This window comes from Bradyrhizobium sp. KZN70725 (genome assembly GCF_055264925.1).
The window spans coordinates 1-54,836 of record NZ_JBUYWT010000013.1 but is presented as its reverse complement, the minus strand read 5'-3'; the positions used below and the strand labels follow the sequence as shown (position 1 = coordinate 54,836).

Here is a 54,836-nt window from a genome sequence, read left to right as displayed (position 1 = left end):
CGAGCCGCGCGACGGCCGCGGTTCCTGCCAGCAGATCGGCTTCTGCTTCCAGGGCTGCAAGTCGGGCGCCAAATGGTCGACGCTCTACACCGAGATCCCGAAGGGCGAAGCCACCGGCAATCTCGAAGTGCGCCCCGGCAGCATGGTGATCAAGATCGAGCACGACCAGTCCGGCAAGGTCACCGGCGTGGTCTACGCCGATGCGACGGGCGCGATGCAGCGCCAGAAGGCCCGCGTCGTCGCGGTCGCCGGCAACTCGATCGAGAGCCCGCGGCTCTTGCTCAACAGCGCGTCCAGCATGTTCCCGGACGGGCTCGCCAATTCATCCGGCCAGGTCGGCCGCAACTACATGCGGCACATGACCGGCAGCGTGTATGCGGGCTTCGAGAAATCGGTGCACATGTATCGCGGCACCACGATGGCCGGCATCATCCGCGACGAGGCCAAGAACGATCCGAAGCGCGGCTTCGTCGGCGGCTACGAGATGGAGACGCTGTCGCTCGGCCTGCCCTTCATGGCTGCGTTCCTCAATCCCGGCGCCTGGGGACGCAGCTTCACCAGCGCGATCGAGGGCTATCCGCGGATGGCCGGCATGTGGCTGGTCGGCGAGGACATGCCGCAGGAGACCAACCGCATCACGCTGGATCCGAAGATCAAGGACAAGTTCGGCATGCCGGTCGCCAGCGTGCATTTCGACGATCATCCGAACGACGTCGCGATGCGCGACCATGCCTACAAGCAGGGCTCCGCGGTCTATGAGGCGGTCGGTGCCACCGTCACCTATCCGACGCCGCCCTATCCCTCGACCCACAACATGGGCACCAACCGGATGAGCGAGAAGCCGCGCGACGGCGTGGTCAACAACTTCGGCCAGACCCACGACATCAAGAACCTGTTCGTTTCCGACGGCAGCCAGTTCACGTCAGGCGCAGCGTGCAACCCGACGCTGACGATCGTGTCGCTGGCGATCCGCCAGGCCGACCACATCGCCGGCGCGATGCAGCGCAAGGAGATCTAGACTAGACGACCATTCGAACCGAGTCGCGGATTCCGCCTCACCTCGCCCCGCGTGCGGACGCGTGCGGGGAGAGGTCGGAGCGCATCGTTAGATGCGTTCCGGGTGAGGGGGAGTCCCCGCAAACGCAGCTGTCACCGGATACGCGGAGACGGCCCCTCACCCCAACCCTCTCCCCGTAAGAACCGGGCGAGGGAGCGCAGCGCCGTCGTGGTCGCCACTGCGCTTTAGCAAGAAAATACAATTCCCCTTTCACTGAAGCGGCCTTGCCCAACTGGACAGGGCCGCTTTCTTCTTTGCGTGATGGACCGGTGCGAAATCTATTCCGCGGCATCCATGATCGCCGTCGTCTCGCGATAATCCGGCACGACCGCCGGCGCATTCGCCTTGGCGCGGTAGATCAGGCAGGAGCAGCGCAGCAGCGACGCGAAATTGTTCACCTCGCCGTGATGATCGAGCACCTCGTTGTGCAGGGTGGTGAGGAACTTGGCCAGCGTCATGCCTTCCTTGGCCGCGATCTCCTCCAGCGTGTCCCAGAACGACATTTCCAGCCGGATCGAGGTGCAATGGCCGTCGATCCGCAACGATCGGGTCTGCGATTCATAGTCGCGTTGCGGCTGATGCGCGAAAAGATGGCACATGGCGTTCCTCCGGCGAGAACTTATAATTTTTCTAAACGATATACCTGTGCGCGCGGCCCCACAATCGGGACGTAGGGCGTAACGCGCCGGTCGCCGAAGCCAAGCGTCTTCAAGGCGATAGGCCGGACTGATCCCCAACCTGCTTGCGGCCGCCAGATCGGTCCCATGCATTTGCCGGCGCGGCGACTTATAGTAACGGCCAGCCTCGAATCGCTCCTCCGACCGTCCAATCCATGCCCGTCCGCCAGCTTCCCGAACAGCTCGTCAACCGCATCGCCGCCGGCGAAGTGGTCGAACGCCCCGCGAGCGTGGTCAAGGAACTGGTCGAGAACGCGATCGACGCCGGCGCCAGCCGGATCGACGTTTTCACCGATGGCGGCGGGCGGCGCCGGATCGGCATCACCGACGATGGCGGCGGCATGACCCGCGCCGACCTCGCGCTTGCGGTCGACCGTCACGCCACGTCCAAGCTCGACGACGAAGACCTGTTGTGCATCCGCACGCTCGGCTTCCGCGGCGAGGCGCTGCCCTCGATCGGGGCGGTCGCAAAGCTCGGCATCACGACGCGTCATGCCAGCGAGCCGCATGCCTGGTCGCTGTCGGTCGAAGGCGGCGAGAAGTCGGAGGTCATGCCGGCCGCGCTCGGCCAGGGCACCCGCGTCGAGGTCAACGAACTCTTCTACGCAACGCCGGCGCGGCTGAAATTCCTCAAGACCGACCGCACCGAGGCGGAGGCGATCCGCGAGGTGGTGCGCCGCCTCGGCATGGCACGCCCGGACATCGCCTTCACGCTGGCCGGCGAAGAGCGCGCGCCGGTCACCTGGGCCGCAGCGCTGCCCGGCGCGGCCGGCCGGCTGACCCGGCTCGGCGACATCCTGGGTGCGGATTTTCGTGCCAGTGCGATCGAGGTGCGCGCCGGGCGCGAGGGCGTCGTGGTCGAAGGCTTTGCCGCCGCGCCGTCGCTGACCCGTGCCAATGCGCTCGGGCAATATCTGTTCGTCAACGGCCGCCCGGTGCGCGACAAGCTGATCCTCGGCGCCGTGCGCGCGGCCTATTCCGACTACCTGCCGCGCGACCGCCATCCCGTCGTGGCGCTGTTCGTGACCTGCGACCCGCAAGAGGTCGACGCCAATGTGCATCCGGCCAAGACCGAGGTGCGCTTCCGCAACGCCGGCCTGGTCCGCGCGCTCATCGTGCACGCCCTGAAGGAAGGCCTCGCGCGCGAAGGCAGGCGCACCGCGGCCAATACCGCCGACGGCGCCGCGCTCTCGGCCTTCCGCCCCGCCTTCACGCCGCCGCGCCCGAGCAATTGGGACTGGCGCGGCTCGCCGTCCTATCCGGCTGGTCCGCTGCGCGCGTTCGACGGTGCGGCGGCGCCCGCCTTCGCCGAGCCCGGACAGGCCGCCTTCGACGTCGGCGCGCCGACCGCCGATGTGCGCTTCGAAGCCGCGCCCGCGCCAGACCTGCTCGACCGGCCGCTCGGCGCCGCGCGCACCCAGATCCACGAGACCTACATCGTCTCGCAGACCCGCGACGGCCTCATCGTGGTCGACCAGCACGCGGCGCATGAGCGCATAGTCTATGAGAAGCTGAAGGCCTCGCTGGCGAAGAACGGCGTGCAGCGGCAGATCCTCTTGATCCCCGAGATCGTCGAGCTCGATGAGGCGACCGTCGAGAAGCTGCTCGACCGCGCCGAGGAGCTGGCGTCGTTCGGGCTCGCGATCGAATCCTTCGGCCCCGGCGCGGTCGCGGTGCGCGAAACGCCCTCGCTGCTCGGCAAGGCCAATGCGGCCGGTCTCTTGCGCGACCTTGCCGAGCACATGGCCGAGTGGGACGAGGCGCTGCCGCTGGAGCGCCGGCTGATGCACGTCGCCGCCACGATGGCCTGCCACGGCTCGGTCCGCGCCGGCCGCCGCCTCAAGCCGGAAGAGATGAACGCACTGCTCCGCGAGATGGAAGACACGCCGAACTCCGGCCAGTGCAACCACGGCCGCCCGACCTATGTCGAATTGAAGCTGAGCGATATCGAGAAGCTGTTCGGGCGAAGATAAGACCGCATACTCCGGTGTCATCGCCCGGCTTGACCGGGCGATCCAGTACGCCGCGGCGATCGTGATCAATCGAGAAGCCGCGGCGCACTGGATCACCCGCATGCGCGGGTGATGACAGCACAACAAGCGGCAACATTACGCCTTGCGAAGAAACACGAACTCCGTGTCGTCATACGCGCGCCGCTCGAGCTCCTCGAAGCCCTCGGGTGCCGCGAACGCCGCGGCCTTTGCCTCTTCCACCACGAGCAGCGCGCCCGGCGTCAGCCAGCCGCCGTCGCGCAGCGAGGCGAGCGCCTTGTCGGCGAGCCCCTTGTCATAGGGCGGATCGAGAAACACCAGCGAGAACGGCTCGACCGGATGTGCGGGTCCAAGATCGGTGGCATCGCGGCGATAGACCTTGGTCGTGCCGCCGAGGCCGAGCGACTCGACATTGTTGCGCAGCAGCGCGCGCGCCTCGGCGCCATTGTCGACGAACAGCGTGAACCTGGCGCCGCGCGAGGCGGCCTCGATGCCGAGCGCGCCGGTGCCGGCAAACAGATCGAGCACGCGCGCGTCCTCAATCGGATTGTCGTAGGCGTGGATCAGAATGTTGAACACGGACTCGCGCAGGCGGTCCGCGGTCGGACGAATCTCGCGGCCCGCAGGCGAAGCGAGATTGCGGCCCTTCAGCCTGCCCCCGACGACGCGCATTGACCGTTACTCGTCCCGCGGCTTGAGATCGCGCTTGCCGTGATAGCCGCGCTTGGGACGACGCGGCGGGCCGTAGCCGTTGGCCTCGTCTTCATTGCGGGCACGCGCTTCCTCGCTGCCGGTGCGCTGCACCAGCACGCGGCGGCCCTTGCGATCGTTGATGGTTTCGCGCTTGCTGGGCTTCGGCTTCCTGGCCGGCGCAGCGTCGCCGTCGGCTGCGTCACGCTGCTCCGGCCGCGTGAAGTCGGCGCCCGCGATCTTGGCGATCTTCTCGCCGAGCTGCTCGCGCAGCACCCGCGTCTTGACCTCCTCGACCTTGCCCTCCTCGAGTTCGCCGAGCTGGAACGGGCCGTAGGAGATCCGGATCAGACGGTTCACCTCGAGCCCGAGATGCGCCATCACGTTGCGCACCTCGCGGTTCTTGCCTTCGCGGATCGCGAACACCACCCACACATTGGCGCTCTGGTCGCGCTCCAGCGTCGCGTCGATCGGTCCGTATTTGACGCCGTCGACCTCGACGCCACCCTTGAGCTGGTCGAGCTGGCCCTGCGTCACCTCGCCATGCGCACGCACGCGGTAGCGGCGCAGCCATCCGGTGTCGGGATGCTCCAGCGTCCGCGCCAGGCCGCCGTCATTGGTCAGCAGCAACAGGCCCTCGGTGTTGAAATCGAGCCGGCCGATCGAGATCAACCGCGGCAGCCCCTCGGGCAGATTGTCGAACACGGTCGGCCGCCCCTCGGGATCGGCATGCGTCGTCATCAGCCCGCGCGGCTTGTGATACATGAACAGCCGCGTCCGCTCGCGCGGCGGCAACGGCTTGCCGTCGACCGCCACGACATCGTTGTCGGTGATATCGAGCGCCGGCGAGTTGATCACGCGTCCGTTGACGGTAACGCGCCCTTGCGTGACGATCTCCTCGGCATCGCGGCGCGAGGCAAGACCGGCGCGCGCCAATACCTTGGCGATGCGTTCACCTGTCTTCTTCGGCTTCGGCTCGGGACGCTCGCGCCGGTCGTCATAGGCGCGCTCGCGATAGGCACCGCGGCCGCCGAAGGCCGGGCGCTTCGCAAAGATCCTGCTGTCGTCCTCATTGTCGCGGCGCGGCCGGTCGGAGAAGTGGCCCTCGCTGCGCGGGTGCTCCTGCCAGTCGGTGCGGCCTTCGGGCCGCTCACGCCGGCGATTGTCGCGGCCACCATCTTCATCATGACGATCCCAGCGCGGCCGGCCGAACTTCGGACGATCACCCTGCTCGCGGTCGTCGCGTGACTTCGAGAACCGCGGACGTTCGCCGCCACCGCGATCGTCGCGCGACCGCGAAAAGCGCGGGCGCTCGTCGCCGCCGCGGTCATCGCGCGGTTTGCGATCCCGCTTTTGCCAGGGCTTCTCGTCGCCGCGGTCGCGGCCTTCGAAGTCGCGGTCGCGCTTGAAGCGCGGCCGATCGCCGAAATCGCGGCGCGGTGCGTCGCCGTCCTCGCGGCGGCGGAACGGGCGGCCCTCGCCCTTGTCGCGGAATGAACCCTTGTCGCGGTCGCCGCGCGAAAACTTCCTGTCGTCGAATTTGCGCTCGGCGCGCTCGCCGCGCGGCGCAAAGCTCCGCTTCTCGCCGTCGCGGTCGCCACGCGGCGCGTAGGGGCGCTTCTCGCGATCGCCATAGGACCGCTTTTCGCCGAACTTGCGGTCGGACGACCGGCCCTCCGAGCGCGCGCCACCGCGCTGCGGACGATCGCCCGCATCAAAGTCGCGGCGCTCGCCGCGCGGCTTGAACGGGCGCTTTCCGCCCCCCTCGCCGCCTCGGTCGTCGCGCTTGAAGCGCGGCCGGTCGCCGTAATCGCGGCGCGGCGCATCGCCGTCCTCACGGCGGCGGAACGAGCGGCCCTCGCCCTTGTCGCCGAACGAGCGCTTGTCGCGATCACCACCTTTGCCGCCGAAGCTGCGCTTGCCGAACGGCTTGTCCGATCCGCGGGAACCACTGGGCCGCCCCTTCCCGGGCGCCCCCCGGTCCCGCCGGCCGCGCGGGGAATCGTTGTTTTTGTCGCTGTCGCGGGGCATGAATGTTCTCGCCTGGAGGTTCAATTGGGGCGCAGGGCAACCGGCGATACGCGCGCCATCTGGGCGCGACTGGCGCAAAACCGGCATCCACTTCTGCTGAAGGCGACGCTACTAGCAGGTTTCTTCCGATGATACGAGGCATGTCTGCCCCTTCTTTCATGGATTTGGCGCTAAAAACCGCCGAAAGTGCCGGAAAAGCTGGCGAGGTTCCGATCGGATGCGTGATCGTGCGGGGCTACGAGGTGATCGCCACCGCCGGCAACCGCACCCTGACCGACCACGATCCGACGGCCCATGCGGAAATCCTTGCGATCCGGCAGGCCGCCGAGGCCATCGGCACCGAGCGGCTGGTCGATTGCGACCTCTACGTGACGCTGGAGCCCTGCACGATGTGCGCCGGCGCAATCTCCTTTGCCCGCATCCGCCGGCTCTATTACGGCGCCGCCGACCCCAAGGGCGGTGCGGTCGAGTCAGGCGTCCGGTTCTTCGCGCAGCCGACCTGCCACCATGTGCCGGAGGTCTATGGCGCGGTCGGCGAGACCGAGTCCGCGCGCCTGCTGCGCGAGTTCTTCAGGGAGCGACGGTAAGTGCACGAAAGACAGACCCGTCATCCCGAGGTGCGAGCGCAGCGAGCCAAGAGGCGAGCACCCCGGGAGGACGGGACTGAAGGCGGGACAACATGTCCGTCGTCGTCCCTGCTTTCGTGTTTGGTCCCTGCTGATTGGTTGGATGGAATCGGTGTAGAACGAGGCGTGGCTTTTATCATGGAGCGCTTCGCGTCATGGAACTGAGCCTGCATGCGAACGCCACGACGACACCGAATGTTTGGTGCCGCTCCTCCGCCATACATTCAGATTCTCTGAGGTGCGCGCATCGCGCGCGTCTCAGGATGACGGTGCCGCGGTTGCATTACCCCGCCAGGAAAAACTCCCGCAGCAGCTTCGCCGTCGCCTCCGGATTCTCCTCGGGCAGGAAGTGCCCCGACGCCACCGGCGCACCGCTGACATTGGTGGCCCAGGTCTTCCAGGTGTCGAGCGGTGTCGTTGCCGCGCTGGCAACGCCGGCATCGCCCCACAGCGCCAGCATCGGGATCGTGATCTTCTTGCCGGCATCGACATCGGCCTTGTCGATCTCGTAATCAGCATAGGCGCCGGCGCGATAGTCCTCGCACATCGCATGGATGCGCGCGGGATCGCGGAATGGCGCGAGGTAGTGCTCGAGCGCGCGCGGATCGATCGCCTCCAGCGTCTTGCTCCTGGTCTGGCTCGCCATCTTCTCCTTGAGGAAGAATTCGCCATTGTTGGAGATCAGCGTCTCCGGCAGCGGATAGGACTGCGCCAGGAACGCCCAGTGGTAGATCTTCAGCGCCGAGAGGCGATTGAGCTTCTGCCAGTAATCATAGGTCGGCGCGATATCGAGCACCGCAAGCTTCGACAGCCGGCCGGGATGATCGAGCGCGAGCCGGTACGACACCCGGCCGCCGCGGTCGTGGCCGGCGAGCGCGAAATGCACGTGCCCGAGTTGCTCCATCACCTCGACCATGGTCTTCGCCCAGGCCCGCTTGGTGTAGGGCGTATGGTCCTTGTCGCTGTCGGGCATGTCGGACCAGCCGTAGCCCGGCAGGTCGGCGATGATCAGCGTGAACCTGTCGTCGAGTTTCGGCGCCACCGTGTGCCACATCACATGCGTCGAGGAGAAGCCGTGCAGCAGCAGCAATGGCGGGCCCTTGCCGCCGACGCGGGCGAAGATGCGGCCCTGCGAGGTGTTGATCCATTCGGACGCATAGCCGGGAAAAAGATCAGCGAGATCAGGCATCGGTAGCTCCTTCCCTGGGGCGGCCGCGCTGCTTCAAACTTTGTTCGGCGTTGCCGCTGACTTTGACGAGGTTTATGCCATCCTCAAGTCCTGCCAACAACAACATGAAACGAGGAAGTGCCATGTCGATCGACTTCGAAATTCCCGCCGAAGCCAAGGCGATCCGCGAGAAGGTTCGCAAATTCGTCCACGACGAATGCATTCCGGCGGAAAAGGAACTCGACACCAAGCCGCTTGCCGAGGTGCTGGGACCGCTGCGGAAGAAGGCCCGCGCGCAGGGCCTGTGGTGCCCGTTCGTGCCGAAGGAATATGGCGGTATGGGCCTCGGCCCGCTCGCCAACGCCCTGGTGCAGATGGAGCTCGGCGAAAGCATGCTCGGCGCGCTCTCGATGAACACGCAGGGACCGGACGACGCCTCGATGATGACGATCCTGGCGCACGGCACCGAGTACCAGAAGGAAAAATTCCTCAAGCCCCTGTTGAACGGCGAAAAGCGCATCTGCTTCTCGATGACGGAAAAGGCCGCCGGCGCCGATGCCACCGGCATGCAGACCACGGCGGTGAAGGACGGCAACGAGAACTACATCCTCAACGGCGAGAAATGGTTCTCCTCGTCGGCGAGCGTCGCCGACCTCGCGCTGGTCATGGCGAAGACCGATCCCAACGCGCCGCGCCACAAGCAATATTCGACCTTCATCGTCGAGCTGCCCAACCCCGGCTACCGCATCAAGCGCAACGTCGCCAACATGGCAATCGAGGGTCCGCATGACGACGTGATCCACGGCGGCCACTCCGAGATCGAGATCAAGGATCTGAAGGTGCCCGCCGACAATCTGCTCGGCGGCGAAGGCAACGGCTTCAACATGGGCCAGCACCGCCTCGCCTACGGCCGGCTGCGCCACGGCATGCACAACGTCGCCAAGGCGCAGCGCGCGCTCGACATGGCGGCCGCCCATGTCACCAAACGCTCGACCTTCGGCCAGTTGCTGGCCGACCGCCAGGCGGTGCAGTTCATGCTCGCCGACTGCGCGAGCGAGCTCTATATCGGCCGGCTGATGCTGCTGCACATCGCCTACAAGGCCGAGAAGGGCCTCGACATCCGCCAGGAGAACTCGATCGCCAAGATCTTCCACGCCCACATGGTGCACAAGGTGATCGACACCGCGATCCAGCTGCACGGCGCGCTCGGCTTCAGCCAGGATACCCCGCTGGCGAAATGGTACACCCAGGTGCGCTCGCAGCGGCTGGTCGACGGCCCCGACGAGGTGCACAAGTGGAAGATCGGCAAGAACGTCATCAAGGCGTTCCGCGAGCACGGCACCACGGCGTCAGCGGCGGGCGGGGATCTGCTTTAGCCCACTTCGTCATTCCGGGGCGGCGCAACGCGCCGAACCCGGAATCTCGAGATGAGGTGAGAAGGTGTCCACAACATCGAGATTCCGGATCGACGCGCGATGCGCGTCGTCCGGAATGACGGCGTGGGGCCGAACCTAGCCGCTCGCCGCAAACAGCTCCCATGTCCCGGGCAGTCCCTTCAACTCGAACGCGCCGCGCTCGGCGAATTTCAACCCGGCGCCCGCGACCAGATCGGTCACCACACGTGACACCAGCACCTCGTTCGAGCCGCACTGCGACATCACGCGCGCCGCGGCGTGGACCGCTATGCCGCCGATATCCGCCCCCCTCACCTCGATCTCGCCGGTGTGCAGGCCCGCTCGCACCGGCAGGCCGATCTGCCGCGCGGCCGAGCCGAACGCCAGCGCACAGCGTACGGCGCGGCCCGGACCGTCGAAGGTCGCCAGAATGCCGTCGCCGGTGCTCTTCACCAGATGGCCGCGATGGCGGCCGACCACCTGCTGCGCGAGTTGATCGTGATCGTCGAGCAGACGTCGCCAACGATGATCACCCATCGCGGCGGCGCTGCGGGTCGAATCGACGATATCGGTGAACAGCACGGTCGCAAGCACACGGTCGAGCTCGGCATCACCACCATCGCGATGGCCGGTGACGAATTCCTCAATATCGCCGAGCATCGCCTCGGTCTCGCCGACCCAATAGTAGTGATCGCAGCCGGGATATTCGACGTATTTCGCGGCGGGGATCGAGCGCGCGACGGCACGGCCGAGTGCCACGGGAACGCGGGCATCGCCGGTCCGATGCAGGACAAGCGTCGGAGTCTGGAGCATCGGCAGGATCGTCGTGACGTCGATCGCGCGATTGAGGATGAGCAGCGTCCGCAACGCTCCCGGACTGCTCGACAGCCGCTCGAATTTCGCGATCTGCGCGATCACTTCTGCATTCGTTGCCTGGCTCGGCGCGACAGTTTTGACCGTGTCGCCAGAACCCCAGCTCTGCACGATCTCGTCGCAGCGCAGCTGCCACACATCGTCCGCCAGGCGATCCTTCGAGCGGGCAAAGCTGCCGAGCAGAACGAGATGCGAAACGCGGTCCGGATAGGTCGCTGCAAACAGCACACTCATCGGGCATCCCTCGGAGAAGCCGAACAACACCGCCTTCGCGGAGCCGATAGCATCCATGATGGCCCGGACGTCGTCCATGCGCTGCTCGAGGGAGGGCGCGCCGGTCATCCGATCCGACAATCCCTGTCCGCGTTTGTCGAAGGTCACGACCCGGGCGAAGCGCGACAGGCGGCGCAGCACGGCGGTGTAGCCGGGCATCTCGTGCATGAACTCGATGTGCGAGAACAGGCCGGGGACAAGGATGATGTCGACAGGACCATCGCCCATCACCTGATAGGCGATGCTCGCGTCGGCGCTTTGCGCGTAGTGCGTCTCGGGCGGTCTGAAATCGGTCATTCGAAGGCCCCGGGGCGCGCCATTGTCGCCGCTGAGGCCGGATCGATCAACCCTTCTCCGCCTCGACCGCCTGCCAGGCGATGTCGCGGCGGCAGAAGCCGTCCGGCCATTTGATGCGATCGATCGCCTGATAGGCGCGGTCGCGCGCCTCGGTGACCGTCTTGCCCATCGCGCAGACGTTCAGCACCCGGCCGCCATTGGCAATGATTGCGCCATCCTTCGCCACCGTGCCGGCGTGGAAGATCTCGACACCCTCGACCTTGGCGGCGGCGTCGAGGCCATCGATCCGCGTGCCCTTGATGTAGTCGCCGGGATAGCCCTTCGCCGCCATCACCACCGTCAGCGCCGGGTCCGGATACCAGCGCAGATCGAAGTTCTTCAATTGCCCGTCGATCGAGGCGAGCAGCGCCGGCACGATGTCCGACATCATCCGCGGCATCAGCACCTGGCATTCGGGATCGCCGAAGCGGACATTGTATTCGAACAGCTTGGGGCCCTGCGCGGTCAGCATCACGCCGGCGTAGAGCACGCCCTTGAACGGCGTGCCGCGGCTCTTCATCCCCGCCACCGTCGGCAGGATGATCCGCGCCATGATCTGGTCGTGCACTTCAGGCGTCACGAACGGCGTCGGCGAATAGGCGCCCATGCCGCCGGTGTTCGGCCCCTTGTCGTGATCGAACACCCGCTTGTGGTCCTGCGCCGAGGCCAGCGGGATTGCGGTCTCGCCGTCGCACAGCGCGAAGAAGCTGATCTCGCGGCCCGACAAGAACTCCTCGATCACGACCTCGGCGCCGGCCGAGCCGAACGCGCCCTCGAACATCATCGCAATCGCGGCCTCGGCCTCGGGCAGCGTCTGCGCCACCACGACGCCCTTGCCGGCCGCAAGCCCGTCGGCCTTGACCACGATCGGCGCGCCCTGGGCACGGACATAGGCCACCGCGTCCTTCGCATTGTCGAAGCGGCGATAGGCACCGGTCGGAATGTCGAACTCGCTGCACAGGTCCTTGGTGAAGCCCTTGGAGCCCTCGAGCTGGGCGGCCTGCCGGCTCGGTCCGAACGCCTTAATGCCTTCAGCGGCGAGGTCGTCGACGATCCCGGCGGCGAGCGGCGTCTCCGGCCCGACCACCACCAGATCGACCGCATTGCCCCGGCAGAACTCGATCACCGCGGCATGGTCGGTGACATCGAGCGCAACGCATTCGGCTTCGCGCGCGATCCCGGCATTGCCCGGCGCGCACCAGAGTTTCGTGACCAGCGGGGATGCGGCGATCTTCCACGCCAGCGCATGTTCGCGGCCACCGGAACCGAGCAGGAGGATGTTCATCTGTGTCGCCGATCAGAGGGGTTGTAACGCCATTTCGTCCGGTTTAGCACGCTCCCGAACCGCGGCAACACGCGGTTCGATCAGATGTGGATATGTGATTCGACGCCTGAAACGCGGCGTCCGGACCTTGCACACGGGGTCGAAAACCCCGATTCTATAGATCAGATGACCGCTGCTCCGAATCTCGTCAACGCGCCTGAATTCACCGTCTCGGAACTCTCTTCCGCCCTGAAGCGGACAGTGGAGGACCGCTTCGGCCATGTCCGTGTCCGCGGCGAGATTTCGGGCTTTCGCGGCCCGCATTCCTCCGGCCACTGCTATTTCGCGCTGAAGGACGAGAGCGCCAAGATCGAGGCCGTGATCTGGAAGTTCGCCCATGCCCGGATGCGCTTCAAGCCGCAGGAGGGCCTCGAGGTCATCGCCACCGGCAAGCTGACCACCTATCCGAACTCCTCGAAGTACCAGATCGTCATCGATTCGCTGGAGCCCGCCGGCGTCGGCGCGCTGATGGCGCTGATGGAGGAGCGCAAGAAGAAGCTCGCGGCCGAGGGCCTGTTCGACGAGGCCCGCAAGCAGCTTTTGCCCTGGCTGCCCGAGGTGATCGGCGTCGTCACCTCGCCGACCGGCGCCGTGATCCGCGACATCCTGCACCGGCTGGAGGACCGCTTCCCCCGCCGCGTGCTGGTCTGGCCGGTCAAGGTGCAGGGCGACGGCTCGGCGGAACAGGTGGCGGCCGCGATCCGCGGCTTCAACGCGCTGCCGGAGGGCGGCAGGATTCCACGGCCTGATCTGTTGATCGTCGCGCGCGGCGGCGGCTCGCTGGAGGACCTGTGGTCGTTCAACGAGGAGATCGTGGTCCGCGCCGCGGCCGAGAGCCATATCCCGCTGATCTCCGCGGTCGGCCATGAGACCGACATCACGCTGATCGACTTCGTCGCCGACAAGCGCGCGCCGACGCCGACCGCCGCCGCCGAAATGGCGGTGCCGGTGCGCAGCGAGCTGTTCATCGAGGTCGCGGCGCTCGCCCGCCGCACCATGGTGTGCTGGCAGCGTGCCCAGGAGGCGCGCCGCAACGAGCTGCGCGCCGCGGCGCGGGCGCTGCCGGCGGCGCACGAACTGCTGGCGATCCCGCGGCAACGGCTCGATCATCTCGCAGCAGGTTTGCCGCGCGGGCTGAAGGCCAATACGCACGCGCATTTCCGCCGCTTTGCCGCCAGCAGTTCGCGCCTCACCATCGGCGTGCTGCGCGGCCAGATCGCGCATGCGCGGCAGCGGCTCACCGCATCCGGCGAGCGCATCACGCTATCGGCGCGCGCGCTGCTGCATCGCCGCCGCGAGCGCTTCAGCGGACTCGAGATCCGGCTCAAGGCCTCGAAGCTCGCCAACGCCAAGGCCCAGCGCAACGCCATCGCCCGCGACCTCGAGCGCACCCACCGCCTGGCCGAGCGCGCCCGCCGCGCATTGGTGACGACGATGCAGCGGCTCGAGGCGCGCGTCGCCCATAGCGGCCAGCTGTTGTCGGCGCTGTCCTATCGCGGCGTGCTGGCGCGCGGCTTCGCGCTGGTGCGCGACGCGCACGGCCACGCCCTGCACTCCGCCGCGGCGGTCGGCCCGAACGCCGGCCTGTCGATCGAATTCGCCGATGGCCGCGTCGCCGCCACCGCGAACGCCGATCAGCCCCCGGCAACGGTGGCGCCCGAGAGCCAGCCGAAGCCTCAGCCGCGCGAGGCGAAACCGGCAGCGCCGAAGCGCGTCACCAAGCCGGTCGATCAGGGCAGCTTGTTCTAGCCCGGCAACAGCTGTCTTAGCGCGACAGCCACTCGGCGACTTGCTTTTGCGCATCCTTGCGCGCGCCGGTATCGGTGCCGACGTGACCGCGCTCGGCGATCTCGGCATCGGAGGCCGCGACCGCGTGCAGCGGCAGGTTGGGCCGGTCGAAGTCGTGATAGGCCTCGGGATAGACCACGATCCGCGCCAGCGCGCTGCGGCCGCGGGCGCCGTCGACCATCTGGTGGCAGGCCGATGACGATGTCACGTCGTCGCGCGCGCCGATCAGGACCAGCGTCGGCACCCGCGCGCTCCAGCCGAGGCCGAACGAGGCGCGGCAATCCGGATAGAATGCGACCGCCGAGCGAAAGTCCGGCTCGACGTTGCGTGACCACATCTGCGGCCGCACCGCCCACAGCAAAGCGGCGGCGCCGTTGCCCCAGCCGATCAGGCTGATGCGGCCCTTCGCCACCCATTTCTGCTGCACCAGCCACTGCCGCGCCGCGTTGATGTCGGCGACCCGCGCACGGCGGGTCTGGACCTGATGCTCTTTGATGCGGCACTGCGGACCGAGCGCGCGCGAGCCGTAGCTGTCCGGCAACAGCACCGCATGGCCGGTCGTCAGCAATTGCTCGGCCCAGTCGCGATAGCGCGGCAGCACCGGCTCGGAACGGCCGGCGAGACCGCCGCAGCCATGCAGCGCGATGACGACCGGGAACGGGCCGTCGCCATCGGGCCGGTAGAGCTGCGCGTGCAGCGTGACGTTGCCTTCGGGGATCTCGACCTGATGCGGGTCCGGGAGCGGCGCCGCGGCCGCGGCCGGCACGGCAAGCATGGCGAGGCACATGAAAACTGACGTGAGGCGCATCCGATCCGGTCGGCTCGTTATGGCGCTGCAAACACAGCGGACCACACCTACAAGGCTACCATGCGCCTCCGCCGCCAAATCATCACAAGTCGGTGGTTTAACGGGCGGACATGACACCCTATCTGTGATAGACGGTTTCATCGACATCCAGATGGCCTCATTGGAGGCAAGGCGGAGAGCTCAATCGTGCTGAACAAGTTCGGTCCCTCGGGCCATGGCGAAGCGCAGGTGCAATATCTCGACGGCGATTTCCGCGTGATCTCGCCCGGCACCTTTGTGCGTTGTGCCATCACCGACGTCCGGATTCCGCTCGACGAGCTGAAGTACTGGAGCGTCGATCTGCAAGAAGCCTACGCCACCCCGACCGCCGTGCTGCAGCGCCACCATCCTGGCGTCCTCAAGCCGCAGGCCTAGGCTCAAGGCCGGGTTCATTTGGAGCGTCTCCTGTCCCGCGCCGTGAACAGCTGATCGGCCACCAGGCGCCGCAGCGCGTCGCCATCATCGAATTGCAGCATCACCGCGAACGGCACGATCGCCTGTGCCCAGGCCGGCATCCCGTCCGGACCACGCAACCGAGCGAGATCCTTTTCCGTCGTCACCAGCGTCAGTCCCTCGCGACGCGCGTCGGCAACGAGCGCTTCGATCTCCTCCTTCGTGAAGGCGTGATGATCGGCGAAAGCCTTGCTGCGCACGACGTCGACGCCGCTTAAGAGCAATGTGTTGAAGAAGCGCGCGGGATCGCCGATGCCGGCAAAGGCGAGCGCACGTGTTCCGTTCAGCGCCGCCAGCGAAGCCTGGTCCGGCTTCAGATGCGCCGACAGCACCGGCTTGCCGCGGGACGCGAGATCGGCCGCAATCCTTTGCGCCGCGCTCCCCTCGCCGACCACGATCAGCGCGTCGGTCCGTTCCAGCTGCGGCACCAGCGGCGCGCGCAGCGGTCCCGCAGGAATCACACGGCCGTTGCCGACGCCGCGCGTGCCGTCGATCACGATCAGGCAGACATCCTTGAGCACGCTCGGATTCTGGAAGCCGTCATCCATCAGGATCACGCTGGCATCCTGCGCGCGCGCCAGCGCCAGGCCCGCGGCACGGTCGCGCGACACCACGACCGGCAAGCTCGTCGCCATCATCAGCGGCTCGTCGCCGACATCGGCCGCCGTGTGGCTGTGGCGATCGACCTTGACCGGGCCGCCGAGCCTGCCGCCATAGCCGCGGCTGAGCACCACCGGCCGCTCGTCGAGCTCACGCAGCAATCTTGCCAGCGCCAGCACCGTCGGCGTCTTGCCGGCGCCGCCGACATGGTAATTGCCGACGCAGACCACGGGAATGCCGGCATCGACGCCGGATTGCCGCATCCGCCGTGCGGCGACCGCGCCGTAAGGCGCGGCGAGCGGTTGGAGCAGTTGCGATAGGCAAGACGACGGCCGGTGCCAGAAGGCCGGCTCACGCATTGGCGGCTCCCATCTCGAGCCGCAACTGCAACAGATAGGGCTCGAGAGCGGTCACCGTGCGCTCCAGCGCGCCACCGAGCTGTTCGACGACGCGCTCGGAGGCCGCCAGCGAATTGTCGCGGGCTGTGGAATCCGCAAGGAACTGGCCGAGCTGCTTGACCAGCGCTTCCCGATCATCGGCGCGGCGCGCGCCGCCGGCGCGATCGAGCGCCTCATAGACATCGGTGAAGTTGAACACGTGCGGGCCGTGCACGATCGCCGCGCCAAGCTTGATCGCCTCGATCGGATTCTGGCCGCCATGCGCAACCAGCGAGCCGCCCATGAACACGATCGGCGCGAGGCGATAGAACAGGCCGAGCTCGCCCATCGTATCGGCGACGTAGATATCTGTTGTCGCGACCGGCAGATCCTCATGCGAGCGCAGGCCGGGGCGCAGGCCGGCCTCCGTCACCAGCCGCGCCACCGCCTCGCCGCGCGCGGCATGCCGCGGCACGATGACTGTGAGCAGGCCGGGGAAGAATCCCGCGAGCGACTTGTGCGCCTCGATCAGGATCTCTTCCTCGCCGGGATGGGTCGACGCCGCAACCACGATGGCACGGCCGCGGGTCACCGACATCAACCGCTCCAGCTTGGCCGGATCGGCCGGCGGCGCCGCGACGTCGAGCTTGAGGTTGCCGGTGACGACGACGTTGTGGCTGCCGAGCGCGGCAAAGCGTTCGGCGTCGGTGTTCGACTGCGCGAGGCAGATGTCGAACCGGCCGAGCAACGCGCCGATGGTGTTGGAGACCCGGCGCCAGCGCGGGAAAGAGCGCTGCGACATTCGCCCATTGATCAGCACCATCGGCAGCCGCCGCGCGGCGCTCGACAGGATCAGATTCGGCCACAAATCGGATTCGATGAACAGCGCCAGCGACGGATGCCAGTGATCGAGGAAGCGCGTCACATAACGCGGCGAGTCGTACGGCACGTATTGATGGATGACGTCGGGCGGGAAGCGCTTGGCGACGATCGCGGCCGAGGTCACCGTGCCCGAGGTGAGCAGGATGCGCAAATTGAGCGCGCGCAGCCGCTCGATCAGGCCGGCCGCTGCCAGCACCTCGCCGACGCTGGCGCCGTGAATCCATACCAGCGGGCCCTGCGGCCTGGTATCGGCGCTCACGCCGCGCCGCTCGCCGACACGTTCGGGATCTTCCTTGCCGAGCTTGAGCCGCCGCTTGATCAGGGCAGGCGCGAGCGGCACCATCGCGGACGACAGCTTGCGGTACACACGCAACGTCATCGGTAGCGAGCTAGCCAAGCGCTGCCTCCGGCCGCCCGACCGCTGCATAGGCACGTCGGGTCGCTTCGTTGAGAAGTTCCTCCACGTGCTGCCGAAGCTTTTCCATCGTCGCGGCGTCGGCGTCGGGCGGCACATAGACCGGCTCAATACCTACCACTGCGCCGCGCCCGAATGGCAAATTGATGGTGGTCGAATCCCAGTTTTTCAACCGGATGAATCGGCTGGTGACCATCGCAAAGGGGATGATCGGCCGGCCGGTCTCCCGCGCCAGCATGATGGCCCCGAGGCCCGCCACCCGCGCCCGCTTCGGCACGTCGGCGGTGGTGGCCATGTTGCAGCCGTCTTCCAGCGCCCGAACCATCTCCAGGAAGGCGCCGACGCCGCCCTTGCGATGGAACGCGCCGGAATGATCGCCGGAACCTCTGATGGTGCCGATGCCGAGCCGCTCCACCGCGAGGGCGTTGAACTCGCCGTCGCGGTGGCGGGAGATCAGGACCTTGGCGCGGTAGCTCTCCTTGGTCTTGATGAACGGCGTCATGAAGTGCTGGCCGTGCCAGAACACGAAGATCGCCGGCATCAGGGGCTCGACGATCCCGTACACGTCATGCGGCTGGTAGCTGAAGCGGTTGGTGTACCACACCAGCCGCAGATACTCGGCCGCAAGCACACCCAGCGCGCGCTGCACGAAGCCGCTGCGCAGCAGATCGCGAAAAAGTCGTTTCAATGGGAATGCTTTGTGTCCTGCTCAGGATCGAGCAACCGGTGGAGGTGAACGACGAAGTAGCGCATCTGGGCGTTGTCCACGGTCTGCTGCGCCTTCGCCTTCCAGGCCGCATAGGCGGTCGCATAGTTCGGGTAGACGCCGACGATCTCGACTTCGTCCAGATTCTTGAAGGTGTTGTGCTCGAGATCGGTCAACTCGCCGCCGATCACGAGGTGAAGCAGCTGGGGCTGGGCATTGTCTGACATGATGGTGCTTTTCCTAACGAGATGCCCGGCAAACAAATGAAGTCGTGGTCGTCACAGGTCTGGTCGTCACAAGGCTAGTCGTCACAAGGCTGTCGCAACAGGTCTGGTCGTCACAATCGGAAAGCGGCGTGGATCGGCGAGGCCTCACGGCAAAGGACGGCTGCGAAAATGCTCGACAATGCGTGCATGACGTTCGCGTCCTGCTGCCACCAGCACCCCATGCGTCACCTCCCGGCGATTGTACTCAATCGCGTCCCCCGAGAGCGCGGTCATCTTACCACCCGCTTCCTGCACGATCAAATTCGCGGCGGCAAGATCCCAGTCGCGGCTTTGCCCGCCCGCAAAGGCCGCGTCAAGTCGACCTTGTGCTACACGGCACAACCGCAGCGCCAGCGATCCGATGCGCGGATAGAGCGTGATCTCGTCCGGCGTCGGGCTGAGCCGCTGCACCAGCGGCTTCGGTCCCGCCATCCGCGGAAAGTTGAAATCGGTGCCTGCGGTTGCATGCACCGCGCCGTCGTTCAGGGTGGCGCCCTGTCCACGGGCGGCGAAGAAGAATTCCTCGCTGACCGGCGCATACACCGCCGCGAGCACCGGAGATGCATTTTCAACCAGCGCCACACTGACGCACCAGTCCTCGCGGCCGGCGAGATAGGCGCGGGTGCCGTCGATCGGATCGACGATCCAGGTGAAGCGCCTGCCGAGGCGGGTGTCGTTGTCGGCGCTCTCTTCCGACAGCCAGCCATAGCCGGGCGTTGCCGAACGCAGCTGCTGCTCCAACAGGTCGTTGACCGCGATGTCGGCCTCGGAGACCGGCGAGGACGCGCCCTTGATCCAGTTCTTCAATTCGGTGCGGAACAGTGACGATGCGAGCCGGCCCGCTTCCTGCACCGATCTGGTCAGCAAGGCGGCATCGCGCGCCTTGGTCCAGTCGTCCGTATCAGCGTCCGCCAAGCGTCAGGCCCTCGATGCGCAGCGTCGGCGAATTGACGCCGTAGCGGAATTCCAGATCGTTGGCGGCGACCAGCGACTTGAACATCGGCAGCAGATGGCCGGCGATGGTCACTTCGCTGACCGGATAGGTGATCTCGCCGTTCTCGATCCAGAAGCCGGACGCGCCGCGGCTGTAATCGCCGGTCACGCCGTTGACGCCGGAGCCGATCAGGTCGGTGACATAGAAGCCCTGCTTGATGTCGGAGATCAGCTCCTTCGGCGTCACCGCACCCGGCTCGAGATGCAGATTATACGTTCCGGGAGACGGCGAGGACGACACGCCGCGATGCGCATGACCGGTCGTAACAAGCCCGAGCTCTCGCGCGGTCGCCGAATCCAGCACCCAGGTGGTGAGCACGCCCGCATCGATCAGCGCGGTCTTCTTCACCCTGACGCCCTCGGCGTCGAAGGTCTGCGAGCGCAGGCCGCGCACCCGCAACGGATCGTCGATGATGCGGATATCTTTCGAGAACAGTTGCTCGCCGAGCTTGTCCTTCAGGAAGCTGGTCTTGCGCGCGATCGAGGCGCCGTTGATGGCGCCGACGAGATGGCCGACGATCGAGCCGGCGACCCGCGGATCGAACACCACCGGCACCTTGCAGGTCTCGACCTTGCGCGGATTGCCCCGCGCCACCGCGCGCTCGCCGGCCTTGCGGCCAACGGAAGCAGGTGAATCGAGATCGGAGGCATGCGGCGCGCTGGTGAAATCGTAGTCGCGCTCCATGCCGGTGCCCTCACCGGAAATCGCCGTCGTCGAGATGCCGTGGCTGGAGCGCAGATAAGAACCGTGGAAGCCGGTCGACGTCACCAGCACCATGCCGCCGATCCCGGTCGAGACCGACGCGCCGCCGGACTTGGTGACACCCTTGACCGCGAGCGCCGCAGCCTCTGCTTCGATCGCGCGCTGCTCGAGTTCGGCCGTGCTCGGAACCTTGCGATCGAGCAGATCGAGGTCGGGGAAATCGTGGGCGTGGAGCGCCGGATCGGCGAGACCGACATATTTGTCGTCCGGCGCCACGCGCGCCATCGCGACGGCACGCTCGGCAAGCTTGGCGACCCCGTCGCCGCTGACGTCATTGGTCGACACCACCGCCTGGCGGTGGCCGACGAACACCCGCAGGCCGACGTCATCGCCTTCGGAGCGCTCGGTTTCCTCGACGCGGCCGTCGCGCACCTCGACGCCCTGCGAGACGCCGCGCACCGCGATGGCATCGGCCGCATCGGCGCCCGCGCGCTTTGCGGCATCGACCAGGCGCTGTGCAAGGTCGCTCAGGCCCGATTGGTCGAACAGATCGGAGCTATCGCCGTGTCGCGATGCAGATGGTGAAGAGTTCACGAACGAATTCCTGCGGATTGAGGGGGGCCCGGAACGAGGTCGACAGACCCACCAGATGTGCCGGTTTCACAGGGATTTCAAGCACTTTGCGCCGGCAGGCAACAAAGATTTGAGTGATCGGGGCAAGGCTTCGTCAATCATGCGGGCCAACCTCTTGTCAATCATGGCACGAGGTGAGGAGGGGTTAACCAGGCTTTTTAAGGGGGAACGGACATCGCTCGGCTAGGCTCTCACCCAACGACCGGGAACAAAATCCCGGCGGGGAGACAGAGCTTTGAGGCGTCAAACACCAACAAGCGGAATCAATTCCGCCGGGTCGAGCTGCGCGTTGCGGCTCGACCCTCTTTCCCTTCCGCTCAGCTTCCACGCGCAGGACGCGCGCGCGGATGGCGGCATGCGGCAGGTCGAGCTTCATCGCGAACACGTCGTGCTGCGCCGTGCCGTTCTCGGCATGCGGATGGCGGTCAATGTTCGCGTCAGCGACTTTCTCGGCGTCGCGGTGCGCGGCATCGACGACGCGCAGATGCTGGTGCTTGTTCACCGCGATCCCGCGCTCAGCATTCCGCTCGGCTCCAGTTCGGATGCCGAGGAGATCAGCTCCGCCTGGCAGATGTGGAGCGACATCTTCCGTCTCCCGCAACTGACCGAGCCTGCGCCGCGGACGCCCTCCCCGCGCCGCCGTCGCCGCAACGCGATCCGCGCGCGGAGACCGAAATTCCTGGTCCGCCGCCGCGCCGGCGTCAGCCTCAACGGCACCAGCGTACATCGCGGCGAACGCGAGATCATCGCGCGGGATTGATCTGACCGTCTCGCTCCATTTGCCTCACAATCGGTGTCGTCCCGGCGAAGGCCGGGACCCATACGCCGCAGCAGATGTTGTTGACGGGACTCGTCGTTCCAGCGTCGCAAACAAGAAGCATTGGTGGTTATGGGTCCCGGCCTTCGCCGGGACGACGGCGAGTTTGTGGCGCGGCCGCCGAATCATGGGTTTGTACGCTTCGCTCCACCATCCTGCGAAGTCGTCACGCCGCGCGCAGCACCGCGTCGACGACGAGGCTCGCGAACAGGATCAAGCCGGCGTCGCGGTTGGACTTGAAGATGCGCAGGCAGAGCGCGCCATCGCTGATGTCGAGCCGCCGGACCTGCCAGGCGAGATGCAACCCAAACGCCGCCAGCCCGATCCAGGCCGGCCAGCGCGCCCCCGCGAGTGCGAACGCCACGCCGATCAAGAGCACGGCGAGACCATAGAAGATCACGAGCGCACGATGGGTGCGTGCACCGAACAGGCGCGCGGTGGATTTGACGCCGATGAGCGCATCATCCTCGGCGTCCTGATGGGCGTAGATGGTGTCGTAGGCGATCACCCAGGCGATCGATCCGGCGTAAAGCGCAATCGCGGCCAGATCGATGCGCTCGAGCGTCACCGCAAATCCCATCAGCGCGCCATAGGAGAAGGCAAGGCCGAGCACGACCTGCGGCCACCAGGTGATCCGCTTCATGAACGGGTAGATCGCGACGATCAGAAGCGAGGCGATGCCGGTCATCACCGCGAAGCGGTTGAACTGCAGCAGCACGAGAAGCCCGATCAGCGCCTGCAGGACCATGAAGACCACCGCCTGCGTCACCGTGACCTGGCCGGCCGGGATCGGCCGCGACCGCGTGCGTTCGACCTTGGCGTCGAGATCGCGATCGGTGATGTCGTTCCAGGTGCAGCCGGCACCGCGCATCACAAAGGCGCCGATGAAAAACAGCAGGACCACGAGCGGCAGCGAACGCACATCATGCGCGACGCCGGCGGCAAGCGCCGCCGACCACCAGCACGGCATCAACAATAGCCAGGAGCCGATCGGCCGGTCGTAGCGCGCAAGCCGCAGATAGGGCCGCGTCCAGACCGGCGCATGGGTATCCACCCAGTTGCCTGTGGAGTCGGCAACGCGGGTGGAGACATCGCTCATGGGTGATCCCTCAACGGGTGAGGACGTTGCCGTTCAGCGTATCGAAGGTGCTGCCGCCCTTCTTGGTCGGCGTCGCTTCCGGCAGCGAGGCGGACGAACCGAGTACGTCGCTCAAGCTCGGCCCCGCTGGCCCACGCGGCTGCGCCGCCGCCTGCTCCGCGACATTGCAGACCTTCTTCAGCAGCGCTTCGGTATTCTTGTGTCCGGCCTTGAGCTGGTCGGCGATCTGCGGCGGAATTCCGCACTTCTGTGCGTTGGTGTCGACATATTTGATCATCTTGATCTCGGCCTGGCTGTAATTGCCGATCAGCTTGCAGGCCTCCTGGGGGCTGGCGTGGCGATCGCTCGCCGCCTTGATCGCCTTGCCGCGCTTCTCCGCATCCTCGCGCAGCGGCGTGAAATTCTTCATGCAGGCGTCGGCGGCACCACCACCACCCGCACCCGGCGGGGGCGGCGACGACAGCCCGCCGCCGGCGATGGGGGCCGCGCCACTGCTCGGAAATGCCGACGGCGTGGCACCGACCCTGGCCGCCAGCGCGCCGTTGACCGGCGGGAATGCGGAATCCGAGGCGGTTCCGGCCTGGCTTGGACGCATGCCATTGACCGGCGGAAACGCGGGGTCGGACGCGGTGCCGGCCTTACCGGCCTGATTGGGCAACGGGGCCGGAAAGGCGCTCTGCGCAGCGGCTTGCCCCACGGACAGGGCGGTCGCGGCAACGGTCAGCACGATCAGACGGCGGATCATCGAGGGTGTTTCTCCGGCAAAAGGTCCAGGCAACCCCAGCGCAACAAAAACGAAGCAACGAATTTTGGGGGCGTTTTACGATTCCTGTGAGGCCTTAACAACCCGTGGATTTGGGCGACAGCGCGGCGTAGGGCCACACCGGCCATATTAAATTGTTCCCCGATTCTAAGCCTTTAGGCTACGAACGGCGGTAAAATGGACCATCAAATTTGCCTGAACAGGATTTTCGGTAAGGCCCCGGTTTGGATTCATGGGCCGACGCCGCGGGCGACCGAACAGCAAAAGGGACCGCGTGCAAGCGGCCCCTTGGACTAAAGAAATGACTTGGTGACAGAAGCAATATATCGACGCTCAATATTACCTGGCTGGCGAGTTCCTGAGGAGTCCGCGGGATTACGGTGTCGCGCAGTTTGGTAAACTGGCCACACCGCCCTGAAGCCGCCTCGGATATGCCTGAACTCGATTTCCGCAGCCCCCGCCTGTTTGTCGACGCCCCGCTCGGCGCCGGCGCAACCGTTCCGCTCGAACGCGATCAGAGCAACTATCTCGGCAACGTGCTGCGGCTCGGCGCCGGCGACAGCGTGCTGGTGTTCAACGGGCGTGACGGCGAATGGCGCGCCGAGATTTCCGGCCGCAAGCGGGCCGACATGCTGACGGTCGCGGCACAGACCCGCGCGCAGGACCGCCTGCCCGACGTCACCTATGTGTTCGCGCCGCTGAAGCATGCGCGGCTCGACTACATGGTGCAGAAGGCGGTCGAGATGGGCGCCGCGCGGCTGGTGCCGGTGCTGACACGCTTCACCCAGGTGTCGCGGGTCAACGGCGAGCGGATGCGCGCCAATGTGGTCGAGGCGGCCGAGCAATGCGGGATCATCTCGCTCGCCGAAGTCGCCGACCCCCTGCCCCTCGAACGTTTCCTGGCGGGCCGCGACCCGGCGCGGCTGCTGGTGTTCTGCGACGAGGCGGCCGAGGTCGAAAGCCCGGTGCAGGCGCTGGCGGCGGCATCGGCTGCGAACGCCGGGATCGATGTCCTGATCGGCCCGGAAGGCGGCTTTGCCGAGGAGGAGCGCGCGCTGCTGCTGCGCCAGCCCGCCATCCTCCGCCTCGCCCTCGGCCCGCGCATCCTGCGCGCCGACACCGCCGCGGTCGCCGCGCTGGCGCTGGTACAGGCGGCACTGGGGGACTGGCGAGGAAATGGGCCACGCACTCCCTCCCCGTCATCCTGAGGTGCGAGCCTCTTCGGCGAGCCTCGAAGGATGCACAGCCCGGCTGGTGGCCGTCGATCCTTCGAGGCTCGCTGCGCTCGCGCCTCCAGCGACAAAGGCGAAGCCTTTGCGCCGGGATGACGGAACCTGCAGCTCGTTTGCCCGATGAAAGCCGAGGACAAACATCTGCCCCTAGCCAAGTCGTCGCAAAATCGTTAACGAACCCAATCATTAAGCCACTTGGCCGATCCCTGTCGAAAGCATGGGCCGACCGTGCTAAGGGCTCCGCAAACACCACTCATGGAACCCGCTCTGGAACGCGATTTCGGAGCGAATTGGACGTCGAGATGACCGAAGCTGCCGCACCACGATCCGCCGCCGGATCCGCCGTTTGGGCGGATGCGCTGCTGGCCTCGTTCGCGCAGGCCGGCTATCAGAGGTCCGAGCCCGCGATCCTGCAGCCGGCCGAGCCGTTCCTCGATCTCTCCGGCGAGGACATCCGCAAGAGCCTTTACCTGACGACCGACCCGAGCGGCGAGGAGCTCTGCCTGCGCCCGGACCTCACGATCCCGGTGGCACGCGATTACCTCGCCTCCGCCCGCGCGGGCCAGCCGGCCGGCTTCAGCTATCTCGGCCCCGTGTTCCGCTATCGCGGCGGTGCGCCGAGCCAGTTCCTGCAGGCCGGCATCGAATCGTTCGGGCGGCAGGATCGCGCCGCGGCCGACGCCGAGATGCTGGCGCTGGCGCTGGAGGCGACCACGGCGTTCGGGTTGAAGGACGTCGAGATCCGCACCGGCGACGTCGCGCTGTTCAACGCGCTGATCGATGCGCTCGACCTCTATCCGGTGTGGCGGCGCCGGCTGATCAAGGACTTCAACCGCAAGGTCTCGCTGACCGACGACATCGAGCAGCTGACGCTCAAGACCGCGCCGGGCCGCAACGAATATGAGGGCGTGCTCGCCGCGCTGGCCGGCTCCGACCGCAAGGCGGCGCTGGCGCTGGTCACCGATCTGATGTCGATCGCCGGCACCACCAATGTAGGCGGCCGCACGGTGGCCGAGATCGCCGACCGTTTCCTCGAGCAATCGACGCTGAAGGGCGGCGCACTGCCGCGCGATGCGGTCGCGACCATCAAGCGCTTCCTGGCGATTGCGGGCGATCCCGACGACGCGGTCGCGCAATTGCGCGCGCTGGCTGGCGAGGCCAAGCTGAACCTTGCCGCTGCGATCGACCAGCTCGAGAGCCGGATCGGCTTCATGGCCGCGCGCGGCATCGACATCCGAAAGACCCGGTTCTCCACCGCCTTCGGCCGCGGCCTCGACTATTACACCGGCTTCGAGTTCGAGCTGCACGCCAAGGGCAACGGCGCCGAACCGCTGGTCGCCGGCGGGCGCTATGACGGGCTGATGACGCAGCTCGGCTCGGCGGCTCCGATCCCCGCGGTCGGCTTCTCGGTCTGGATCGAGGCGATGACCCGGCATGGCCAGGCCACCTCCTTCGGAGCCGCCCAATGAGCACGCCCTTCGTCGTCGCCGTGCCCTCCAAGGGGCGGCTGCAGGAAAACGCCGAAAGCTTCTTCGCCCGCGCCGGGCTGACCTTGTCGAAGGCCGGCGGCGCCCGCGACTATCGCGGCACCATCGCCGGCGTCGACAATGTCGAGATCGCCTATCTCTCGGCGAGCGAGATCGCGGCCAATCTGGCTCGCGGCTCAGTGCATCTCGGTGTCACCGGCGAGGACCTGGTGCGCGAGAGCATTCCCGATGCCGACAAGCGCGTGCTGATGATCGAAGGCCTCGGCTTCGGCTTTGCCAATGTCGTGGTCGCGGTGCCGCAGGCCTGGATCGACGTCCGCACCATGGCCGATCTCGACGACGTCGCATCGGGCTTCCGCGAGCAGCACAATCACCGCATGCGGGTGGCGACCAAATACATCAATCTGACGCGCGGCTTCTTTGCCAAACACGGCGTCGGCGACTACCGCATCGTCGAGAGCGCCGGCGCCACCGAGGGCGCGCCCGCCGCCGGAACCGCCGAGCTGATCGTCGATATCACGACCACCGGGGCGACGCTTGCCGCCAACGGGCTCAAGGTGCTCGACGACGGCGTCATGCTGCGCAGCCAGGCCAATCTGGTGGCGTCCAAGGATGCCGACTGGTCGAAGGGCGCCCGCGAGACCGCGCGCGTGATCCTCGACCATATCGCTGCGCGCGCCCGCGCCAGCAAGTATCGCGAGGTCCGCACCCGCTTCGCCGGCTGCAACGATGCGCTGCTCTCCGAGGCGCGTAACCGTTTCGGCGTGGTCACCCCGTTCGGCGGCCCGACCTCGTCGGGCATGCTTACGCTGCACTGCCCACCGGGCAAGCTCTACGCGCTCGGCAGCTTCCTGCGCGAGCACGGCGCCGAAACCGTGTCGGTGGTGTCGCTGGACTATGTGTTCGACCGCGAGAACCCGCTGTTCGCCAGGCTCGAGGCGTTCCTGCGACAATGAGGCGGCCACGCCGTTCATGTTGGCGACAGCTACCCTGCGGTACCATATTGTGTTCGAGGGATCTCTCGTTTTGACGCGGTGTCTTCGTGCGAGGCGGAAGGCCATTTCGCTCGAAAACGCTCTAGTTCTGGAACCTGACCGATGATGCTGGGCTCTGACGTTTCCAGCCTGACCACGACCGCCAAGACCGCCGCCGGGCAGGGTCTGTCGATCGTCGTGCCCGTCTACAACGAGGCGGCCGGGCTTGCTGCGTTGCATGAGCGGCTGATCAACCTCGCCAAGACGCTGCGCGCCCGCTATGGCCTCGCCTGCGAGGTGATCTATGTCGATGACGGCAGCGCGGACAACACGCTGATGATCGCGCGCGGCCTGCCCGCCGACGGGCTCGACCTGCAGGTGGTGTCGCTGTCGCGCAATTTCGGCAAGGAGGCGGCGCTGATGGCCGGCCTCGACCACGCCCGCCGCGGCGCGGTGCTGTTCATGGATGGCGACGGCCAGCATCCGCCGACGCTGGTGGAGCAACTGGTCGCGCACTGGATCGATGACGGCTATGACGTGGTCTACACGGCGAAGGCGCATCGCGACAATGAATCGGCCGCGCGGCGGCTGGCCGTGCGCGGCTTCTACGCGCTGATCAACTGGGGCGCCCGGCAGCAGATCCCGGAGGATGCCGGCGACTTCCGTCTGCTGTCGCCGCGCGCGGCCGCGGCGCTGCGGCAATTGCCGGAGCGCAACCGCTTCTTCAAGGGCCTCGCCAGCTGGATCGGCTTCCGGCAGATCCGCGTCGACTACGAGCCGGCGCCGCGCGCGCATGGCGTCACCACCTTCAATGCCGGCCGGCTGATCGGTCTGTCGATCGAGGGCCTGACCTCGTTCTCGGTGGCGCCGCTGCGCTTCGCAAGCCTGCTCGGCGCGCTGCTCGCCGGCGTGGCGTTCCTGTTCGGCCTCTCGATCCTGTGGGAAGTGCTGACCACCGGCAAGCAGGTCCCCGGCTATCCGTCGCTGATGATCGGCATGATGACGATCGGCGGCGTGCAGCTGATCATGATCGGCATCGTCGGCGAATATATCGGCAAGATCCTCTCCGAGCTGAAGGCGCGGCCGATCTACTTCGTCGCCGAGCACACCGAGAAGCACGCCGACGGCGGCGCGGCGCAAAATGCCTCCGAGCGGACCGCCGCGGAATGAACACCGATACGCCGCGCCGGATCTGGCTGTGTGCTGACGATTATGGCTTGAGCGACGGCGTCAACCGCGCGATCCGCGACCTGATCGAGCGCGGCCGCCTCAATGCGACGTCGGTGATGACGGTGACGCCGGCGATCGGCCGCGATGCGGCCAGCGCACTCACGGCGTCGGTGGCGAACAGCCCGCGCTGCGCGATCGGGCTGCATGTGACGCTGACCGCGCCGTTCCGGCCGCTGACGATGCATTTCCGCCCGCTCGACAGCGACATGTTCCTGCCCTTCCCGCGGCTGCTGCGCGCCGGGCTGATGCATCGGCTCGACGCCGAACTGGTCCATGCCGAGGTGCTGGCGCAGCTCGACGCCTTCCATGATCTGTTCGGCCGCGCACCCGACTTCGTCGACGGTCATCAGCACGCGCAGCTGTTCCCGCAGGTGCGCGACGGCTTCCTGCGCGCCGTGAAGGAGCGCGCGCCGGGCGCCTGGGTGCGGCAGTGCGGCCGCGAAGGCCCGCTGGCGCGCCAGCTGGCGGCGCCGAAAGCGCTGGTGCTGAACGTGCTCAGCACGCAGTTCCGGATCAAGGCGCAGCGAGCAGGCCTGCGGTTCAATCCGGCCTTCGCCGGCGCCTATGATTTTACGCGCGGCAATGATTTCGCGGCGCTGATGCAGGGCTTCCTCGACGGCATGCCCGAGGACGGACTCGTGATGTGCCATCCCGGTTTCGTCGACGAAACGCTGAAGAGCCTCGACCCGCTGACGACGCAGCGCGAGACCGAACATGCCTATCTGGCAGGCGTCGATTTCCCCGCGCTGCTGGCCCTGAATAAAGTTACACTGGCCTGACAAGGCTCATAGGAATCCGCCGGTCGTATTGTCGCATACATAAATTTAATTCTGGCCCCCACTCCTTGCGCCACAAACCCCGTCCTACATCTCGGACGCGCCGATTCGATCGACGCGATGGAGAACGCCATGACACCGCAAGAACGCCAACTGATCGACGATCTCTTCGACCGGCTCGCCAAGCTGGAGAATGCCCCGCGCGACGGCGAGGCCATGTCCGCGATCATGCAGGGCCTGCGCAGCGCGCCGAATGCGGTCTACGCGCTGGTGCAGACCGCGCTGGTGCAGGACGAGGCGCTGAAGCGCGCCCATGACCGGATTCAGGAACTCGAGGCCGCGGTCGGCCAGCAGCAGGGAGCCCAGCAGCAGGGCGGCGGTTTCCTCGATTCGATGCGCGATGCGATCTTCGGCGGACAGGGCCAGCAGCATGGTTCGGTGCCGCCGGTGCGGGCGCCCGACATGGGCGGCCGCGATCCTGGCAGCCGCCCGGTCTGGAACTCGGGCCAGGCGATGCAGCAGGCCGGCGGCGGCTATGGCCAGCCTTACGGCCAGCCCGCGCAACCCTACGGCCAAGGCTATGGCGGCCCGCAGCCGCCGGCGCTCGGCGGCGCGCCGGGCGGCGGTGGCGGCTCGTTCCTCGGCACGGCGGCGGCGGCCGCGGCCGGCGTGGTCGGCGGCGGACTGTTGCTCTCCAGCATCCGCGGCGTGATGGGTGGCGGCAGCCACCAGTCGATGGCCGATGCCGGCGGCCTCGGCGGCGGTTCGCGTCCCTGGGGCGGCGACCAGTCGTCGAGCGACCTCGCGCGCGACGCCGGGGTCAACGACATCGGCTCCAACCGCGACAGCGGCTCGCGCGCCGGCGCGTTCAACCAAGCGCAGGCCGACCGGGACAGTGACGATGATCAAGACGCCGACGACTTCGACAATGATGACGACGGCTTCGACGGCGGCGGAGATGGTGACGACAGCAATTACGCGTAAGCGTCTCACCTGAAACACAAACGGCCGCTCCATCGAGCGGCCGTTTTATTTTGATCGATCGGGACTACAACTTCACATCACAACGACCCTGGCGCCGACATTGACGCGGCCGTAGAGGTCGATGACGTCCTCGTTGCGCATCCGGATGCAGCCGGACGAGACGTTGGTGCCGATCGTCCAGGGCTCGTTGGAGCCGTGGATGCGATAGAGCGAGGAGCCAAGATACATCGCGCGGGCGCCGAGCGGATTTTCCGGGCCGCCTTCCATGTGCCGCGGCAGATCGGGACGGCGCGCCAGCATTTCCGGCGGCGGCGTCCAGGCCGGCCACTCCTTCTTGGCCGAGATCGTCTTGACGCCGGCCCAGGTGAAGCCGGGCCGGCCGACGCCGATGCCGTAGCGCAGCGCGCGGCCGTCGCCCTGCACCAGATAGAGAAACTTGTTCGGCGTATCGACGACGATGGTGCCGGCGCTTTCCTTGCCGCTATAGTCGACCAGTTGCTTCTCGTATCTCGGATCGAACGGACGCTGCGCCGGATCGCCCGCGGCCTCTTCCTGCTGCCGGAGCATCTGCTGCTGCGGATCCATCGGCGGCAGCTGACGGTTGCCGTAATAGCCAGGCTGCTGCTGATACGGCTGTGGCGAATAACCCTGCGACGACGGCGCATCGCCGAACAGGAATTCGATGAAGCCGCCGCCCATGTTGGAGCGCTGCGGCTGCACATAGGCGGTGCGCATCGGCGGCTGCGGAGCGCCCTGATTGGCATAGATGACGGCGGGCCCGGCGGGCGCTGCCGCGTCGATCGCCATGGCGTGATGGGGAACGGCAATAAGAGAAGACGCGCCGGCGAGCAGCGCAAGCGTGGTTTTCCTGAACATCGACGTACTCTGTACTGGTTTCGTCGTGACGTGATGCGCGCGGCGCCGACTTTGCGCCGTTGCACGTGGTCAATAAGCAATGAAAACCGCATCGGTTTGGTAAACGGATCGGCCGTTTCGATTCACCACATCGGCAATGGAGCGCGGTTTTCCCTGACAGCGTTTATTTTGCGTGAACGGCGTGGCGACATGGTTAATCGCCGGTATCGCCGCGCTTGCGCGCTATCCGCGCAAACAGTTCCGGCGTGAACCTGACGTTAAATCCGCTCTGTCTAGAACGGACTTCAGTGAAGGGGCGGGAATGAAAATCATGTCAGTGAAGCGCAAGCGTTTTCGTGTCGAGCAGGCGATGGGCGAGGTTGTGATGCCGGAGCCGGATGTTACGGGCGGCGCCGATCTCGGTCCGATGCATCGCGAGATCATGGCCGAGCTTCGCTCGATCCGCGCCCAGATGGCCGCAGCCCCGGCACAGCGCACCGGCGACAGCGTCGATGCGGCGGTCGCCCGCGAAGTCGCCGAGACCCACGCGCTGCTCGAGACCTACCGTGCGCAGGTCGAACAGTGTGAGAAGCTCAAGGTCGAGCTCGACCTGATCCACGACGCGATCAGCCGCACCAAGCGCGAGATCGCCGTGCTGCATGGCAAGAGCTTCAACGGCGAGGAGATGGCCAAGGTCAATGGCGAGCTCGGCGCCGTGGTCGGCGGCACCGAACAGGCCACCCAGCAGATCCTCGAGGCGGTGGAGGCGATCGACCAGGCCGCGTCCGCGCTCGCCAACAACGTCACGCCCGACCAGCAGAAGCGGCTCAGCGAAGATATTCAGGAGCGCGTGGTCTCGATCTTCGAGGCCTGCAACTTCCAGGACCTCACCGGCCAGCGCATCAGCAAGGTGATGCAGACGATGAAGTTCATCGAACAGCACATCAACGAGATGATGAACATCTGGGGCGGCGTCGACGCGATCAAGTCGCACGTCCCGGCGATCGTCGACACCCGCGAGGGCGATGCCCGCCTGCTCAACGGTCCGAAGCTCGACGGCGACGCCGGCCACGCCTCACAGGACGACATCGACGCGATGTTCAACTGAGGTTTCTCAGATCAGCACGAAAAACGCCGGCCCTCGGGCCGGCGTTCTTGTTTGAGCGAGCCCACCCAGTAGAGGTCACCAGACACAGCGCCGTGCTCGTGCTGCCGTTGCGCCGGCTTCACGCACAGACGTACGGCCGCGCGCGGGCGTTGATCTACGTCAATCCGATCCATGCCTTGCTGCTCATTATGTTGGGCCGCGCCTGAAGCGGCGCACCATCTTTTGGCCCGCCCGCGATGAGGAGGATCACCATGCGTCGGACGAACATTTTTCCAACCAAGTCAGTGACGGTTGCGGGAATAGCGGCGAGCCTGATGTTGGGGTTTGCAGGCGCCGCTCTCAGTCCAGCACCGGCCAACGCCGTGATTTACTGCACGTATGTCGGTTATCCGGCAGGCTGCGTGGCGCGGGCAGGCGTTGTGCTCAGGCCTCGTCCGGTGGCGCGCGCTGCGGTCCGCCACAATGCGGGCGGCAATTTGAATGGCGGCGTCAATCGGGTTGGCGTGCGGCGATAAGGCCGTGTTTGCGGGTCTCCTTCCCTTCTCCCCTTGTGGGAGAAGGTGGCGCGGATGCAATCCGCGCCAGATGAGGGGTTGTCGCCGCCTACTCAAATCTCGAAAGGGTCACTCGCGGAGGGAGACCCCTCACCCGGATTGCATCTGACGATGCAATCCGACCTCTCCCACAAGGGGAGAGGTGCACCGACTATGCGGCGCTTTGTCGGAAGATCGCTCGAAGTCCCGCCGTTACGCCCTCGGGGCGCAGCGGACGTAGACCATGTTGCCGTAGCGGACCCCGGCGTCCTTGTCGACGAAGCGGGTGATCATGACGCGGCCATCGAACGAGACGATCTCGCGGTCCTGCTCGCCGGGCGTCGGTCCAGGCGGGCCGATATAGTTCTTGCCACTCGGGGAACCCTTCAGCCGCAGTTCCTGCGGGGTGGCCTGGTCGGCCAGATGCATGATGACGCCGCCGTTCTGGCCGGCGCCGATCACGTAAGGCTGCTTGCACTGGCCGCGCGCGGCGGCCTCGGTGCGGGCGCGATCGGCGGGATTCTGGAACGAGGCGAGACCCCAGCGGCCGACGATCTCATCGGCGCGGATGCTTGCGGGCATTTCGGGGGCGACCCCCGGCTCGGCTGGCGCCGGCTCAGGGTTCGACGACAACGACGGCAGGCTCATGCTGCCGCACGCCCCCAAGAGTGTCGTCAGCGCCGAAACAGCCGCGAACCGTGCGACCAATCGCGCGTTGAATGACCTGATCATATGCATCCCCCGACTATGTCCCGGCCGCACCCGTCCTGCAGCCAAGCGTAAAACTTAAGACGGAGCAATGACGTCTGACAAAATTACGTCATCGCTACGATTTGGTTTCTGGTCCACCATCCTATATTGGCCTCACCAAGGCCTTAACCCGTTTGCTTGACAGAAACTGCGCCAGGCCATATTTCCCGGCCCACAATTAGCACTCTCGCACCACGATTGCTAAGAGCGTCGGGCGTCCTGCCCAGCGCCGACCGGGCCGGCATCCAACGCCGGTCCCGATGAACCGGACCTGAAACCGAGCCTCCAAGAGGGAACGTCATGGCTAAATCCACCTTCCGCCCCCTGCACGACCGCGTCGTGGTCAAGCGTATCGATGCCGAGGAGAAATCCAAGGGCGGCATCATCATTCCGGACTCGGCGAAGGAGAAGCCGTCCCAGGGCGAGATCGTCGCCGTCGGCCCGGGTGGCCGCGACGAGGCCGGCAAGCTGATCCCGATCGACCTCAAGGTCGGCGACCGCGTGCTGTTCGGCAAATGGTCGGGCACCGAGGTCAAGCTCGACAACCAGGAACTCCTGATCATGAAGGAGTCCGACATCATGGGCGTGCTGGCGTAAGCGCCACGACCAATTCGAGAGCGCCCACTCTCTCCGCCGTCATTCCCGGACCTGATCCGGGCATCCATCAATCTTCGCAAGATTCTCGCAAGGACGATGGATTGCCGGGTCATCTGGCACGAAGACGCACTTCGTGCTTTTGCCCGGCAATGACGAGCGCAGATGCCGGGCGACCGCATCCAATCATTCCAGGAGTTCAAATCAATGGCTGCCAAGGACGTAAAATTCGCCGGAGAGGCCCGCGACCGCATGCTGCGCGGTGTCGACGTGCTCGCCAACGCCGTGAAGGTGACGCTCGGCCCCAAGGGCCGCAACGTCGTCATCGAGAAGAGCTTCGGCGCTCCCCGCATCACCAAGGACGGCGTCACCGTCGCCAAGGAGATCGAGCTCGACGACAAGTTCGAGAACATGGGCGCGCAGATGCTGCGCGAGGTCGCTTCCAAGACCAACGATACCGCCGGTGACGGCACCACCACCGCGACCGTGCTGGCGCAGGCCATCGTCCGCGAGGGCGCCAAGTCGGTCGCCGCCGGCATGAACCCGATGGACCTCAAGCGCGGTATCGACACCGCGGTCGCGGCCGTGATCAAGGACATCGAGAAGCGCGCCAAGCCGGTCGCCTCCTCGTCCGAAGTCGCCCAGGTCGGCACCATCTCGGCCAATGGCGATGCCGCGATCGGCAAGATGATCGCGCAGGCGATGCAGAAGGTCGGCAACGAGGGCGTGATCACCGTCGAGGAGAACAAGTCGCTCGAGACCGAGGTCGATATCGTCGAGGGCATGAAGTTCGACCGCGGCTACCTCAGCCCCTACTTCATCACCAACGCCGAGAAGATGACCGCCGAGCTCGAGGATGCCTACATCCTGCTGCACGAGAAGAAGCTGTCCGGCCTGCAGTCCATGCTGCCGGTGCTGGAAGCCGTGGTGCAGTCGGGCCGTCCGCTCTTGATCCTCGCCGAGGACGTCGAGGGCGAGGCGCTGGCGACCCTGGTCGTCAACCGCCTGCGCGGCGGGCTCAAGGTCGCCGCCGTCAAGGCGCCGGGCTTCGGCGATCGCCGCAAGGCGATGCTGGAGGACATCGCGATCCTGACCGGCGGTCAGCTGATCTCCGACGACCTCGGCATGAAGCTCGAGAGCGTCACGATCAACATGCTCGGCCGCGCCGGCAAGATCGTGATCGACAAGGAGAACACCACGATCGTCAAGGGCGCCGGCAAGAAGAAGGACATCGACGCCCGCGTTGGCCAGATCAAGGCGCAGATCGAGGAGACCACCTCGGACTACGACCGTGAGAAGCTGCAGGAGCGCCTCGCCAAGCTCGCCGGCGGCGTTGCGGTGATCAAGGTCGGCGGTGCGACCGAGGTCGAGGTCAAGGAGAAGAAGGACCGTGTCGAGGACGCGCTGAACGCGACCCGCGCCGCGGTGCAGGAAGGCATCGTGCCGGGCGGCGGCGTCGCGCTGCTGCGCGCCAAGAAGGCGGTCGGCCGGCTCACCAACCCGAATGCTGACGTCCAGGCCGGCATCAACATCGTGCTCAAGGCGCTCGAAGCTCCGGTCCGCCAGATCTCGGAGAACGCCGGTGTCGAGGGCTCGATCGTGGTCGGCAAGATCCTCGAGAACAAGTCGGAGACCTTCGGCTTCGACGCGCAGACCGAGGACTATGTCGACATGGTCGACAAGGGCATCATCGACCCCGCCAAGGTGGTGCGCACCGCCTTGCAGGACGCCTCCTCCGTGGCCGGCCTGCTCGTGACCACCGAAGCCATGGTCGCCGAACTGCCGAAGGACGCGGCGCCGGCAATGCCGGGCGGCGGTGGCGGCATGGGTGGAATGGGCGGCATGGGCGGCTTCTAAGCCTCCCCCATCCCTATCGAGATCGAAGGCCGCCTCCGGGCGGCCTTCTTTTTTGCAGTTTGATTACGATCGGGATGCAAGGATCATCTGATGTCCCGCGACGCCAAATCACTGACGTCAACGCTCGTGCTGTTCTACGCGATCGGCGCACTGCTTGCGCTCGGCGCCTATGCCCTGGACAGCCTCGATGATCTTGCGGTCGTCTTGACGTTCTGGCTCAGGCAAACGCTGACGTTTGTCGTCCTCGGCGCGGGTTATGGCGTCTATTACGTCATTTCGGGTTCTGCCGGTCATCGTCCAAAAGCGCCGTTGCGATTTCTGGACATCTCGTTTCTGGCCGCTGCTTCCACGCTTGGGGTTGGCATCCTCGTGCACAGCTGAGCGATCCTTGATGCGACGGCCTGACAGTCCGTTACGCCACGCAGATGTCCGGCACCGCCACCTTCTGGAACAGGTGCGGCGAGGCTACCGCCGAGGCCGGATAGGCCGAGAGCTTGGCCCTGAACTCGGGGTTCATGAAAGCGGCGCGGAAGGCGGCGGTCGATTCCCAGACCGCGTAGTTCAGATAGGCCGGGCTCTCGCCGAGCGCGCGGTGCAGCTGGGTCGAGATGAAGCCCGGCTGCCGCTTCATGATGGCGGCGTCGTCCTGCCAGGCCTTGAGAAACGTGTCCTCGTCGGCCGCATCGAGCGTGAAGAGGTTGATGAGCACGACGTTGCTGGCATCGACCGCGAGCTGGCGGTCGATCGGGAAAGCGGGGTCCAGGGGGCGCATCTGCGGCATGGTTGGCTCCGTTCGATATGGCGTTACCATGTCATTCCGTACTGATGGATACATGCAGAAATTGACATTATGATGTCAATACGTTTATATGGTGACAAATGCCGAATGCAAAACGAACGCCGGCGGGCGAAGCCCTGAGCACCCTGATTCCCGACCTGTTCAGGCTCAACAGCCTGCTGTTCACATCAGGCGACCGGCTGGTGGCCGGGCTCGGGCTGACCAGCGCGCGCTGGCAGATCCTCGGCGCCATCGTCGCCACAGAGCGCCCGCAACCGGTCGCATGGCTGGCGCGCGACCTCGGCGCTGCCCGACAGAACGTGCAGCGGATCGTCAACGACCTCGAACGGGACGGGCTCGTCGCCTTCGAAACCAACCCGCATCACCGCCGCGCCCAGCACGTCGTGCTGACCGCCAAGGGGCGGCAAAGCTTCGACGCGGCCATGCGCCTGCAGCTGCCTTGGGTGAACGGCCTCGCCGACGGGCTGTCGATGAAGGACCTCGAAACCGTGAGCCGGGTCGTGACGGTGCTGCGCGGCCGACTGGAGGGCGGCGAGGAACCTGACGAACGCACATGACCGCGATAGCGGCGCGAGGCCGCCGTTAGGCGGCCTTCTTTTTTGGCCAATGACATGGAGGTTTGCTAGTTACGACGGAACCGATTCTGCCCTTCGAGGACTTATCGTATGCGCGCGCTCCCGCTCCTGCTGCTCGGTCTTGCCGTCACCTCGGCGCCTGCCCTCGCCCAGATGAAGCTGCAATCGAAGGCGGCTCCCGCCAATGGCCCCGAGACGCGCTATTTCACCTCGATCGACGGCCTGATGGACGGCAATGCCGACGTCGTGCTGAAGGAAACCCGCCAGGGCAAGACCGTGACCGCGGCCGTGCTCGACGTCTGCTATCCCGCCGACAAGAGCTCCGACCGCAAGGACCGCTTCGTCGCCAACCTGACCGTCAGCGGCCAGACGCTTTCCGGCACCGCCCAGAGCGTCGCCGACAAGCAGCCGGTCACCGTCAAACTGAACCGCAAGCAAACCGGCGACGGTTTTGAGTTCCGCGGCCAGATCACGATCGGCCAGACCGTGACCGAGGTCGCCTCGACGGACAATTCCGATCTCAGCGAGAAGGAATTCCAGGACAACCAGGCCACCGAGGACGGCATCACGCCGCAGCCGAAGGATTTCACTGACGTTTCGCCGGAATCGATCGGTGTGCGGGTGAAGCTCGATGCGGCGGCGGATTTCCTCAAGAGCCTGAAAGGCGAGGCCGTCGAGATCGGCACCTCCAGCCTTGCGGTGACCTGCGATGCGATGCGCTCCGGCGAGCAGACCATCAACCTCACCGTCGATCCCGAGCACGCCGGCGCGCTGCTCGCCAAGGCGAAATCCGCGCCCGGCGTGACCGCGGCCGGCTGGACCAGCGGGGTGGTCGAGATGGACCGCACCATCCGCTTTGCTGCCGCCGATTGGCGCGAGGGCGACAAACTCAACCATGACAAGCTGGCAACCGCGATCGCGGGCGTGCTGGCGAAGACGCTTGCCGCAAAGCCCGCCTCGGCGACGTGGAACGCGAACACCGGCAAGCTCAAGCTGGTGCTGAAGCGGCCCAGCGCGATTTACCCGGCACTCGGCCTCACCCAGAATTACGAGATCACTGCCCTGGTCTCGCCCGACAAGCCCGGCAGCTCTGACCGGCTGATGCTGTGGGTCTCGAGCCCCACCGTTTCGACATCGGACGACAGCGCCGGCGCCAAGCTCAATCTGTCCGACGATTCCAGCAGCGACGAGGAAGGCAGCGAGACCAGGGACGACAACGGCGCGATCGACGCGCTGCTCAAGGAGTTCAAGGGCCAGCGCTGGGACGCCGACAAGTCGGTGTGGCGGTAAGGCCGCCGCTGTCCTGAGTTAAGCCGCCTTCGTCTTCAGCGGCACGACGTTGTCGCGCACGGCCTTCGGGGTGGCGTCCGGACCGGACTGAAGCATCCCGTCGCTTCTGACGAACAATTCGGAACGAGGCTCGATCGCAGCGCGATCGAGCAGCGCCCGCAGCTCGTTACGAAGTCCGTCGCCGCGCAGCGCGGCGATCGCATCGAAGTTGCGCATGATGTTCTCCTGCGTGATCGCAATCAGATTCTCGCATTCGTCTTTCGCGAGCCACCCGCTTCCCGATTCCGCGACGACGCTCGAGAAGCCGTGCTAAGCGCCATATCGACACAGCGGAATCTCGTCTGAAACTCGATCGCTCGCCCGATCTGAAATCGGGTGGTGCGAGACACGCCTCCAAATGTTCACTGCGCGCATCGAGAGAGCGCCGGTCGCGATACTGGCAACGCGCAAATGGAGACGAAGAGATGTCAGAGGAAAACAAGAACGTCGTAGGCCGGTGGTTCAAGGAGTTCTGGGGCAACCCCTGGAATCCGCGCATCATCAACGAGCTCGCCACAGCAGACATTGTCGTGCACTACCCGATGCACGAACCGAAGAAGGGCCGCGCCGCGGTCACGCAGTTCATAACCGAATTTCGCGAAGCCTTTCCGGATCTCAATTTCTGGGGCGTCGGCGATCTCGTCGCGGAAGGTGATCTCGTCGTCGGCCGCTGGGAAGGCGGCGGTACGCACACGGGACCTGCGTTCAGCGACTTCCGCCTCGGCTCGTTGCCCGCGGCCTCCGGCCGCAAGATGACGTTCGCCGGCACCACCTGCTGCGCGTGCAGGACGGACGGATCGCCGAAGAGTTCGGACAGGAAGATGCGATCACCGCCATGCTGCAGCTCGGCCTCATTCGTTTGCCCGAAAGCGACGGAGCCGCGTCGCGGCCGGGCGGCGAGCTGCCCGCCGGCTGGAACAACATGCCGGGATATCCGGAAGGGCCGCGCTGAGCACGGCCAGAGTGCATGGCTCCATCGACGATCGCATCATGACTACCCGAACGCGCTTGATGCGCGTTCGGGTAACGCAATCGATCGGCACGGTGAACTTGAAGGTCTCTAAGCCGCAGGCTTGCTGGAGGCATTCCAATATTGCTGCGCCGGCATCGTATCTCCCGATGCAGCGCCGGCGCGGTCTCGCGGCCGCAATTTGCGTCAAGACGGGAAGATCAGGCACGTCGTCGTGCCGTGGGCGAGCAGCCGGCCCTGCTCGTCGGTGACCTTGCCTTCGGCGGTGCCGATGCGACGGCCGCAATTGAGCACATTGCCTTCCGCCCTGATCGGACCGGTGTCGGGCGTGATCGGACGCACCAGCGAGATCTTGAACTCGAGCGCGGTCTGGCTGGTGCCGGCATCGAGCGTCGACTGCACCGCAAGCCCCATGCAGCTGTCGAGCAGCGTCGCGGTGAGGCCGCCATGCACGGTGCCCGCCGGATTGAGATGCGCGTCGGTCGGTACCAGCGTGACGACGACGCGGCCGCGCTCGGCTTCGGCGACGTCATAACCGAGTGTCCGCGCGATGGTGTTGAGCGGCAATGCGCCGCTGGCGAGACCCTGCACGAATGCGAGGCCGCTCATCTTAAGCTTCTGTTCCGCACTGACGGTGCCGTAGCTCTTGGCCATTGCCGATCTCCATCGGGGTTGATTGCATCGCGACGGTTGGCCGCTTGCCCCGCAGCGACGCGGCGGAGCGGCCGTAGAGTTTTGCGATTGCGGCATTCATGCGCCGCGCGCTGGAGAAGCCGGCGTGCTGCGCCACCAACGCAAGCGGCAGCTCGCTGCCGTCGATCAGGCGCTTGGCGCGCTGCACGCGCAGCGACAGCGCGACCTGGAGCGGCGAGGCATCGAGATGCTCGGCGAACAGACGCGACAGATGCCGCGCGCCGACGCCGAGCCGCCCCGCCAACGCTTCGACATTGCCGCGGTCGAGCGCGCCTTCCTCGATCAGCGCCAGGGCGCGCTCGACGGTGGTCCTGGTACCTTTCCAGGCCGGGCAGAACGGCGCCGCCTCGGGACGGCAGCGCAGGCAGGGCCGGAAGCCAGCACGCTCGGCCGACGCCGCGCTGCCATAGAACCGCACGTTGCGCGCGAGCGGCGTGCGCGCCCGGCAGACAGGGCGGCAATACACGCCGGTGGTCTTGACCGCGACGAACACGACGCCGTCCCAGGCCGGGTCGCGGCGCTGAAAGGCTGCATATTGTGCGGCGAAATCGAGCATGCGACCGCTATAGCCCCGCCCGCGCGCCGCGACGACCCGCTTTGCGGGGACGACGTCCGGAAACGACCGCTGGTGCGGAAGATACCCGGGCATCTACGGGGGCCTGCGACCAAAAGACTTCGTGCCGCCGCAGTTCGGTCACCGAAAATTAAGGCTCGATTTAGTTTCGAGGATCATGCTTTGCGCCATCGAACACAGGTCACGCCATGCAAGACCGCGAGCCGATCAACGCTGCGAGCATCTGGCCGACAGATGTGACGGAGGGTCATTCGCCGGCACAGACGGCGGACCTCTGGGATGTCACCGGCGAGAACCACGACGCCGCCCTGCTGCTGCGGGAGCCGTTTGCCGACCGCATCGGCACCGCGCTCTTGGCAGCGACCGCACTCGCTGCAAGCTTCGTGCTGGGATGGACCGGCGGAGCCAACTGGCACGACCTTGCAGCTCCCGCCCCGGTCCCGGTGGTCCAGAAGGAAGCGCCGGCCCCGCACATTGCGGAGGTGGCGCCGAGCCGAAAGAACGAGGGCCCGCGCCGGGCCGCGTCCAACGCCGACCCCGTCGTCACCGGCAGCATTCCGAGGACCGCGCCGGCCAGCCCGCGTCCGCTCGCCTTGGGCGCCGCGCCGACGACCTTGAATGCACAGGCCGCCGCATTGGGGCCGAAGCAGCCGCCGGCGGCGGCGCCGGAGACGCGGCCGAGCACCATTCCCGGATGGTCGGTGGTCGAAGTCCGCGACGGCACCGCCGTGCTCGAGGGGCCCGAGGGCGTCAAGATGGCCGCGCGCGGCGACGTCGTGCCCGGCCTCGGACGGGTCGATTCCATCGTGCGCTGGGGCAACCGCTGGATCGTCGCCACCGCAAGCGGACTGATCGCAACGCCCTGAGCGTTTTGTCTTGACGCGTTTCCTTGAACGCGAACCGCCGTCCGCTTCGCTTGACGCTTTAGTTGCTGTTGATCACGAAACGCAACGACTTGCTGCCGGTGAAGGTCACCTCGTCACCGTGCCGCCGCCAGCCCGTCATGTCGCCGAGCGCCGCCAGCAGATCCTTGTCCGCCTGCGCCCGCTCCGGCGTGCAGGTGCGGTTCTCCATCGCGCCGGGAACGAAGACGATGGTGTTGCCGGCCACCGAAAACTGGCCCTTGCCGCCGTCGCACCACAGCTCGAGGATCACCTCGCCATTGTCGCCGACCTCGATCGAGGGAATCCGCTTGGAGCCCGGCATGCGCGCGGCGTCGAGCGTCATCACGAAGCCGAACGGGAACTCCTCCTCGGCCCGCGCCGGACCCGCGCCGAGAGCCGCGGCAACCAGCGCCAACGCGGCGATGCCGCCGTTCAAACCTCGCCTCATCGAAACCATGCCAATCCTCGAAATGCGACGCGCAACTGCGGGCCCCTTCTATGGGAGCAGAACGCGATTGGCCAGATTGGCAACGCCGCAAAATGTGCTGGAAAAGCAAATCCCCGCGAGCTGTCCGCTCGCGGGGATTCCTGGTTCGCCAAATGCGTCGTGGCGCTATTTCAGCACCAGCATCGTGAACGGATAGACATAGGCCTGCAGGGTCACGAACAGACCGACCAGACACGCCAGCACGATCGAGTGCAGGAACACGTAGCGCAGGATCGAGCCCTCGTGGCCGTACCAGTTGGTCGCGGTCGAGGCGACCACGATCGATTGCGCGTCGATCATCTTGCCCATCACGCCGCCCGAGGAGTTCGCCGCCGCCATCAGGATCGGCGACAGGCCGAGCTGCTCGGAGGTGATCTTCTGCAGATTGCCGAACAGCACGTTCGACGCGGTATCCGATCCGGTCAGCGCCACGCCCAGCCAGCCGAGCAAGGTGCCGAAGAAGGGATAGAGCACGCCGGTCGCCGCGAAGGCGAGGCCGAGCGTGGCGTCGACGCCGGACAGCCGGGTCAGCGTGCCGATCGCCAGCATCGCCGAGATCGTGATCAGCGAGATCGCGCAGATGCGGATGGTGCGGCCATACTCGGCGATCAGCTTGAGCGGCGAGAAGCCCATCAACAGACCCGAGATGATCGCGGCGATCAGCATGCCGGTGCCGGTGAACGACAGGTAGGTGAAGCCGAACACGGCGCCTTCCGGCGTCGGCTTGGCGGCCACCGGCGGCACCTTGAAGATCAGCTTGTCGAGCTCGGGGACCGGATAGTTCCAGACGAAGTTGGCGTTCGCCCAGGCCTTGAAGGCACCGTTGCCCCAGATCAGCATCAGGATGCAGACGATGATCCACGGCAGCAGCGCGCTCCACATTTCGCCCTGGGTCAGCGGCGTCTTGTCGAGCGGAGGTGCGGCGGCCATCGTCGCCGCCGATTCATCGCGGCCGCGCAGCGCCGGCGACAGCCAGAGCTGCCGCGGCTGCCAGACCTTCAGGAACAGGATCAGGGCGCCCATCGAAATCAGCGAGGCGCCGATGTCGACGATCCAGGGATTGATGTAGTTCGAGATCACGAATTGCGGGACCGCAAACGACACGCCGGTGACCAGGATCGCTGGCCATACCTCCTTCATGCCGCGCCAGCCAGCAAACGCCCACACCACCCAGAACGGCACGATCAGCGAGAACAGCGGCAGCTGCCGGCCGACCATCGCGCCGAGGATGTAGGGGTCGAGCCCGGTGACCGAGGCGAGGCCCTGGATCGGCGTGCCGAGCGCACCGTAGGCAACGGGTGCCGTGTTGGCGATCAGCGACAGGCCGGACGCAGCGAGCGGCGAGAAGCCGAGCCCGATCAGCACCGCGCCGGTGATCGCGACCGGCGTGCCGAACCCGGAGGCGCCCTCGAAGAAGGCGCCGAACGAGAACGCGATCAACAGCAGCTGCAACCGCCGGTCCTCGGTGACGCCGCCGACCGCGCGCTTGAGCAGCTCGAACTTCCCGCACCTCACCGTGACCTGGTAGAGGAAGATGACGTTGAGCACGATCCAGCCGATCGGGAAGAACCCGGTGATCACGCCGAGCAGGGTGGCGCGGATCGACATGTTGGCCGGCATGGTGAAGACGAAGATCGTGATCAGGTTGGTCACGATCACGGCGATGATGGCCGCAATGTGCGCCTTCACCTTGCCGCTGGCGATCAGGACCAGCAGCGTGACCACGGGAATGGCGGCCGCGACCGTCGACAGCGCCGCATTGCCCAGCGGGTTGTAAATTTGATTCCAGGTGTTCATCTCGGGATCCTCCCCACATTTTTATGCAGCGCGCCGGCCTGCATGCGGGCAGGCGCGACTGGTGCGATTGCGGGAGTCCGTCGGAAAAGCTGCAGCCCCGGCTCGCGAATGAACGATCGGTAAGGATCGCTCACATCCTCGCGAAAAATCGAAGGTCCCCCGCCCCTCGCCGTTGTCCTCATGCTAGGATTGACTCGATTGCCGGGACAAGCCAACGCTTGCATGCCAGAACTACGACTTTAGTCGAGGACTACCCCGATTGTCCCGATTCTTCAGGCCTTTGCGGCCCCTTCCCCGGAGACGATAATCTGTGAACAACATTCGCTCGACGCTCGCGACGGTGTGGCGCATCGCCTCGCCTTATTTCAACTCCGAGGACAAATGGGCCGGCCGGGGGCTGCTTGCGGCGGTCATCGCGATCGAACTGGCGATCGTGGGCATCAACGTTCTGATCACGCAGTGGAACAACCGCTTCTACAACGCGCTGCAGGAACGCAATTGGGATTCCTTCGTCAGCGAGATCATCTATTTCTGCGTCGTCGTCGCGTTCTTCATCCTGCTGGCGGTCTACCAGCTCTACCTCAATCAATGGCTGCAGATCCGCTGGCGGCAATGGATGACCACACACTATCTCGGGGACTGGCTGCATCAGGCCAAACACTACAGGATGCAGCTGCAGGGCGACGCGGCCGACAACCCCGACCAGCGCATGACCGACGACGTCAAGCTGTTCGTCGACCGCACGCTCACGCTCGGCCTCGGCCTGTTGAGCTCGGTCGTCACGCTGGCGTCTTTTCTCACCCTGCTGTGGGGCCTTTCCAATGAGGCGCCGCTGCATTTGTTCGGCACGGAATATTCAATTCCCGGCTACCTTGTCTGGTGCGCGCTGATCTACTCGGTGCTCGGCACCGTGCTGACCCATCTGATCGGCTGGCCGCTGGTCGGCATCGATTTCAAGCAGCAGCAATATGAAGCCGATTTCCGCTTCAACCTGGTGCGCGTGCGGGAAAACTCCGAGCAGATCGCGCTGCTGCAGGGCGAACCGGCCGAGCGCGAGCGCCTGCGCGTTCGCTTCGGACGCGTGGTGGAGAACTGGATCGCCCTGATGAACCGGACCAAGAAGATCACCGCGTTCACGGCGAGCTATAATCAGGCCTCGGTGATCTTCCCCTATGTGCTGGTGGCGCCGGCCTACTTTGCGCAAAAGATCCAGCTCGGCGGCATGATGCAGACCGCATCGGCGTTTTCGAACGTCCAGGGCGCGTTCTCGTACTTCGTCAGCATCTATCGTCAACTGGCCGAATGGCAGGCCGTGGTGAACCGCCTCGATGGATTCGAGGCAGGGATCGCGGCGGCATCAAACCTCGCCAAGCGCGACGACCGAATTCATGTCACGGCGACGCCGGGCGACGGCGCCGTCAGCCTAGAAAACCTAGTGCTGCGGCTGCCGGACGGCACGCCGCTGCTGAACGCGGACCGGTTCGGCTTCCGCAAGGGCGAGCGCACGCTGATGACCGGCCCCTCCGGCGCCGGCAAGTCGACGCTATTCCGCGCGATCGCCGGCATCTGGCCGTTCGGCGACGGCGCGATCGAGATCCCGGCCAATGCCAGCCTGATGATGCTGCCGCAACGTCCCTATCTGCCGATCGGCTCGCTGCATGACGCCGTCGTCTATCCGGGCGAGGCCAGGCAATTCGATGCGGGACGGGTCCGCGAGGTTCTCACCGCCGTCGGACTGCCGCAGCTTGCGTCGCGGCTCGAGGAACAGGCGCACTGGAACCGGATGCTGTCGCTCGGCGAGCAGCAGCGGCTCGGCATCGCGCGGGCGCTGCTGCATGCGCCGCAGTTCCTGTTCCTCGACGAGGCGACGGCCTCGCTCGACGAGCCGGCGGAAGCCGCGCTGTACAGGCTGGTTGCCGAGAAGCTGCCCGGCACCACGGTGGTTTCGATCGGCCACCGCTCGACGCTCGACACCTTCCATCAGCGCAATGTCACGCTGGTCCGCGACGGCGACCGCTTCATCCTGCGCGACGCGGTCAAGGTCGCCGCGTCGTAAACGGCATTAGGGGTCAGCCGCGGCCACGGCTTGCCGCTGACCCCGGCGGGGGCAGCCCACAGGTCTCGCGAGCGCCTTTAGCTATTGTCCGCCTTGTGCCGATCAGACCTGGCCGGCCAAAAACAAAAGGGCGGCAGATTGCTCTGCCGCCCCTCGATCCCCGGAGGAGAGATTACTTCAGGTTGGACATCGCGGTCAGGTCGACCGAGAGCTTGGCGATGCCGGCCGCGCCGCACCAGTTGGAGCTCGTGCCACCCGGATTGATCGGGGTGACGGCAGTGGTTCCGCCCGCGGTGAAGTCGCTGGTGAAGGCGCTGCAATCACCCTTCGACATGTCGGTGTCGGAGTAGCGCAGATCGAGCGTGAACACCTTGTAGGTGAAGCCGATGCCGATGTTCCAGGTGTTGTAGTCGGCATACTTGATGCCGTTCGGAAACGCCGGGACGCCGTAGAAGCTGTCGGAGGTGCCGAGCCACTGCCGGCCGAACTCACCCGACACGTACATGCCGACGCCGCTGCTGCCGAACACGGTGCTCGGCGCAGTGTACTTGCCGATGATCGAGGAGTAGTTGCCCCAGGCGCCGGTGTTGAGGAAGTTCGGCGAGTAGTATTCGTTGATGGTGAACGCCCAGTTGTCGTTGATGGTCCAGGTCGCCTTGCCATAGACTTCGAAGAACGAGACGTCCTTCTTCATGACGGCGAGGTTGGTGAGGGTGTTGGCCTGGCAGTCGGCGCTCAGCGGATTGCCGGCGAAGTCGGCCACCGCACCGCCGCCGTAGTAGCAGGTCCCGCCCGGATACAGGTAACCCCAGACACCGATGTCGAAGGCGAAGGCGCCGAAGGTCGGGCGGATACCGCCGTAGACGTCGACTTCAGCCGCGGCGCGGTTGGCGAAGGAGATGCTTTCGGTCGACGTACCAACGTAGAGCTGCAGGTCCTTGCTGACGTTGTAGCGCGGCTCGAAATAGGCGGTGACCGACGGATTGTGGTTGGACTGGGTGACGCCGCGGAAGATGTAGTCGCTCATGATGCCGGCGCCAAAGGCGATGTCCCAAGGATCGAAGGGAGCCGGCGGCGGCGCCTTGACGGCCTTCACCGCCATGTCAGCTGCCATTGCCGAGCTCGAAATCATTGCTAGCGCCGTTGCTAACAAAGCCAGTTTCTTCATGACGATCCCCATCTACCTGTTCAGACAGCCCAGCTCCGGTGGCCCCCCAGGGCGCGCGATAACGGACTGCAACTAAATCGCGTGTGGCCAATCTGAGGCTCATGCACGGTACCGTGAAGCCAAAAAGACATGCATGTGCCGCCTTTTTAGGCGTTCTAGCCATCTTGCCGCATGTTGACTTGCGGGTGTTGCATTTGCACCACAATACCGCTGCTCTCGCACCGGTTGAACGTGTCCATCCGGACCGGGAAACGGCAACAGCCGGCTCGGCGGAAGAGCATCGGCGCGAATCGCCGTGCCCGTAAAAGCACGGATTGTCGTCGCACCTACGGAAGAAGCCGCAGCGTGGCGCGCTGCGGCTTCGATCAGTTGAACCTCGGCAATGTGGCAGCGGCCTAGAGCATTTTCGGTTCTGATTGAATCAGAACCGAAGCTCTAGATTCTTGTTTTGACGCGTTTTCTTCACGCGAACCGGTGCCCACTTCGCTCGAAAACGCTCTAGTGGTGCTCGCCCCCGTCGGCCGACCCGGCAATCCAGCCCGGCGCCGGTTCGTGGCTCGGTGTGGCCCAGCTCGGCGCCGGCTGCGGCTCGGGCGCCGGAGGTGCTGCGACCGGAGCGGCCGGCTTCGGCGCGGCAGCCTTCTTCGGAGCAGCGGCCTTCTTCGGCGCGCTCTTCTTGGCAGCGGCTTTCTTCGCAGCCTTCTTCGGCGCAGCCTTCTTGGCGGCTTTCTTTGCCGTTTTCTTTGCAGCTTTCTTGGCCGACTTCTTCGCCGATTTCTTTGCAGCCTTCTTGGCGGACTTCTTCGCAGCCTTCTTGGCCGACTTCTTCGCGGACCTCTTCTTCGCCGCTACCACCTTCTTGGCCTTTTTGGCCTTTTTGGCCTTCTTGCTTTTCTTCGCCTTCTTCGACTTCGCCATCGTGGTCCTCCTGTTGCCGCTATCTGAGTCCACCGGGCGTATTGAAGTGATCGCTTGCCGGACGTTGGCTGCACCTCGAAGAGAGGCACCCTCCACTTCGCTTGTCGGGCATGATGGCCGCGCGATCGCTTCGCGTCTGTGGCAAGGAAGCGCCGGTCCTTCACGTTGCGTCAGGGCAAGGCTGAGGTCCGGATCATGCTCGAGTGGCAGTCGATCAATTCAATCCTGGCCGGGGACCTCCTGTCGCCCAATCGAGAAGCTCAATCGTGTGCACCACAGGAACTGACGTACCGCCGGCAATCTGAACCATGCAGCCAATATTGCCCGCAGCGATCATGTCCGGTTTGACAAGCGCAATATTGGCGACCTTGCGATCGCGCAATCTGCTCGCAATGTCGGGCTGGAGAATGTTGTAGGTCCCCGCCGAACCGCAACACAAATGGCTCTCGGGCACATCTTTCACCACGAATCCATTCTTGGAAAGCAATTCTTTCGGAAGTTGAGTGATTTTCTGTCCATGCTGCAACGAACAAGCGGAGTGATAGGCGACGGTGACGTCGCCTTTCTGTGTTGAAGGCGCGAGCTCGAGGCCAGCGAGATACTCGGTGATATCCTTTGCCAGCGCCGAGATTCGCTTGGCCGGCTCCGCGAATGTTTTGTCCTCGCGCAGCAGGTAGCCGTAGTCTTTGACAACTGTCCCACAGCCCGAGGTCGTCACCAGGATGGCGTCGAGCCCGTTCTGGTCCGCTTCCCTTTGCCACACCGTGATGTTGGCCCGCGCGCGCGCCAGCGCGTCGCCGTCCTGTCCCATGTGATGGGTCAACGCGCCGCAGCATTGCTCGTCCTTGACCAGCACCACCTCGACGCCGTGCCTGGTCAGGACATTGATCGCGGCCTGATTGATGCGTGGCGCCAGCACCTGCTGGGCGCAGCCCTGCAGCAGCGCGACCCGGCCGCGCCGCCGGCCGATCGGCGCAAACACGGTTCCCGCAGCCGGCCCCGGTTGCGGCAGGCCGCGCGGCGCGAGCGCCAGCATCGCCTTGATCCGCCGCAGCAGACCCGGGCTCGACGCACCGACCGATGGCGTCGGCAGCAATGCGGCGAACGGACGGGCGAGCCCGGCCAGGATCATGCTGATCCGGAATAGGCCCGGCCGCGGCAGCACGAGGGCGAGTACCCACCGCAGCAGCCGCTCGGTCAGCGGTCTCTGGTAATCCCGCTCGATCCGGACCCGGGCCTGGTCGACGAGGTGCATGTAGTTCACGCCCGACGGACAGGTGGTCATGCAGGCGAGGCACGACAGGCAGCGGTCGATATGCTTGACCACGTCGGCCGTCGGCGGCTTGTCTTTCTCCAGCATCTCCTTGATCAGGTAGATGCGGCCGCGCGGGCTATCGAGCTCGTCGCCGAGCAGCACATAGGTCGGGCAGGTCGCGGTGCAGAAGCCGCAATGCACGCAGGCGCGCAGGATCTTGTCGGCTTCCTTGATGTCGGGATCGGCAAGCTGCGCCAGGGAAAACTCGGTCTTCATGCAGCCCCGCCTCGCATCATCCGGCCGCGGTTGAGGACGGACCTCGGATCGAAGCTCGCCCGGACCCGTTCACCGAGCGCGGCAAGCCCGGCCGCCTGCGGCTGGAACACATCGACCGCCCGGCGCACATCCTCGGTGGCGCGGATCAGGGTGGCGTGTCCGCCAATCGCCTCGACATGGCCGCGGACCAGCGTGGCCTGGGCGTCGGCGCCCGGCGGCACCGCGGCCCAGATCAGCCCCCCGCCCCAGTCGTAGATCACGTCGCCGCCGGTGGCGCGCGACAACGCCTGGCCCAGCGCGCCGCCAGAGGCCGGCGGGCAAACGATACGCCACACCGGCCAGGCCCCGAGCGCGCCGTTCGCCGCGAACGGCACCACGTCGCGCAGCGCACTCCAGATTGCGGCCGACCCGTCGTCGGCGAGGCTGTCGACCGTTCCATAGGACGAGAGCGTCTGGCTCAGCGAGGCCGCCCGATGTGCCGCCGACGCCGAAATCCCCTCGAGCCGCACCAGCGTGACCGGCTGGCCTGAGGCTGCAAGGCCGGCCAGCGCGCCGCCCCCGGTCCGCAACGCCGAACCCGGCAGATGCGCGGCGCCGGAGACGTCGAAGGGCGAACCCAGCGCCGCCGTCATCGCCTTGTTGGCGGTGACGTCGTCGAGCCCGCGCAGCAGCAGCGTCCGCTCGGCTTCCGGCTTCGGCATGACCTTAAGCGTGACCTCGGTCATGACCGCGAGCGTGCCCCAGGAGCCGGTCAGCAGCTTGCAGAGATCGTAGCCGGTGACGTTCTTCACCACCCGCCCGCCGGTCTTGAAGCTGTCACCGAACCCGGACACCGCGTGCGCCCCAAGCAGATGATCCCTGATACCGCCGGCCTTGATGCGGCGGGGACCAGCCAGTCCGGCGCCGATCATGCCTCCGATCGTGCCGGCGCCGGCGGTGCCGAGCAGCACCGAAATGTCCATCGGCTCGAAGGCGAATTGCTGGTTCTTGGCGTCGATCAGGGAATGCACGTCGGCGAGCGGCGCGCCGGCCTGCACGGTGATGATCAGCTCGTTCGGCTCATAGGAGGTGACCGCATTCAGCGCCGAGACGTCGAGCAGCGCATTGGTCGCCATCGGATGGCCGATGGCGCGCTTCGATCCATGTCCAATGACCTCAAGCGGCTGCTCGCTGGCGACCGCCGCGCGCACCACTTCCTCGACGTCTTTTGCGTCTCTGACCTTGAGCGTATCCACGCCATAGCCGGTAGCCAAATTCGGCTCCGAAATCAAATGCGCGCGCCGAACAAATTTCTGAATGCGAGGAGTCCGGCGTCGGTGATTTCGACGGAGCGGCCCTGCGGCCGGCGCCGGATCCAGTCCCGTTGCAATGCAAGGTCGGCAACCGCAGCCCCCGCCCGCCCGGCCAGATGCGGACGCCGCTCGCTCCAGTCGAGACAGGGCCGGCACAAGATCCGCCGGCTCCGCGCCGGCGAACGCAGGTCGATGCCGAGATCGCCGAGAAAAGCACGGCCGCAAGCAGTCAGCTCGCCGGCCTCATGGTCGAGATTGAGATGGCCGCGATCCCGCATCGCGTCGGTGACGGCGACGCCGAGCTCGCCGGCAAGGTGGTCGTAGCAGGTCCGAGCCCGGCGCATCTCGGGATCGATGCGCGGCGGCGGCCGGGACGGCTGCGGATCGATCGCGGCAACCGTCATCATGCCCTCGAGCATCTGCGCAACCAGCGGCGTAGCCAGCCGGTAGAAGCGGCGCGGACCACGCCGCTCGACCTTGAGCAGCGCCCGCTCGACCATGCGCGAAAGGTGCCAGCTCGCGGTCTGGGGCGTCACGCCCGCGACCAGCGCCAGTTCGCTCGCAGTCTGCGGGCGTCCGTCCATCAGCCGCGACAGGATGCTGGCACGGCCGGGATCGGCGATCAGCCCGGCGAGTTCGGCAAGCTCCGGTGCGATGGTCTGCATGGCCGGCTCCGCATCGATCGAAATATGCCTCTTGCGCTTGTCGCACGTCATGCCGCTGCAACGCTTCGATCATGATCGAAATGTTCACGACATCGACAATTCGACCATCACCGAACTGGGACGCCGAACGATCGACTATCTCTCGCGTTGCGGTTCGGCCGGCAGGACGCTTGGCGCGAATCATCTGGAGGCGAACATGAAACGTTCGGAAGTTTCGACCACGACGATGATCCTCACCCGACGATCGGCCATCGGCTCGTTCGCGATCATGGCGATCGCCGGCGTCTCGCCCTGGGCCGGATCGCAAGCTCGATCGGAGCACAGCAACGGAGGAATGCCAATGAAGCACTATGCGATGAGCACGAGAACCATCAGCGACGCGATCAACACGTCAGGCCTTCTGGTTGTGGCGCAATGGGAAGCCAAGGAGGGACAGGCCGACAAGGTGGCGAAAATCCTCGACGGCTTCCTGCCCGAGGCGCAGAAGGACCCCGGCACCAAGCTGTTCCTGATCGGCCGCGGCAAGGATAATCCGGCGCAATTCCTGTTCTACGAATTGTTCCAGGACGAAGCCGCGTTCAAGGCACACCAGGACAGCGCGGCTTTCAAAACCTACATCGCGGAGCAGGCGCTGCCGCTGCTCGCCAAGCGCGAGCGGTCGCAATACGCGCTGCTGTGAAGAAAAGCGCGGCGGGGAGGATGCTAGAGCGTTTTCGAGCGAAGTGGACCCGGTTCGCGTGAAGAAAACGCGTCAAAACAAGAAGCGAGAGCTTCGGTTCTGATTCAATCAGAACCGAAGCTCGTCCTTCCCGCCGGCGCGGGTCAGATCGACGCGCCGCTGTTGCCGAGCGTTGCGCGCAAGCCGGCCCGCTCGGGCGGCCTGCGCCAGAAGCCGACGATCGAGATCCGCGACAGCACCGCCGCCTCGAGGCTCTCGACCTGGGTTCGGAGCCGAAGCGCGCGTTTCTCGACGAGATGCCAGGACACGACGGCGACGCCGAAGGCGAGCGGCAGGCTGATCAGGAGGTTCAGATACCAGTGCTGGACCGGCGGGCCGAAGGTGGCGACGCATTGCTGGATGACGAAACCGTAGAGATAAAGCCCGTAGGAGTAATCGCCTGACGACACGATCCAGCTCCGCCGCGGATTCATCAGGCCGAGATAGCATGCGACATAGGCGGCCGGCACGGGAGCCAGCGCGTCACCGCGCCCGGTCGCCATGCCGGCGGCGCACAGCACCAGCGCCAGCAGGCACAGCGTGCGGTTGAACGGCACCTTGTCGCGCCAGAGGTAGAAGCCGACGCCGGCAAGGAAGCAGAACACCAGAAGGTGCGGGCGAAGCTGGATCGGCACCTCGTCCCAGCGCCAGATGTCGTAGACGATGAGCCCGATCTGGGCGATCACCATGAACCCGAGGAACGCCACCCGGTTGAAGCAAATCGTGAGCACGGCGAGCAGCGCCAGGATGACGTAGCACCACAGCTCGTACGGCACGGTCCAGAGCTGGGCGTTCACCAGATCGGGCAGCGGATTGTGCAGGAATACGCCCGGCAGCTCGTAATGGATGTCGCCGACGATATTGAGAAAATAGGCGTGGAATTTCGGATCGGCGACATATTGCGCCAACGGCAGCGCGGTGAAGACCGAACCGATGATGATTGCCGATAGCGTGGTTTCGACCGCGAGCGCCGGTCCGATCCGCAGCACGCGCAGGCCGAGGAAGGAAATCAGACTCTTGCACCGGAGCAGGCTTGCGGTCACCAGGAAGCCGCTCAGGGCAAAGAACAGCGCGAGGATCATCGCGACGCCGATGCGCAGCGTGCTCTGGATTTCCAGCGCGCGGCCGAGCCCGAGCGTCACGTTCGTGCTGTGCAGGCCAATGATCGACGCCGCCAGCGCGATCCGCATGTAGTCGAAACCCGCGGGCCGATTGCGCGAAAGCGCCAGCTGATCGGCCAGGCTGGGCATCGATGTGCTCCCGAAGACGTGCATCTGCGGAAAATACCGAGCAACAGTCTAAGGCCGTGTAAATGGGTCCGCGCTGTAATTGCAGCGACGCACGGGCGCCGGCCACCGCGCAAGGATCGGTTAAGGTTATCGGCCGGCTAGGGCGATCTGTCGAATTGTATCGACCGGCCCTCGCGCGTTGGTGGCTCTGGGCGCACGCTCACGCATGTTGGCCTCGGGGCCAATAGCTGACGTGGCTCCTGATGCCCTGGAAGCAGACTTGTTATAGTCATTCGGCAACCATTGATTTGATCGCGGCTCCGCCGGGAGAAACCACCACGATGCACATCAAACTGACAGCCATCGCGCTGCTCGCGATCATCGCGCCGGGACAGGCGGGTGCTGCCATGCTCACCGACGCCGAGGCGACGTTCCTCGACCAGCTCGCGACCGCAGCCGCGGTGCTCGAACAACGATGCACCGGCTATGAGGCCAATGGTGCCGGCGGCGTTCAAACGGGCGCCAGACTTCTCGGCAGCCCCGACGCCGCGATGGCCATGATCAATGCGTTCGACGCGGCCATCAAGGCTCACGACGGCAATGACTACGATCCGCGCAAATTCCGCCCCGAGGTGTCCGAAGCGGTCGGCAAGACCTTCAAGCGAGTCCGGGCGGCGTTGATCAGAGACCCGGAAGGGGCCTGCGCCGCCTATGGCGATAGCGGCGCGGCGTCGGGGCTGCTCAGACGGTACTAAAGCGCGATGAGATTGGGTTGAATCGTCATCGCGCTTTAGCTCTTTGTTTGACCATGATCTCCGCGCAAACGCGTTCCGCGTTTGTCGCGAGGGAAAACCGCTTCGCACTTTTCCGGATCATGCACTAGGTGGTGTGGACACTTATCGCAGCCATAGGACGATGGCAGCGAGAGTGACGACGGCCCGGTAATTCCGGGCGGTCTTTTCGAAGCGGGTTGCGACGCGTCGGAACTG

General features: G+C 65.9%; 54 protein-coding genes and 2 pseudogenes (1 of these 56 running past the window's edge). 26 read left to right on the top strand and 30 right to left on the bottom strand.

Going from position 1 to position 54,836, the window contains the following annotated elements; all coding sequences use genetic code 11:
* Positions 1 to 1,018: the 3' portion of a GMC family oxidoreductase gene (locus ACZBJS_RS14965; protein ID WP_316395518.1), read on the top strand. 551 nt of this gene lie to the left of the window's left edge; the window shows 1,018 of its 1,569 coding nt (coding positions 552-1,569); its start codon lies beyond the left edge, outside the window; its stop codon occupies positions 1,016 to 1,018.
* A 317-nt stretch (positions 1,019 to 1,335) separates the two neighbouring features.
* Here the strand turns inward: ACZBJS_RS14965 and ACZBJS_RS14960 are convergent, their stop codons facing one another.
* Positions 1,336 to 1,656: a ribbon-helix-helix domain-containing protein gene (locus tag ACZBJS_RS14960; protein ID WP_057016638.1), complete on the bottom strand. Its 321-nt coding sequence runs from the start codon at positions 1,654 to 1,656 to the stop codon at positions 1,336 to 1,338.
* A 233-nt stretch (positions 1,657 to 1,889) separates the two neighbouring features.
* On the opposite strand from ACZBJS_RS14960, the gene mutL reads away from it, so the two are divergent.
* The gene (mutL, locus tag ACZBJS_RS14955) at positions 1,890 to 3,707 is read left to right on the top strand and encodes a DNA mismatch repair endonuclease MutL (protein WP_316395516.1); all 1,818 of its coding nucleotides are present in this window, start codon (positions 1,890 to 1,892) and stop codon (positions 3,705 to 3,707) included.
* Between the two features lie 135 nt (positions 3,708 to 3,842).
* Here mutL and rsmD read toward each other — a convergent pair whose 3' ends face one another.
* Complete coding sequence (gene rsmD / locus ACZBJS_RS14950) at positions 3,843 to 4,397, bottom strand: 16S rRNA (guanine(966)-N(2))-methyltransferase RsmD (protein ID WP_316395515.1); 555 nt, start codon at positions 4,395 to 4,397, stop codon at positions 3,843 to 3,845.
* A gap of 6 nt (positions 4,398 to 4,403) precedes the next feature.
* The gene (locus ACZBJS_RS14945) at positions 4,404 to 6,446 is read right to left on the bottom strand and encodes a pseudouridine synthase (protein WP_316395514.1); all 2,043 of its coding nucleotides are present in this window, start codon (positions 6,444 to 6,446) and stop codon (positions 4,404 to 4,406) included.
* Between the two features lie 140 nt (positions 6,447 to 6,586).
* Between ACZBJS_RS14945 and ACZBJS_RS14940 the strand changes: the two genes are divergently transcribed.
* Complete coding sequence (locus tag ACZBJS_RS14940; protein ID WP_225163883.1) at positions 6,587 to 7,033, top strand: nucleoside deaminase; 447 nt, start codon at positions 6,587 to 6,589, stop codon at positions 7,031 to 7,033.
* A 322-nt stretch (positions 7,034 to 7,355) separates the two neighbouring features.
* On the opposite strand, the gene ACZBJS_RS14935 is transcribed toward ACZBJS_RS14940, so the two are convergent.
* A complete protein-coding gene (locus ACZBJS_RS14935) occupies positions 7,356 to 8,261 on the bottom strand; it encodes an alpha/beta fold hydrolase (protein WP_316395513.1) in 906 nt (301 codons plus the stop codon).
* A 122-nt stretch (positions 8,262 to 8,383) separates the two neighbouring features.
* Between ACZBJS_RS14935 and ACZBJS_RS14930 the strand changes: the two genes are divergently transcribed.
* Complete coding sequence (locus tag ACZBJS_RS14930) at positions 8,384 to 9,616, top strand: acyl-CoA dehydrogenase family protein (protein WP_038388024.1); 1,233 nt, start codon at positions 8,384 to 8,386, stop codon at positions 9,614 to 9,616.
* 135 nt (positions 9,617 to 9,751) lie between these two features.
* Here the strand turns inward: ACZBJS_RS14930 and ACZBJS_RS14925 are convergent, their stop codons facing one another.
* Together ACZBJS_RS14925 and purD are read right to left on the bottom strand one after the other, a co-directional pair.
* The gene (locus tag ACZBJS_RS14925; RefSeq protein ID WP_316395512.1) at positions 9,752 to 11,077 is read right to left on the bottom strand and encodes an adenylate/guanylate cyclase domain-containing protein; all 1,326 of its coding nucleotides are present in this window, start codon (positions 11,075 to 11,077) and stop codon (positions 9,752 to 9,754) included.
* A 46-nt stretch (positions 11,078 to 11,123) separates the two neighbouring features.
* Complete coding sequence (purD, locus tag ACZBJS_RS14920; protein ID WP_463438852.1) at positions 11,124 to 12,401, bottom strand: phosphoribosylamine--glycine ligase; 1,278 nt, start codon at positions 12,399 to 12,401, stop codon at positions 11,124 to 11,126.
* 165 nt (positions 12,402 to 12,566) lie between these two features.
* On the opposite strand from purD, the gene xseA reads away from it, so the two are divergent.
* Positions 12,567 to 14,189 (top strand): exodeoxyribonuclease VII large subunit, encoded by a 1,623-nt coding sequence (gene xseA, locus ACZBJS_RS14915; protein ID WP_316395511.1) that lies wholly within the window; start codon positions 12,567 to 12,569, stop codon positions 14,187 to 14,189.
* A gap of 16 nt (positions 14,190 to 14,205) precedes the next feature.
* Here xseA and ACZBJS_RS14910 read toward each other — a convergent pair whose 3' ends face one another.
* Positions 14,206 to 15,003, bottom strand: a complete 798-nt coding sequence (locus tag ACZBJS_RS14910; RefSeq protein WP_410469708.1) for a dienelactone hydrolase family protein — start codon at positions 15,001 to 15,003, stop codon at positions 14,206 to 14,208.
* 219 nt (positions 15,004 to 15,222) lie between these two features.
* Here ACZBJS_RS14910 and ACZBJS_RS14905 point away from each other — a divergent pair, with 219 nt between their 5' ends.
* On the top strand, positions 15,223 to 15,450 hold the full coding sequence (locus ACZBJS_RS14905; protein ID WP_016848019.1) for a DUF2093 domain-containing protein: 228 nt from the start codon (positions 15,223 to 15,225) through the stop codon (positions 15,448 to 15,450).
* Between the two features lie 14 nt (positions 15,451 to 15,464).
* Here the strand turns inward: ACZBJS_RS14905 and lpxK are convergent, their stop codons facing one another.
* The 6 genes from lpxK to ACZBJS_RS14875 form a co-directional block, all read right to left on the bottom strand.
* The gene (gene lpxK / locus ACZBJS_RS14900) at positions 15,465 to 16,487 is read right to left on the bottom strand and encodes a tetraacyldisaccharide 4'-kinase (protein ID WP_316395509.1); all 1,023 of its coding nucleotides are present in this window, start codon (positions 16,485 to 16,487) and stop codon (positions 15,465 to 15,467) included.
* Positions 16,480 to 17,814 (bottom strand): 3-deoxy-D-manno-octulosonic acid transferase, encoded by a 1,335-nt coding sequence (locus ACZBJS_RS14895; protein WP_229192932.1) that lies wholly within the window; start codon positions 17,812 to 17,814, stop codon positions 16,480 to 16,482. The genes lpxK and ACZBJS_RS14895 overlap by 8 nt, the downstream gene beginning before the upstream one ends.
* Positions 17,777 to 18,490 (bottom strand): lysophospholipid acyltransferase family protein, encoded by a 714-nt coding sequence (locus ACZBJS_RS14890; RefSeq protein WP_050384219.1) that lies wholly within the window; start codon positions 18,488 to 18,490, stop codon positions 17,777 to 17,779. Before ACZBJS_RS14890 ends, ACZBJS_RS14895 begins: the two co-directional genes overlap by 38 nt.
* Positions 18,487 to 18,735, bottom strand: coding sequence for a DUF4170 domain-containing protein (locus ACZBJS_RS14885; protein WP_016848023.1), 249 nt, complete (start codon positions 18,733 to 18,735; stop codon positions 18,487 to 18,489). Before ACZBJS_RS14885 ends, ACZBJS_RS14890 begins: the two co-directional genes overlap by 4 nt.
* 144 nt (positions 18,736 to 18,879) lie before the next feature.
* Positions 18,880 to 19,689, bottom strand: coding sequence for a 3'(2'),5'-bisphosphate nucleotidase CysQ (locus tag ACZBJS_RS14880; protein WP_225163891.1), 810 nt, complete (start codon positions 19,687 to 19,689; stop codon positions 18,880 to 18,882).
* Positions 19,676 to 21,064 (bottom strand): TldD/PmbA family protein, encoded by a 1,389-nt coding sequence (locus ACZBJS_RS14875; RefSeq protein ID WP_316395508.1) that lies wholly within the window; start codon positions 21,062 to 21,064, stop codon positions 19,676 to 19,678. The genes ACZBJS_RS14880 and ACZBJS_RS14875 overlap by 14 nt, the downstream gene beginning before the upstream one ends.
* Before the next feature lie 274 nt (positions 21,065 to 21,338).
* Here ACZBJS_RS14875 and ACZBJS_RS14870 point away from each other — a divergent pair, with 274 nt between their 5' ends.
* Positions 21,339 to 21,863, top strand: coding sequence for a DUF6101 family protein (locus ACZBJS_RS14870; protein WP_310879647.1), 525 nt, complete (start codon positions 21,339 to 21,341; stop codon positions 21,861 to 21,863).
* Positions 21,864 to 22,086: 223 nt separating this feature from the next.
* On the opposite strand, the gene ubiA is transcribed toward ACZBJS_RS14870, so the two are convergent.
* On the bottom strand, positions 22,087 to 23,019 hold the full coding sequence (gene ubiA, locus ACZBJS_RS14865; protein WP_316395506.1) for a 4-hydroxybenzoate octaprenyltransferase: 933 nt from the start codon (positions 23,017 to 23,019) through the stop codon (positions 22,087 to 22,089).
* Between the two features lie 10 nt (positions 23,020 to 23,029).
* Positions 23,030 to 23,764, bottom strand: coding sequence for a hypothetical protein (locus ACZBJS_RS14860; RefSeq protein WP_316395505.1), 735 nt, complete (start codon positions 23,762 to 23,764; stop codon positions 23,030 to 23,032).
* Positions 23,765 to 24,213: 449 nt separating this feature from the next.
* Between ACZBJS_RS14860 and ACZBJS_RS14855 the strand changes: the two genes are divergently transcribed.
* The 6 genes from ACZBJS_RS14855 (at position 24,214) to ACZBJS_RS14830 (ending at position 30,465) form a co-directional block, all read left to right on the top strand.
* Entirely contained in the window at positions 24,214 to 24,990 is a 777-nt protein-coding gene (locus ACZBJS_RS14855; protein ID WP_316395504.1) for a 16S rRNA (uracil(1498)-N(3))-methyltransferase, read from the top strand.
* 326 nt (positions 24,991 to 25,316) lie between these two features.
* Positions 25,317 to 26,483, top strand: a complete 1,167-nt coding sequence (locus tag ACZBJS_RS14850; protein ID WP_316395503.1) for an ATP phosphoribosyltransferase regulatory subunit — start codon at positions 25,317 to 25,319, stop codon at positions 26,481 to 26,483.
* A complete protein-coding gene (gene hisG, locus ACZBJS_RS14845) occupies positions 26,480 to 27,457 on the top strand; it encodes an ATP phosphoribosyltransferase (RefSeq protein WP_316395502.1) in 978 nt (325 codons plus the stop codon). The genes ACZBJS_RS14850 and hisG overlap by 4 nt, the downstream gene beginning before the upstream one ends.
* Positions 27,458 to 27,598: 141 nt before the next feature.
* Complete coding sequence (locus tag ACZBJS_RS14840; protein WP_316395501.1) at positions 27,599 to 28,645, top strand: glycosyltransferase family 2 protein; 1,047 nt, start codon at positions 27,599 to 27,601, stop codon at positions 28,643 to 28,645.
* Positions 28,642 to 29,484, top strand: coding sequence for a ChbG/HpnK family deacetylase (locus ACZBJS_RS14835; protein ID WP_168856543.1), 843 nt, complete (start codon positions 28,642 to 28,644; stop codon positions 29,482 to 29,484). Before ACZBJS_RS14840 ends, ACZBJS_RS14835 begins: the two co-directional genes overlap by 4 nt.
* Positions 29,485 to 29,613: 129 nt before the next feature.
* Complete coding sequence (locus ACZBJS_RS14830; RefSeq protein WP_463438851.1) at positions 29,614 to 30,465, top strand: DUF2076 domain-containing protein; 852 nt, start codon at positions 29,614 to 29,616, stop codon at positions 30,463 to 30,465.
* Positions 30,466 to 30,537: 72 nt separating this feature from the next.
* On the opposite strand, the gene ACZBJS_RS14825 is transcribed toward ACZBJS_RS14830, so the two are convergent.
* A complete protein-coding gene (locus ACZBJS_RS14825; protein WP_076827521.1) occupies positions 30,538 to 31,341 on the bottom strand; it encodes a L,D-transpeptidase in 804 nt (267 codons plus the stop codon).
* Between the two features lie 310 nt (positions 31,342 to 31,651).
* On the opposite strand from ACZBJS_RS14825, the gene ACZBJS_RS14820 reads away from it, so the two are divergent.
* On the top strand, positions 31,652 to 32,428 hold the full coding sequence (locus ACZBJS_RS14820; RefSeq protein ID WP_076827745.1) for a protein phosphatase CheZ: 777 nt from the start codon (positions 31,652 to 31,654) through the stop codon (positions 32,426 to 32,428).
* 236 nt (positions 32,429 to 32,664) lie between these two features.
* Positions 32,665 to 32,943 carry a hypothetical protein gene (locus ACZBJS_RS14815; protein WP_141339615.1) on the top strand — a complete coding sequence of 93 codons (279 nt, stop codon included), beginning with the start codon at positions 32,665 to 32,667 and terminating at the stop codon, positions 32,941 to 32,943.
* Positions 32,944 to 33,174: 231 nt separating this feature from the next.
* On the opposite strand, the gene ACZBJS_RS14810 is transcribed toward ACZBJS_RS14815, so the two are convergent.
* Positions 33,175 to 33,693, bottom strand: a complete 519-nt coding sequence (locus ACZBJS_RS14810) for a hypothetical protein (protein ID WP_026192247.1) — start codon at positions 33,691 to 33,693, stop codon at positions 33,175 to 33,177.
* A gap of 318 nt (positions 33,694 to 34,011) precedes the next feature.
* Between ACZBJS_RS14810 and ACZBJS_RS14805 the strand changes: the two genes are divergently transcribed.
* The 3 genes from ACZBJS_RS14805 (at position 34,012) to ACZBJS_RS14795 (ending at position 36,543) form a co-directional block, all read left to right on the top strand.
* Positions 34,012 to 34,308, top strand: coding sequence for a co-chaperone GroES (locus ACZBJS_RS14805; protein WP_018269780.1), 297 nt, complete (start codon positions 34,012 to 34,014; stop codon positions 34,306 to 34,308).
* A 204-nt stretch (positions 34,309 to 34,512) separates the two neighbouring features.
* The gene (gene groL / locus ACZBJS_RS14800) at positions 34,513 to 36,162 is read left to right on the top strand and encodes a chaperonin GroEL (RefSeq protein ID WP_316395499.1); all 1,650 of its coding nucleotides are present in this window, start codon (positions 34,513 to 34,515) and stop codon (positions 36,160 to 36,162) included.
* A 90-nt stretch (positions 36,163 to 36,252) separates the two neighbouring features.
* Positions 36,253 to 36,543, top strand: a complete 291-nt coding sequence (locus ACZBJS_RS14795; RefSeq protein WP_253624923.1) for a hypothetical protein — start codon at positions 36,253 to 36,255, stop codon at positions 36,541 to 36,543.
* 31 nt (positions 36,544 to 36,574) lie between these two features.
* Here the strand turns inward: ACZBJS_RS14795 and ACZBJS_RS14790 are convergent, their stop codons facing one another.
* Positions 36,575 to 36,943, bottom strand: coding sequence for an antibiotic biosynthesis monooxygenase family protein (locus ACZBJS_RS14790; RefSeq protein WP_463438850.1), 369 nt, complete (start codon positions 36,941 to 36,943; stop codon positions 36,575 to 36,577).
* Positions 36,944 to 37,041: 98 nt separating this feature from the next.
* Here ACZBJS_RS14790 and ACZBJS_RS14785 point away from each other — a divergent pair, with 98 nt between their 5' ends.
* The gene (locus ACZBJS_RS14785) at positions 37,042 to 37,518 is read left to right on the top strand and encodes a MarR family winged helix-turn-helix transcriptional regulator (protein ID WP_316395498.1); all 477 of its coding nucleotides are present in this window, start codon (positions 37,042 to 37,044) and stop codon (positions 37,516 to 37,518) included.
* Between the two features lie 108 nt (positions 37,519 to 37,626).
* The gene (locus tag ACZBJS_RS14780) at positions 37,627 to 38,826 is read left to right on the top strand and encodes a hypothetical protein (RefSeq protein WP_229192773.1); all 1,200 of its coding nucleotides are present in this window, start codon (positions 37,627 to 37,629) and stop codon (positions 38,824 to 38,826) included.
* An 18-nt stretch (positions 38,827 to 38,844) separates the two neighbouring features.
* On the opposite strand, the gene ACZBJS_RS14775 is transcribed toward ACZBJS_RS14780, so the two are convergent.
* Positions 38,845 to 39,042: a hypothetical protein gene (locus ACZBJS_RS14775; RefSeq protein WP_057018092.1), complete on the bottom strand. Its 198-nt coding sequence runs from the start codon at positions 39,040 to 39,042 to the stop codon at positions 38,845 to 38,847.
* Between the two features lie 248 nt (positions 39,043 to 39,290).
* Here ACZBJS_RS14775 and ACZBJS_RS14770 point away from each other — a divergent pair.
* Both ACZBJS_RS14770 and ACZBJS_RS14765 read left to right on the top strand, forming a co-directional pair.
* A pseudogene (locus ACZBJS_RS14770) lies at positions 39,291 to 39,590 on the top strand (ester cyclase); the annotation flags it as partial.
* A 56-nt stretch (positions 39,591 to 39,646) separates the two neighbouring features.
* Positions 39,647 to 39,817 carry a hypothetical protein gene (locus ACZBJS_RS14765; protein ID WP_463438861.1) on the top strand — a complete coding sequence of 57 codons (171 nt, stop codon included), beginning with the start codon at positions 39,647 to 39,649 and terminating at the stop codon, positions 39,815 to 39,817.
* A 204-nt stretch (positions 39,818 to 40,021) separates the two neighbouring features.
* Here the strand turns inward: ACZBJS_RS14765 and ACZBJS_RS14760 are convergent, their stop codons facing one another.
* Together ACZBJS_RS14760 and ACZBJS_RS14755 are read right to left on the bottom strand one after the other, a co-directional pair.
* Positions 40,022 to 40,489, bottom strand: a complete 468-nt coding sequence (locus ACZBJS_RS14760) for a PaaI family thioesterase (RefSeq protein ID WP_463438849.1) — start codon at positions 40,487 to 40,489, stop codon at positions 40,022 to 40,024.
* On the bottom strand, positions 40,446 to 41,084 hold the full coding sequence (locus ACZBJS_RS14755; protein WP_316395576.1) for a bifunctional transcriptional activator/DNA repair enzyme AdaA: 639 nt from the start codon (positions 41,082 to 41,084) through the stop codon (positions 40,446 to 40,448). Before ACZBJS_RS14755 ends, ACZBJS_RS14760 begins: the two co-directional genes overlap by 44 nt.
* 206 nt (positions 41,085 to 41,290) lie before the next feature.
* Between ACZBJS_RS14755 and ACZBJS_RS14750 the strand changes: the two genes are divergently transcribed.
* The gene (locus ACZBJS_RS14750) at positions 41,291 to 41,968 is read left to right on the top strand and encodes a hypothetical protein (RefSeq protein WP_316395495.1); all 678 of its coding nucleotides are present in this window, start codon (positions 41,291 to 41,293) and stop codon (positions 41,966 to 41,968) included.
* A 58-nt stretch (positions 41,969 to 42,026) separates the two neighbouring features.
* Here the strand turns inward: ACZBJS_RS14750 and ACZBJS_RS14745 are convergent, their stop codons facing one another.
* Positions 42,027 to 42,443, bottom strand: a complete 417-nt coding sequence (locus ACZBJS_RS14745; RefSeq protein WP_076827544.1) for an META domain-containing protein — start codon at positions 42,441 to 42,443, stop codon at positions 42,027 to 42,029.
* 156 nt (positions 42,444 to 42,599) lie between these two features.
* On the bottom strand, positions 42,600 to 44,270 hold the full coding sequence (locus ACZBJS_RS14740; RefSeq protein WP_038380167.1) for an L-lactate permease: 1,671 nt from the start codon (positions 44,268 to 44,270) through the stop codon (positions 42,600 to 42,602).
* Between the two features lie 310 nt (positions 44,271 to 44,580).
* Here ACZBJS_RS14740 and ACZBJS_RS14735 point away from each other — a divergent pair, with 310 nt between their 5' ends.
* Positions 44,581 to 46,326: an ABC transporter ATP-binding protein/permease gene (locus tag ACZBJS_RS14735; RefSeq protein ID WP_316395494.1), complete on the top strand. Its 1,746-nt coding sequence runs from the start codon at positions 44,581 to 44,583 to the stop codon at positions 46,324 to 46,326.
* Positions 46,327 to 46,498: 172 nt separating this feature from the next.
* Here ACZBJS_RS14735 and ACZBJS_RS14730 read toward each other — a convergent pair whose 3' ends face one another.
* The 5 genes from ACZBJS_RS14730 to ACZBJS_RS14710 all read right to left on the bottom strand — a co-directional run bounded on the left by ACZBJS_RS14730 (position 46,499) and on the right by ACZBJS_RS14710 (position 51,900).
* Positions 46,499 to 47,494 carry a TorF family putative porin gene (locus ACZBJS_RS14730; RefSeq protein ID WP_057018099.1) on the bottom strand — a complete coding sequence of 332 codons (996 nt, stop codon included), beginning with the start codon at positions 47,492 to 47,494 and terminating at the stop codon, positions 46,499 to 46,501.
* Positions 47,495 to 47,992: 498 nt separating this feature from the next.
* A complete protein-coding gene (locus ACZBJS_RS14725; protein ID WP_316399402.1) occupies positions 47,993 to 48,412 on the bottom strand; it encodes a histone in 420 nt (139 codons plus the stop codon).
* A 214-nt stretch (positions 48,413 to 48,626) separates the two neighbouring features.
* On the bottom strand, positions 48,627 to 49,943 hold the full coding sequence (gene glcF, locus ACZBJS_RS14720) for a glycolate oxidase subunit GlcF (protein ID WP_225162244.1): 1,317 nt from the start codon (positions 49,941 to 49,943) through the stop codon (positions 48,627 to 48,629).
* Positions 49,940 to 51,178 (bottom strand): FAD-binding protein, encoded by a 1,239-nt coding sequence (locus ACZBJS_RS14715; RefSeq protein ID WP_316399405.1) that lies wholly within the window; start codon positions 51,176 to 51,178, stop codon positions 49,940 to 49,942. The genes glcF and ACZBJS_RS14715 overlap by 4 nt, the downstream gene beginning before the upstream one ends.
* A gap of 32 nt (positions 51,179 to 51,210) precedes the next feature.
* Positions 51,211 to 51,900 carry an ArsR/SmtB family transcription factor gene (locus tag ACZBJS_RS14710; protein WP_244558800.1) on the bottom strand — a complete coding sequence of 230 codons (690 nt, stop codon included), beginning with the start codon at positions 51,898 to 51,900 and terminating at the stop codon, positions 51,211 to 51,213.
* A 196-nt stretch (positions 51,901 to 52,096) separates the two neighbouring features.
* On the opposite strand from ACZBJS_RS14710, the gene ACZBJS_RS14705 reads away from it, so the two are divergent.
* The gene (locus tag ACZBJS_RS14705; RefSeq protein ID WP_316399403.1) at positions 52,097 to 52,579 is read left to right on the top strand and encodes a putative quinol monooxygenase; all 483 of its coding nucleotides are present in this window, start codon (positions 52,097 to 52,099) and stop codon (positions 52,577 to 52,579) included.
* Positions 52,580 to 52,722: 143 nt separating this feature from the next.
* Here the strand turns inward: ACZBJS_RS14705 and ACZBJS_RS14700 are convergent, their stop codons facing one another.
* A complete protein-coding gene (locus ACZBJS_RS14700) occupies positions 52,723 to 53,868 on the bottom strand; it encodes an acyltransferase family protein (RefSeq protein WP_233475491.1) in 1,146 nt (381 codons plus the stop codon).
* A gap of 320 nt (positions 53,869 to 54,188) precedes the next feature.
* On the opposite strand from ACZBJS_RS14700, the gene ACZBJS_RS14695 reads away from it, so the two are divergent.
* The gene (locus tag ACZBJS_RS14695) at positions 54,189 to 54,602 is read left to right on the top strand and encodes a hypothetical protein (protein WP_076827552.1); all 414 of its coding nucleotides are present in this window, start codon (positions 54,189 to 54,191) and stop codon (positions 54,600 to 54,602) included.
* Positions 54,603 to 54,743: 141 nt separating this feature from the next.
* Here ACZBJS_RS14695 and ACZBJS_RS14690 read toward each other — a convergent pair.
* Positions 54,744 to 54,836: pseudogene (locus tag ACZBJS_RS14690) on the bottom strand (IS5/IS1182 family transposase); the annotation flags it as partial.

Excerpts from the sequence above, each read along its gene's own strand:
- ACZBJS_RS14835 (WP_168856543.1), top strand. The coding sequence starts at position 28,642 with ATGAACACCGATACGCCGCGCCGGATCTGGCTGTGTGCTGACGATTAT.
- ACZBJS_RS14940 (WP_225163883.1), top strand. The coding sequence starts at position 6,587 with ATGTCTGCCCCTTCTTTCATGGATTTGGCGCTAAAAACCGCCGAAAGT.
- groL (WP_316395499.1), top strand. The coding sequence starts at position 34,513 with ATGGCTGCCAAGGACGTAAAATTCGCCGGAGAGGCCCGCGACCGCATG.
- ACZBJS_RS14750 (WP_316395495.1), top strand. The coding sequence starts at position 41,291 with ATGCAAGACCGCGAGCCGATCAACGCTGCGAGCATCTGGCCGACAGAT.
- ACZBJS_RS14805 (WP_018269780.1), top strand. The coding sequence starts at position 34,012 with ATGGCTAAATCCACCTTCCGCCCCCTGCACGACCGCGTCGTGGTCAAG.
- ACZBJS_RS14840 (WP_316395501.1), top strand. The coding sequence starts at position 27,599 with ATGATGCTGGGCTCTGACGTTTCCAGCCTGACCACGACCGCCAAGACC.
- ACZBJS_RS14740 (WP_038380167.1), bottom strand. The coding sequence starts at position 44,270 with ATGAACACCTGGAATCAAATTTACAACCCGCTGGGCAATGCGGCGCTG.
- purD (WP_463438852.1), bottom strand. The coding sequence starts at position 12,401 with ATGAACATCCTCCTGCTCGGTTCCGGTGGCCGCGAACATGCGCTGGCG.
- hisG (WP_316395502.1), top strand. The coding sequence starts at position 26,480 with ATGAGCACGCCCTTCGTCGTCGCCGTGCCCTCCAAGGGGCGGCTGCAG.
- ACZBJS_RS14860 (WP_316395505.1), bottom strand. The coding sequence starts at position 23,764 with ATGATCCGCCGTCTGATCGTGCTGACCGTTGCCGCGACCGCCCTGTCC.
- ACZBJS_RS14855 (WP_316395504.1), top strand. The coding sequence starts at position 24,214 with ATGCCTGAACTCGATTTCCGCAGCCCCCGCCTGTTTGTCGACGCCCCG.
- mutL (WP_316395516.1), top strand. The coding sequence starts at position 1,890 with ATGCCCGTCCGCCAGCTTCCCGAACAGCTCGTCAACCGCATCGCCGCC.
- lpxK (WP_316395509.1), bottom strand. The coding sequence starts at position 16,487 with ATGCGTGAGCCGGCCTTCTGGCACCGGCCGTCGTCTTGCCTATCGCAA.
- ACZBJS_RS14830 (WP_463438851.1), top strand. The coding sequence starts at position 29,614 with ATGACACCGCAAGAACGCCAACTGATCGACGATCTCTTCGACCGGCTC.
- ACZBJS_RS14725 (WP_316399402.1), bottom strand. The coding sequence starts at position 48,412 with ATGGCGAAGTCGAAGAAGGCGAAGAAAAGCAAGAAGGCCAAAAAGGCC.
- ACZBJS_RS14785 (WP_316395498.1), top strand. The coding sequence starts at position 37,042 with ATGCCGAATGCAAAACGAACGCCGGCGGGCGAAGCCCTGAGCACCCTG.
- ACZBJS_RS14815 (WP_141339615.1), top strand. The coding sequence starts at position 32,665 with ATGAGGAGGATCACCATGCGTCGGACGAACATTTTTCCAACCAAGTCA.
- ACZBJS_RS14705 (WP_316399403.1), top strand. The coding sequence starts at position 52,097 with ATGAAACGTTCGGAAGTTTCGACCACGACGATGATCCTCACCCGACGA.
- glcF (WP_225162244.1), bottom strand. The coding sequence starts at position 49,943 with ATGAAGACCGAGTTTTCCCTGGCGCAGCTTGCCGATCCCGACATCAAG.
- ACZBJS_RS14795 (WP_253624923.1), top strand. The coding sequence starts at position 36,253 with ATGTCCCGCGACGCCAAATCACTGACGTCAACGCTCGTGCTGTTCTAC.
- ACZBJS_RS14820 (WP_076827745.1), top strand. The coding sequence starts at position 31,652 with ATGTCAGTGAAGCGCAAGCGTTTTCGTGTCGAGCAGGCGATGGGCGAG.
- ACZBJS_RS14825 (WP_076827521.1), bottom strand. The coding sequence starts at position 31,341 with ATGTTCAGGAAAACCACGCTTGCGCTGCTCGCCGGCGCGTCTTCTCTT.
- ACZBJS_RS14755 (WP_316395576.1), bottom strand. The coding sequence starts at position 41,084 with ATGCTCGATTTCGCCGCACAATATGCAGCCTTTCAGCGCCGCGACCCG.
- ACZBJS_RS14960 (WP_057016638.1), bottom strand. The coding sequence starts at position 1,656 with ATGTGCCATCTTTTCGCGCATCAGCCGCAACGCGACTATGAATCGCAG.
- ACZBJS_RS14745 (WP_076827544.1), bottom strand. The coding sequence starts at position 42,443 with ATGGTTTCGATGAGGCGAGGTTTGAACGGCGGCATCGCCGCGTTGGCG.
- rsmD (WP_316395515.1), bottom strand. The coding sequence starts at position 4,397 with ATGCGCGTCGTCGGGGGCAGGCTGAAGGGCCGCAATCTCGCTTCGCCT.
- ACZBJS_RS14790 (WP_463438850.1), bottom strand. The coding sequence starts at position 36,943 with ATGCCGCAGATGCGCCCCCTGGACCCCGCTTTCCCGATCGACCGCCAG.
- ACZBJS_RS14780 (WP_229192773.1), top strand. The coding sequence starts at position 37,627 with ATGCGCGCGCTCCCGCTCCTGCTGCTCGGTCTTGCCGTCACCTCGGCG.
- ACZBJS_RS14910 (WP_410469708.1), bottom strand. The coding sequence starts at position 15,003 with ATGCTTGCCGTGCCGGCCGCGGCCGCGGCGCCGCTCCCGGACCCGCAT.
- ACZBJS_RS14710 (WP_244558800.1), bottom strand. The coding sequence starts at position 51,900 with ATGCAGACCATCGCACCGGAGCTTGCCGAACTCGCCGGGCTGATCGCC.
- ACZBJS_RS14935 (WP_316395513.1), bottom strand. The coding sequence starts at position 8,261 with ATGCCTGATCTCGCTGATCTTTTTCCCGGCTATGCGTCCGAATGGATC.
- ACZBJS_RS14810 (WP_026192247.1), bottom strand. The coding sequence starts at position 33,693 with ATGATCAGGTCATTCAACGCGCGATTGGTCGCACGGTTCGCGGCTGTT.
- ubiA (WP_316395506.1), bottom strand. The coding sequence starts at position 23,019 with ATGAGCGATGTCTCCACCCGCGTTGCCGACTCCACAGGCAACTGGGTG.
- ACZBJS_RS14895 (WP_229192932.1), bottom strand. The coding sequence starts at position 17,814 with ATGCAGCGGTCGGGCGGCCGGAGGCAGCGCTTGGCTAGCTCGCTACCG.
- ACZBJS_RS14760 (WP_463438849.1), bottom strand. The coding sequence starts at position 40,489 with ATGGCCAAGAGCTACGGCACCGTCAGTGCGGAACAGAAGCTTAAGATG.
- ACZBJS_RS14945 (WP_316395514.1), bottom strand. The coding sequence starts at position 6,446 with ATGCCCCGCGACAGCGACAAAAACAACGATTCCCCGCGCGGCCGGCGG.
- ACZBJS_RS14930 (WP_038388024.1), top strand. The coding sequence starts at position 8,384 with ATGTCGATCGACTTCGAAATTCCCGCCGAAGCCAAGGCGATCCGCGAG.
- ACZBJS_RS14925 (WP_316395512.1), bottom strand. The coding sequence starts at position 11,077 with ATGACCGATTTCAGACCGCCCGAGACGCACTACGCGCAAAGCGCCGAC.
- ACZBJS_RS14850 (WP_316395503.1), top strand. The coding sequence starts at position 25,317 with ATGACCGAAGCTGCCGCACCACGATCCGCCGCCGGATCCGCCGTTTGG.
- ACZBJS_RS14695 (WP_076827552.1), top strand. The coding sequence starts at position 54,189 with ATGCACATCAAACTGACAGCCATCGCGCTGCTCGCGATCATCGCGCCG.
- ACZBJS_RS14885 (WP_016848023.1), bottom strand. The coding sequence starts at position 18,735 with ATGTCAGACAATGCCCAGCCCCAGCTGCTTCACCTCGTGATCGGCGGC.
- xseA (WP_316395511.1), top strand. The coding sequence starts at position 12,567 with ATGACCGCTGCTCCGAATCTCGTCAACGCGCCTGAATTCACCGTCTCG.
- ACZBJS_RS14700 (WP_233475491.1), bottom strand. The coding sequence starts at position 53,868 with ATGCCCAGCCTGGCCGATCAGCTGGCGCTTTCGCGCAATCGGCCCGCG.
- ACZBJS_RS14730 (WP_057018099.1), bottom strand. The coding sequence starts at position 47,494 with ATGAAGAAACTGGCTTTGTTAGCAACGGCGCTAGCAATGATTTCGAGC.
- ACZBJS_RS14775 (WP_057018092.1), bottom strand. The coding sequence starts at position 39,042 with ATGCGCAACTTCGATGCGATCGCCGCGCTGCGCGGCGACGGACTTCGT.